At 66.0% G+C, this 56,517-nt stretch carries 54 protein-coding genes and 1 tRNA gene (1 of these 55 only partly in view); 29 read left to right on the top strand and 26 right to left on the bottom strand.

The annotated features are described in order from the left end of the window. Positions 1-429, bottom strand: partial view of a TetR family transcriptional regulator gene (locus U5768_RS26235; protein ID WP_322033297.1) — the 5' portion only. Its footprint begins 204 nt before the window's first position; 429 of the gene's 633 nt are visible here — the first part of the coding sequence; its start codon is at positions 427-429; its stop codon lies beyond the left edge, outside the window. Positions 430-888: 459 nt separating this feature from the next. On the opposite strand from U5768_RS26235, the gene rsxB reads away from it, so the two are divergent. From rsxB to U5768_RS26220, 3 genes are all read left to right on the top strand, one after another. Then, positions 889-1,734, top strand: a complete 846-nt coding sequence (gene rsxB, locus U5768_RS26230; RefSeq protein ID WP_322033296.1) for an electron transport complex subunit RsxB — start codon at positions 889-891, stop codon at positions 1,732-1,734. Between the two features lie 36 nt (positions 1,735-1,770). Continuing rightward, on the top strand, positions 1,771-2,415 hold the full coding sequence (gene nth / locus U5768_RS26225) for an endonuclease III (RefSeq protein ID WP_322033295.1): 645 nt from the start codon (positions 1,771-1,773) through the stop codon (positions 2,413-2,415). Between the two features lie 78 nt (positions 2,416-2,493). Continuing rightward, entirely contained in the window at positions 2,494-2,928 is a 435-nt protein-coding gene (locus U5768_RS26220) for a DUF1841 family protein (RefSeq protein WP_322033294.1), read from the top strand. A 140-nt stretch (positions 2,929-3,068) separates the two neighbouring features. Here U5768_RS26220 and U5768_RS26215 read toward each other — a convergent pair whose 3' ends face one another. Further along, the gene (locus U5768_RS26215; protein ID WP_322033293.1) at positions 3,069-3,464 is read right to left on the bottom strand and encodes a cytochrome c; all 396 of its coding nucleotides are present in this window, start codon (positions 3,462-3,464) and stop codon (positions 3,069-3,071) included. Between the two features lie 18 nt (positions 3,465-3,482). Then, a complete protein-coding gene (locus tag U5768_RS26210; protein WP_322033292.1) occupies positions 3,483-3,848 on the bottom strand; it encodes a c-type cytochrome in 366 nt (121 codons plus the stop codon). Positions 3,849-4,233: 385 nt separating this feature from the next. On the opposite strand from U5768_RS26210, the gene U5768_RS26205 reads away from it, so the two are divergent. The 5 genes from U5768_RS26205 (at position 4,234) to U5768_RS26185 (ending at position 9,569) form a co-directional block, all read left to right on the top strand. Further along, positions 4,234-5,085, top strand: a complete 852-nt coding sequence (locus tag U5768_RS26205) for a MoxR family ATPase (RefSeq protein ID WP_322033291.1) — start codon at positions 4,234-4,236, stop codon at positions 5,083-5,085. 34 nt (positions 5,086-5,119) lie between these two features. Further along, positions 5,120-6,292: a VWA domain-containing protein gene (locus tag U5768_RS26200; RefSeq protein WP_322033290.1), complete on the top strand. Its 1,173-nt coding sequence runs from the start codon at positions 5,120-5,122 to the stop codon at positions 6,290-6,292. A gap of 113 nt (positions 6,293-6,405) precedes the next feature. After that, positions 6,406-7,629 (top strand): benzoate/H(+) symporter BenE family transporter, encoded by a 1,224-nt coding sequence (locus tag U5768_RS26195; protein WP_322033289.1) that lies wholly within the window; start codon positions 6,406-6,408, stop codon positions 7,627-7,629. A gap of 285 nt (positions 7,630-7,914) precedes the next feature. Continuing rightward, positions 7,915-8,874 (top strand): transaldolase, encoded by a 960-nt coding sequence (tal, locus tag U5768_RS26190; RefSeq protein ID WP_322033288.1) that lies wholly within the window; start codon positions 7,915-7,917, stop codon positions 8,872-8,874. A gap of 269 nt (positions 8,875-9,143) precedes the next feature. Next, positions 9,144-9,569 carry a VOC family protein gene (locus U5768_RS26185; RefSeq protein WP_322033287.1) on the top strand — a complete coding sequence of 142 codons (426 nt, stop codon included), beginning with the start codon at positions 9,144-9,146 and terminating at the stop codon, positions 9,567-9,569. A 30-nt stretch (positions 9,570-9,599) separates the two neighbouring features. Here U5768_RS26185 and U5768_RS26180 read toward each other — a convergent pair whose 3' ends face one another. The 9 genes from U5768_RS26180 to U5768_RS26140 all read right to left on the bottom strand — a co-directional run bounded on the left by U5768_RS26180 (position 9,600) and on the right by U5768_RS26140 (position 19,555). After that, a complete protein-coding gene (locus U5768_RS26180; RefSeq protein WP_415913974.1) occupies positions 9,600-10,793 on the bottom strand; it encodes an FUSC family protein in 1,194 nt (397 codons plus the stop codon). Positions 10,794-10,917: 124 nt separating this feature from the next. Beyond that, a complete protein-coding gene (mctP, locus tag U5768_RS26175; protein ID WP_322033286.1) occupies positions 10,918-12,468 on the bottom strand; it encodes a monocarboxylate uptake permease MctP in 1,551 nt (516 codons plus the stop codon). Further along, positions 12,465-12,701, bottom strand: coding sequence for a DUF3311 domain-containing protein (locus U5768_RS26170; protein WP_322033285.1), 237 nt, complete (start codon positions 12,699-12,701; stop codon positions 12,465-12,467). The genes mctP and U5768_RS26170 overlap by 4 nt, the downstream gene beginning before the upstream one ends. Positions 12,702-13,003: 302 nt before the next feature. Continuing rightward, positions 13,004-13,939, bottom strand: coding sequence for a spermidine synthase (locus U5768_RS26165; RefSeq protein ID WP_322033284.1), 936 nt, complete (start codon positions 13,937-13,939; stop codon positions 13,004-13,006). A 105-nt stretch (positions 13,940-14,044) separates the two neighbouring features. Further along, positions 14,045-14,578: an energy transducer TonB gene (locus U5768_RS26160; protein ID WP_322033283.1), complete on the bottom strand. Its 534-nt coding sequence runs from the start codon at positions 14,576-14,578 to the stop codon at positions 14,045-14,047. Between the two features lie 55 nt (positions 14,579-14,633). Further along, positions 14,634-15,194 (bottom strand): DNA-deoxyinosine glycosylase, encoded by a 561-nt coding sequence (locus U5768_RS26155; RefSeq protein WP_322033282.1) that lies wholly within the window; start codon positions 15,192-15,194, stop codon positions 14,634-14,636. Positions 15,195-15,213: 19 nt separating this feature from the next. After that, positions 15,214-15,870, bottom strand: a complete 657-nt coding sequence (locus U5768_RS26150) for a chorismate--pyruvate lyase family protein (protein ID WP_322033281.1) — start codon at positions 15,868-15,870, stop codon at positions 15,214-15,216. 115 nt (positions 15,871-15,985) lie between these two features. After that, the gene (gene htpG, locus U5768_RS26145) at positions 15,986-17,899 is read right to left on the bottom strand and encodes a molecular chaperone HtpG (RefSeq protein ID WP_322033280.1); all 1,914 of its coding nucleotides are present in this window, start codon (positions 17,897-17,899) and stop codon (positions 15,986-15,988) included. A 150-nt stretch (positions 17,900-18,049) separates the two neighbouring features. Continuing rightward, positions 18,050-19,555, bottom strand: a complete 1,506-nt coding sequence (locus tag U5768_RS26140; RefSeq protein ID WP_322033279.1) for a PLP-dependent aminotransferase family protein — start codon at positions 19,553-19,555, stop codon at positions 18,050-18,052. 191 nt (positions 19,556-19,746) lie between these two features. Here U5768_RS26140 and U5768_RS26135 point away from each other — a divergent pair, with 191 nt between their 5' ends. The 7 genes from U5768_RS26135 (at position 19,747) to U5768_RS26105 (ending at position 28,310) form a co-directional block, all read left to right on the top strand. Then, positions 19,747-20,448 carry a VOC family protein gene (locus U5768_RS26135; RefSeq protein WP_322033278.1) on the top strand — a complete coding sequence of 234 codons (702 nt, stop codon included), beginning with the start codon at positions 19,747-19,749 and terminating at the stop codon, positions 20,446-20,448. 22 nt (positions 20,449-20,470) lie between these two features. After that, positions 20,471-21,376, top strand: coding sequence for a DMT family transporter (locus tag U5768_RS26130; protein ID WP_322033277.1), 906 nt, complete (start codon positions 20,471-20,473; stop codon positions 21,374-21,376). Between the two features lie 170 nt (positions 21,377-21,546). Then, complete coding sequence (locus U5768_RS26125; protein ID WP_322033276.1) at positions 21,547-22,746, top strand: PLP-dependent aminotransferase family protein; 1,200 nt, start codon at positions 21,547-21,549, stop codon at positions 22,744-22,746. 61 nt (positions 22,747-22,807) lie between these two features. After that, entirely contained in the window at positions 22,808-23,272 is a 465-nt protein-coding gene (locus tag U5768_RS26120) for a RidA family protein (RefSeq protein ID WP_322033275.1), read from the top strand. Positions 23,273-23,417: 145 nt separating this feature from the next. Next, on the top strand, positions 23,418-24,296 hold the full coding sequence (locus U5768_RS26115) for a PhzF family phenazine biosynthesis protein (protein WP_322033274.1): 879 nt from the start codon (positions 23,418-23,420) through the stop codon (positions 24,294-24,296). Positions 24,297-24,624: 328 nt separating this feature from the next. Then, positions 24,625-26,997, top strand: coding sequence for an EAL domain-containing protein (locus U5768_RS26110; RefSeq protein WP_322033273.1), 2,373 nt, complete (start codon positions 24,625-24,627; stop codon positions 26,995-26,997). 95 nt (positions 26,998-27,092) lie between these two features. Then, positions 27,093-28,310, top strand: a complete 1,218-nt coding sequence (locus tag U5768_RS26105) for a chromate transporter (RefSeq protein WP_322033272.1) — start codon at positions 27,093-27,095, stop codon at positions 28,308-28,310. On the opposite strand, the gene U5768_RS26100 is transcribed toward U5768_RS26105, so the two are convergent. Genes U5768_RS26100 through U5768_RS26090 form a run of 3 tightly spaced genes read right to left on the bottom strand, consistent with a single transcriptional unit; the run spans position 28,311 to position 31,989 of the window. After that, a complete protein-coding gene (locus tag U5768_RS26100) occupies positions 28,311-29,333 on the bottom strand; it encodes a histone deacetylase family protein (RefSeq protein ID WP_322033271.1) in 1,023 nt (340 codons plus the stop codon). Positions 29,334-29,356: 23 nt separating this feature from the next. Next, complete coding sequence (locus U5768_RS26095) at positions 29,357-30,616, bottom strand: Zn-dependent hydrolase (RefSeq protein ID WP_322033270.1); 1,260 nt, start codon at positions 30,614-30,616, stop codon at positions 29,357-29,359. Positions 30,617-30,660: 44 nt separating this feature from the next. Continuing rightward, a complete protein-coding gene (locus U5768_RS26090) occupies positions 30,661-31,989 on the bottom strand; it encodes an MFS transporter (protein ID WP_322033269.1) in 1,329 nt (442 codons plus the stop codon). A gap of 152 nt (positions 31,990-32,141) precedes the next feature. Here U5768_RS26090 and U5768_RS26085 point away from each other — a divergent pair, with 152 nt between their 5' ends. Then, the gene (locus tag U5768_RS26085; RefSeq protein WP_322033268.1) at positions 32,142-33,092 is read left to right on the top strand and encodes a LysR family transcriptional regulator; all 951 of its coding nucleotides are present in this window, start codon (positions 32,142-32,144) and stop codon (positions 33,090-33,092) included. Positions 33,093-33,138: 46 nt separating this feature from the next. Here U5768_RS26085 and U5768_RS26080 read toward each other — a convergent pair whose 3' ends face one another. From U5768_RS26080 to U5768_RS26070, 3 genes are all read right to left on the bottom strand, one after another. Continuing rightward, a complete protein-coding gene (locus U5768_RS26080) occupies positions 33,139-33,597 on the bottom strand; it encodes a CopD family protein (RefSeq protein WP_322033267.1) in 459 nt (152 codons plus the stop codon). A gap of 135 nt (positions 33,598-33,732) precedes the next feature. Next, positions 33,733-36,048 carry a DNA topoisomerase IV subunit A gene (parC, locus tag U5768_RS26075; RefSeq protein WP_322033266.1) on the bottom strand — a complete coding sequence of 772 codons (2,316 nt, stop codon included), beginning with the start codon at positions 36,046-36,048 and terminating at the stop codon, positions 33,733-33,735. Positions 36,049-36,089: 41 nt separating this feature from the next. Next, positions 36,090-38,072, bottom strand: a complete 1,983-nt coding sequence (locus tag U5768_RS26070; protein WP_322033387.1) for a DNA topoisomerase IV subunit B — start codon at positions 38,070-38,072, stop codon at positions 36,090-36,092. Between the two features lie 342 nt (positions 38,073-38,414). On the opposite strand from U5768_RS26070, the gene U5768_RS26065 reads away from it, so the two are divergent. Further along, on the top strand, positions 38,415-38,705 hold the full coding sequence (locus U5768_RS26065) for a nucleotidyltransferase family protein (protein ID WP_322033265.1): 291 nt from the start codon (positions 38,415-38,417) through the stop codon (positions 38,703-38,705). A 10-nt stretch (positions 38,706-38,715) separates the two neighbouring features. Further along, positions 38,716-39,054: a DUF86 domain-containing protein gene (locus U5768_RS26060; RefSeq protein ID WP_322033264.1), complete on the top strand. Its 339-nt coding sequence runs from the start codon at positions 38,716-38,718 to the stop codon at positions 39,052-39,054. A gap of 30 nt (positions 39,055-39,084) precedes the next feature. Here U5768_RS26060 and U5768_RS26055 read toward each other — a convergent pair whose 3' ends face one another. Next, on the bottom strand, positions 39,085-41,013 hold the full coding sequence (locus tag U5768_RS26055) for an ATP-binding cassette domain-containing protein (protein ID WP_322033263.1): 1,929 nt from the start codon (positions 41,011-41,013) through the stop codon (positions 39,085-39,087). A 204-nt stretch (positions 41,014-41,217) separates the two neighbouring features. Here U5768_RS26055 and U5768_RS26050 point away from each other — a divergent pair, with 204 nt between their 5' ends. The 8 genes from U5768_RS26050 to U5768_RS26015 all read left to right on the top strand — a co-directional run bounded on the left by U5768_RS26050 (position 41,218) and on the right by U5768_RS26015 (position 46,635). Beyond that, complete coding sequence (locus U5768_RS26050; RefSeq protein ID WP_322033262.1) at positions 41,218-41,400, top strand: rubredoxin; 183 nt, start codon at positions 41,218-41,220, stop codon at positions 41,398-41,400. Positions 41,401-41,654: 254 nt separating this feature from the next. Then, positions 41,655-41,729 (top strand) — tRNA-Arg (locus U5768_RS26045). A 113-nt stretch (positions 41,730-41,842) separates the two neighbouring features. Continuing rightward, the gene (locus U5768_RS26040) at positions 41,843-42,115 is read left to right on the top strand and encodes a hypothetical protein (RefSeq protein ID WP_322033261.1); all 273 of its coding nucleotides are present in this window, start codon (positions 41,843-41,845) and stop codon (positions 42,113-42,115) included. A gap of 80 nt (positions 42,116-42,195) precedes the next feature. Continuing rightward, positions 42,196-42,495, top strand: a complete 300-nt coding sequence (locus U5768_RS26035) for a hypothetical protein (protein ID WP_322033260.1) — start codon at positions 42,196-42,198, stop codon at positions 42,493-42,495. Positions 42,496-42,659: 164 nt separating this feature from the next. Next, positions 42,660-43,973, top strand: coding sequence for a DNA (cytosine-5-)-methyltransferase (gene dcm / locus U5768_RS26030; protein WP_322033259.1), 1,314 nt, complete (start codon positions 42,660-42,662; stop codon positions 43,971-43,973). Between the two features lie 52 nt (positions 43,974-44,025). Then, entirely contained in the window at positions 44,026-44,475 is a 450-nt protein-coding gene (locus U5768_RS26025; protein WP_322033258.1) for a very short patch repair endonuclease, read from the top strand. Positions 44,476-44,627: 152 nt separating this feature from the next. Continuing rightward, entirely contained in the window at positions 44,628-45,131 is a 504-nt protein-coding gene (locus tag U5768_RS26020; RefSeq protein WP_322033257.1) for a YbhB/YbcL family Raf kinase inhibitor-like protein, read from the top strand. An 88-nt stretch (positions 45,132-45,219) separates the two neighbouring features. After that, a complete protein-coding gene (locus tag U5768_RS26015; protein ID WP_322033256.1) occupies positions 45,220-46,635 on the top strand; it encodes an MFS transporter in 1,416 nt (471 codons plus the stop codon). Between the two features lie 63 nt (positions 46,636-46,698). Here U5768_RS26015 and otsA read toward each other — a convergent pair whose 3' ends face one another. The 5 genes from otsA to U5768_RS25990 form a co-directional block, all read right to left on the bottom strand. Then, positions 46,699-48,171, bottom strand: coding sequence for an alpha,alpha-trehalose-phosphate synthase (UDP-forming) (gene otsA, locus U5768_RS26010; RefSeq protein WP_322033255.1), 1,473 nt, complete (start codon positions 48,169-48,171; stop codon positions 46,699-46,701). A gap of 244 nt (positions 48,172-48,415) precedes the next feature. Then, on the bottom strand, positions 48,416-48,637 hold the full coding sequence (locus tag U5768_RS26005; RefSeq protein WP_322033254.1) for a hypothetical protein: 222 nt from the start codon (positions 48,635-48,637) through the stop codon (positions 48,416-48,418). Between the two features lie 116 nt (positions 48,638-48,753). After that, positions 48,754-49,029 (bottom strand): hypothetical protein, encoded by a 276-nt coding sequence (locus U5768_RS26000; RefSeq protein WP_322033253.1) that lies wholly within the window; start codon positions 49,027-49,029, stop codon positions 48,754-48,756. Between the two features lie 90 nt (positions 49,030-49,119). Next, entirely contained in the window at positions 49,120-50,505 is a 1,386-nt protein-coding gene (locus tag U5768_RS25995; protein WP_322033252.1) for a sigma-54 dependent transcriptional regulator, read from the bottom strand. 303 nt (positions 50,506-50,808) lie between these two features. Beyond that, positions 50,809-51,129, bottom strand: coding sequence for a hypothetical protein (locus tag U5768_RS25990; protein ID WP_322033251.1), 321 nt, complete (start codon positions 51,127-51,129; stop codon positions 50,809-50,811). Positions 51,130-51,497: 368 nt separating this feature from the next. Here U5768_RS25990 and U5768_RS25985 point away from each other — a divergent pair, with 368 nt between their 5' ends. The 3 genes from U5768_RS25985 to U5768_RS25975 all read left to right on the top strand — a co-directional run bounded on the left by U5768_RS25985 (position 51,498) and on the right by U5768_RS25975 (position 54,014). Beyond that, entirely contained in the window at positions 51,498-52,589 is a 1,092-nt protein-coding gene (locus tag U5768_RS25985) for a sigma-54 dependent transcriptional regulator (protein WP_322033250.1), read from the top strand. Positions 52,590-52,938: 349 nt separating this feature from the next. Further along, entirely contained in the window at positions 52,939-53,451 is a 513-nt protein-coding gene (locus U5768_RS25980; protein ID WP_322033386.1) for a hypothetical protein, read from the top strand. A gap of 5 nt (positions 53,452-53,456) precedes the next feature. Continuing rightward, positions 53,457-54,014 (top strand): hypothetical protein, encoded by a 558-nt coding sequence (locus U5768_RS25975; protein WP_322033385.1) that lies wholly within the window; start codon positions 53,457-53,459, stop codon positions 54,012-54,014. Between the two features lie 47 nt (positions 54,015-54,061). Here U5768_RS25975 and U5768_RS25970 read toward each other — a convergent pair whose 3' ends face one another. Both U5768_RS25970 and U5768_RS25965 read right to left on the bottom strand, forming a co-directional pair. Then, positions 54,062-55,411 carry a nitrate/sulfonate/bicarbonate ABC transporter ATP-binding protein gene (locus U5768_RS25970; protein WP_322033384.1) on the bottom strand — a complete coding sequence of 450 codons (1,350 nt, stop codon included), beginning with the start codon at positions 55,409-55,411 and terminating at the stop codon, positions 54,062-54,064. 40 nt (positions 55,412-55,451) lie between these two features. Beyond that, positions 55,452-56,517: ABC transporter permease subunit (locus U5768_RS25965; protein ID WP_322033249.1), on the bottom strand; the 1,066-nt coding region annotated here is incomplete at its 5' end.

Raw genomic sequence — 56,517 nt, 5'->3', positions numbered from 1 at the left:
CGTGAGAATCGAGCCGAGCGTCGCCACGATGGGCGAGATCATCTCGCGAATTCGTGTGGACTTCTGCATATATCGCGCCTCGTGCAGATTCTCGTTGTTCACGAGCCGCAGCAGTTCGGGATTGTCGCGATAGTAGTCCCACACGAAATGCGCGAGCCGCGTGATCGCCTCGACGGGTGCGAGCCCCGAGAGATCCAGCGCGCGTTCGGCTTCATTGAGCGCGCCGAATGCATGCTCGAGCACTGCCGTGAACAGTTGCTCCTTGCTGCCGAAGTAGTAATAGAGCATGCGCTCGTTGGTTTCCGCGCGACGCGCGATCTGGTCGACGCGTGCGCCGAACAGGCCGCCATTGGCGAATTCTTCCGCCGCGGCGAGCAGAATGCGGCGGCGGGTGCCTTCAGGATCTCTTTTGATTTTTGGCTGATTCATGGTGGCAGGATCTCGTTAAGCCGCGTTGTCCGGTTTACGCTGTCGGGCCGTACCACGCCGAATCTCTCCTGGCGGGCAGCAACAACGTTGTGCGGGGCGCGCCAGGTTAATGGACAGACACCCTCCGACCTACGGTCTTGCGTTCCGTCTCGTTCGTTTGATGTCGTTGCGAGCCGACATCGGCCTTCCCCCTGGTTGCTTCGTGCGAGACGCAATGCGAGCCGCCTGGGCATTGCATCCGCGCTTTACGTCTACTGATTCCCCCCTCCACCGCAAAGCGCTTCGCATTAAGCGCTTTGATTATGGCACATGGTCCGCCGATGGCAATGTGGGAAATCGGCGATAATGCAAGCTTTGGCGCTGTGCGTGCGCGCTCTGTCAGGCCCGCTGCGAAACCCTCCGCGCGGCCATGTGCGCCCAAGCTCACGCCCGCGCCCGCCCCGCCCCGATGTAGCGAACGTGAACGATCCCAAAACACTCGCAGATCGCATCGAAGATCTGCTGCCCCAGACCCAATGCACGAAGTGCGGCTACGACGGCTGCCGGCCCTATGCCGAAGCCGTCGCCGCCGGCGCCGCCAACTACAATCAGTGCCCGCCCGGCGGCCTGGAAGGCGTCGAGCGCCTCGCGAAACTGCTCGGCAAACCCGTCATCCCCATCAATCCGGACAACGGCGTGGAACGTCCGCGGCCGGTGGCGTTCATCGACGAGCAACTGTGCATCGGCTGCACGCTGTGCATGCAGGCATGTCCCGTCGACGCGATCGTTGGCGCGCCCAAGCAGATGCACACCATCGTCAAGGATCAATGCACGGGCTGCGATCTATGCGTCGCGCCCTGCCCCGTCGACTGCATAGCAATGATTCCCGTTACGGGCGACGCGACCGGCTGGGACGCCTGGACGCAGCAGCGGGCCGACGAAGCCCGCGCGCGCCATGACCGGCGCATGGCGCGCCAGGCCGCCGAGCGCCACGCGGCCGAGGCGCGCGCCGCGGCGCGCCGCGCGGCCACGAGGACCCCGCAAGCCGATGCATCCCACAAGGCGCAAGACGCCGCCACGCAACCTGCAAGCCCTCCCGCCGACGACGCCGAAGCGAAGAAGAAAGCGATCATCCAGGCGGCGCTCGAACGCGCGCGCCGCAAGAAGGCGGAAATGGCCGAACAGGGTGCGGGACCGCGCAACGTCGAGCATGTGAGCGCCGACGTGCAGGCGCAGATCGATGCCGCCGAGGCGCGCCGCAAGCGCCTCGGTATCGAGTCGAGTGCATCGGACACTGCGCGCGACGACGACAAGCCCGCGCCCTAGCGCAACGCCCGACCCCAGGCCCCACGCACAACGAGCATGAACGCCACCAAGCGCCGCGCCATCTACGAAACGCTGCAAAGCCTCAATCCGCATCCCACGACCGAGCTGGAATACAGCACGCCGTTCGAACTCCTGATCGCCGTGATGCTCTCCGCGCAAGCCACCGACGTTTCCGTGAACAAGGCCATGCGCCGGATGTTTCCGGTCGCCAACACGCCGGAAACGGTGCTCGCGCTGGGCGAGGAAGGCGTGGCCGATTACATCAGGACGATCGGGCTTTATCGCACCAAGGCCAAGAACGTCATTGCGACCTGCCGCATCCTGATCGAGCAATACGGCGGCGAAGTGCCGCCCACGCGCGAGGCGCTCGAAGCGCTGCCCGGCGTGGGACGCAAGACCGCGAACGTCGTGCTCAACACGGCCTTCGGCCAGCCGACGATTGCCGTCGACACGCATATCTTTCGGGTTGCGAACCGAACGGGACTCGCGCCCGGCAAGGACGTGCGCGCCGTCGAGGTTGCGCTCGAAAAATTCACGCCACCCGAGTTTCGCCACGACGCGCATCACTGGCTCATCCTGCATGGCCGCTATGTGTGCAAGGCGCGCCGGCCCGAATGCTGGCATTGCGTGATCGAGCCGCTATGCGAGTTCAAGCCGAAAACGCCGCCGCCGGACCTCTGAGCGCGTGCATGCCGCCGGGCGTAAAATGATCCGCTCACGCATCGCACGACCACGCTTCACCCCTACGACCGACTCAAGATGTTCAATCCCAGCCGCGACGAAGTCCGCCGCTTTTTCACCGAGACCTGGCGCAAGCAGCGCGCGGGAGAAATCCTCACGCCGCTAGAGGCGATTGCCGCCGACTGGATCGTCGAGCACCCCGAATATCACGCCGAACTCGCCGATGCCGATGCGGCCACCGCGCAGGATTACTCGCCCGAGCGCGGCCAGAGCAATCCGTTCCTGCATCTGTCGATGCATCTGGCGATCAGCGAGCAGATTTCGATCGACCAGCCGCCCGGCATCCGCGCCGCGCACGAGCGGCTCGCCGCGCGCCTCGGCTCCACGCACGACGCGCAGCACGCGATCATGGAGTGCCTCGGCGAAACGATCTGGGAAGCGCAGCGCACGAACACGCCCCCCGACACCGACGCCTATCTCATGCGCATCGAGCGCCGCGCTTCCCGCGACTGACGCACGACCGAAGCGCGACCGAAGCGCGGTCTCGCGGCAAACGAAGCCGCAAAAAAACACCCCGCGAACGCCTCGCCGAAAACGAGGCCCGTGCGGGGTGTTTCACATGATGCGGCACGCATGGCGCGCCGCCTTCACGCTTATTTCTTGTTGACGAGGTCGCCGTTCAGCGATTCGATGTACGCCGCGAGGTCCTTCATATCGCTCTGCGAAAGATTCTGCACCTGCGCCTGCATGATCGGATTGTTGCGGCCGAGGTGCGGGTTGCTCGCGCCCATCTGGTACTGGCGCAGCGCCCAGTAGATGTAGTCGGCATGCTGGCCGGCGAGCTTCGGATATTCGGGGCTCACGGGCTTGTTCAGTCCCGCGCCGTGGCAGGCCGCGCAGTTGTGGGTCTCGGCGAGAACCTTGCCATTGGAGGCGTCGGCCGCGTGCGCAGGATGCAGCGCGAGCGCGCCGGCCAGCGCGAGCCCGGCGAACGCGAACTTGATAGTTGCACCGGCAAACGAAGGCACAGCCGTGTAGGGCTTGTTCATGGATTCTCCACCTGCCGGTTATTTATTCGGATTGTCTTTCGACGCAGCCGTTTGCGACGCATAGTAGGCCGCGATGTCGGCGATGTCCTGTTCGGTGAGCGAGGACGCGATGGCGTGCATCGTTTCGAAATGCCGGTCGCCCTTCTTGTACGCGAGCAACGCATTCATGATGTACTGCGCGTTCTGGCCGCCCAGAATGGGCACGTGGTAGACCTCGGGGTAAGCGGTGCGGTAGTCGGGAATACCATGACAGCCGATACACATCGCCACCTTGTCCTGACCCGCCTTCGCGTTGCCCACGACGTCCGCGTGAGCCGTGACCGCGAAGCACGCCAGCATGGTTATTGCGCCCGCGATGACGTGCTTGCCGACAATTTTTTTCATAGCATCCAACCTGGCTTGAGGGGATTCGAACGCCCGAACCGCAGGCCACGGCCTGCGCCGCATTACTGCTGTTTTACTTTTGGGGTCGCCGTGCAGGCCGAAAAAAATCGGTCCGAGTATACCGCGACGCCGCGCCGCCCGTCCACCGGCCGCGCCACGCCTGGCGGGCCTCAGCGCGCCTCGCGGGGCGCCCCCGCGGTGGCGCCGCAGTTCCGCGCGAGCCTCGCAGCGGCCCGGCGCGCCGGCTCGCCGGCAGGCAACCCGGAGGAACCCTGGCACGCGCAACCGTGCCCCAAAGCGCGGACCCAACGATACGCGGTGGCGCGCCGACGCAACACCCCATCTGACTTATACTGGGATTTTTTTCCCAGCGAGCGGATTCACCATGCGCGCCACGCGTTTCGAAGGCTCATCGCAGTACGTCGCCACCGACGATCTCAAGCTCGCGGTCAACGCCGCGATCACGCTCAAGCGTCCCCTGCTCATCAAGGGCGAGCCCGGCACGGGCAAGACCATGCTGGCCGAGGAAGTGGCCGCGGCGCTGGGTATGCCGCTCATGCAGTGGCACGTCAAGTCCACCACGAAGGCGCAGCAAGGGCTCTACGAGTACGACGCGGTCTCGCGCCTGCGCGACTCGCAGCTCGGCGACGAACGCGTGAAGGACATCGCCAACTACATCGTGAAGGGCGTGCTGTGGCAGGCGTTCGAGTCGGACGAGCAAAGCGTGCTGCTCATCGACGAAATCGACAAGGCCGACATCGAATTCCCGAACGACCTGTTGCGCGAACTCGACCGCATGGAGTTCTATGTGTACGAGACGCGCCAGCTCGTGAAGGCGAAGCAGCGTCCGCTCGTCATCATTACGTCGAATAACGAAAAGGAGCTGCCCGACGCCTTCCTGCGCCGCTGCTTCTTCCACTACATCAGCTTTCCCGATCCGGCCACGATGCAGCGCATCGTCGAGGTGCACTATCCCGGCATCCGCAAGGAACTGCTCAACGCGGCCATGGAAAGCTTCTTCGAGCTGCGCAACGTCGCGGGCCTGAAGAAAAAGCCGTCCACTTCCGAACTGCTCGACTGGCTCAAGCTCCTGCTCGCCGAAGAAGTTCCGCCCTCGGCGCTGCGCGCGGCCGACGGCTCGAAGTCCATGCCGCCGCTCGCGGGCGCGCTGCTCAAGAACGAGCAGGACATGACGCTGTTCGAGCGCCTCATCTACATGAACCGCCACAATCGTTGACCAGGACGCCGCGCGCGAAAGCCGGAGACACCGCATGCTGATCGACTTCTTCTACACGCTGCGCGACGCGAAGCTGCCGGTTTCCGTGAAGGAGTACCTCACGCTCGTCGAAGCGCTCAAGGAGCGCGTGATCGCGCCCTCGCTCGACGACTTCTACTACCTCGCGCGCATGACGCTCGTGAAAGACGAGCAGTATTTCGACCGCTTCGATCAGGCGTTCGGCGCGTATTTCCGCGGCATCGAGAAGAAGTCCGAGCTTGCCTTCGAGATTCCCGAAGACTGGCTCAAGAAGCGCCTCGCGCGCGACTTCACGCCGGAACAGCGCGCGCAGATCGAAGCGATGGGCGGCCTCGACAAGCTCATGGAGCGCCTGAAGGAACTCTTCGAGGAGCAGAAGGAGCGCCACGAAGGCGGCAGCAAGTGGATCGGCACGGGCGGCACGTCGCCCTTCGGCCACGGCGGCTACAACCCCGAGGGCATCCGCATTGGCGGTGAAGGCGGCCAGCGCAGCGCCGTGAAAGTGTGGGACGCGCGCGCGTATCGCGACTACGACGACCAGGTCGAAATCGGCACGCGCAACATCAAGGTCGCGCTGCGGCGGCTGCGCCGCTTCGCGCGCGAAGGCGCCGCCGAAGAACTCGATCTGAACGACACCATCCGCAGCACGGCCGCGAACGCGGGCTGGCTCGACCTCAAGATGGTGCCGGAGCGCCACAACAACGTGAAAGTGCTGATGCTGCTCGACGTGGGCGGCTCGATGGACGATCACATCAAGCGAACGGAAGAGCTGTTCTCGGCGGCCAAGGCCGAGTTCAAGCATCTGGAGTTCTACTACTTCCACAACTGCGTGTACGACTATCTGTGGAAGAACAACCGCCGCCGTCACGCCGAGCGCACGCCCACGTGGGACCTGCTGCACAAGTTCACGCCCGACTACAAGCTCATTTTCGTCGGCGACGCGACCATGAGCCCCTATGAAGTGCTCCAGCCCGGCGGCTCGGTCGAGTACAACAACCCGGAAGCGGGCGCCGTATGGCTGCGCCGTCTCGCCGACCAGTTCCCGCATTTCGCCTGGCTCAATCCCGAGCCCGAGCGACTATGGGAATACCGCCAGTCGGTGTCCGTCATCCGCGAGATTCTTGGCCACCGCATGTATCCGCTCACCGTCGCCGGGCTCGAAACGGCCATGCGCGTGCTGAGCAAATAGGCGCCAGCCGCTCCCGCCCTGTTCCGCTTTTCGAGGCGGCGCATACCTGAAAGCGTCTTCAGGCCGCGCCGCCCGAACCCGTCATAAATACGCAAAATCTGGAGACCATCCGCATGACCGCCCCTTCCCCTGACTTGCCCGCGGCTTTCAGGCCAGGACCGCTGCGGCCCTTCGCCGACACCTCGGTCGCCACGATCGTGGCCGGCTTCGTCGCGATGATGACCGGCTACACCAGCTCGCTCGTGCTGATGTTCCAGGCGGGCCAGGCCGCGCATCTTTCCGACGCGCAGATTTCCTCGTGGATCTGGGCGCTTTCCATCGGCATGGCCTTGACGACCATCGGCCTGTCGCTGTGGTTTCGCGCGCCTATCGTGGTCGCGTGGTCCACGCCGGGCGCGGCGCTCCTCGTCAGTTCGCTGCCTCACGTGCCCTACGCCGAGGCGATCGGCGCGTATATCGTGTGCGCCGTGCTGCTGACGGCCGTGGGCCTTACCGGCTGGTTCGACACGCTCATGAAGCGCATTCCCGCGGGCATCGCGGCGGCGCTGCTCGCGGGAATCCTGTTCGAGATCGGCATCGAGATCTTCCACGCCGCGCAGGTGCAAACGCCGCTCGTGCTCACGATGTTCTTCGGCTACCTGATCGTGAAGCGCTTCGTGCCGCGCTATGCGATCGTCGCGACGCTCGCGATCGGCATCGCCGCCGCCGCCGCACTCGGGCTGCTCGACTTCAGCCACTTCCGTGTAGCGGTGGCGAGGCCGGTGTTCACGATGCCGGCGTTCTCGCTCACGGCCGTGGTGAGCATCGGCATTCCGCTTTTCGTCGTGGCGATGGCCTCGCAGAACGTGCCCGGCATCGCCGTGCTGCGCGCCGACGGTTACGACCACACGGCCGCGCCCTCCGCGCCGCTCATCGCCACCACTGGCATCGCCTCGCTCGTGCTCGCGCCGTTCGGCTCGCACGGCGTGAATCTCGCGGCCATCACCGCGGCGATCTGCACCGGCCCGCACGCCCACGAAGACCGCACGAAACGCTATATGGCAGCCGTGTGGTGCGGCATCTTCTATCTGATCGCCGGCACCTTCGGCGCGACCATTGCGGCGCTGTTCGCGTCGTTCCCGCAGGCGCTCGTGGTGTCGATCGCGGCGCTCGCGCTGTTCGGCTCGATCATGAGCGGCCTTACCAACGCCATGCAGAACCCCAGGGAGCGCGAAGCGGCGCTCATCACCTTCATGGTGACGGCGTCCGGGCTCACGCTGCTTTCCATCGGCGCGGCGTTCTGGGGGCTCGTGGCAGGCGTCCTCACCCAGTTCGTGTTGAATGCGCGGCGCGCTTGATGGTGCGCGGCGCCGCTGGCACGCTGCGTGCGGCGCGTTTGGGATGCGCCAGACCCGCGCGAAACGCAACGCCAGGCGTTTCCGCCATAAAATAACGAAGCAAGCCGCGCCCGAACGGGCGGCAAAATGCGCCACGCCGGGCTTCTTGCGCCATCCGCGCGAGAAAACCCCGGCGGCGCAGCGCCTTTTTCGCGTTCCGCCCGGCGCGCCCTGGGTTCACGCCCGAAGCGCACCGGCCGTTCAACTCTCACCGCTGCAGGCGCGCACGCGCCCATAAGGCCTGACATGACTACCGCACTCGACCAGCTCAAGCAGTACACCACCGTCGTCGCCGATACGGGCGACTTCCAGCAATTCGTGCAGTACAAGCCGCAGGACGCGACGACCAATCCGTCGCTGATCCTCAAGGCGGTCCAGAAAGCGGAGTACCGCCCGCTGCTCGAAAAAACCGTGCGCGATCACGCGAGCGAATCGCTCGAGTCGATCATCGACCATCTGCTGATCGCGTTCGGCACCGAAATTCTCAAGATCATTCCGGGGCGCGTCTCGACCGAGGTGGACGCCCGCTTCTCCTTCGACACGAAAAAGTCGATCGACAAGGCGCACCACATCATCGATCTGTACAAACAGGCGGGCATCGGGCGCGAGCGCGTGCTGATCAAGCTCGCCTCCACCTGGGAGGGCATCCGCGCCGCCGAAGTGCTGCAGAAGGAGGGCATCCACTGCAACATGACGCTGCTGTTCTCGCTCGCGCAGGCCGCCGCGTGTGCCGAAGCGGGCGCGCAACTGATCTCGCCGTTCGTCGGCCGCATCTACGACTGGTACAAGAAGGCCAAGGGCGCCGACTGGGACGAAGCGAAGGACGGCGGCGCGAACGACCCGGGCGTGCAGTCGGTGCGCAAGATCTACGCGTACTACAAGAAGTTCGGCCACAAGACCGAGGTGATGGGCGCGAGCTTCCGCAACACGAGCCAGATCGTCGAACTGGCCGGCTGCGACCTGCTCACCATCAGCCCGGACCTGCTGCAAAAGCTCCACGACAGCGACGAGAAGATCGAGCGCAAGCTGTCGCCGGACGCGTTCAAGGACGCGAAAATCGAGCGCGTGGCCGTGGACGAGCCGTCGTTCCGCTTCCAGCTCAACGAAGACGCCATGGCGACCGAGAAGCTCGCGGAAGGCATCCGCGCGTTTGCCGCCGACGCCATCAAGCTGGAAAAGCTGATCGAGGAACTGCGCGCGAAGTAACGCGCCGAGGCGGCGTCCGCCACCGGGCGCCCGCCTGAGCAGAAGCACCAGCGGGGCCGCACACGAACCGTGTGCGGCCCCGCCTTTGCATGCCGCCCTGCAACGTCCGTTCCGGTCTGCGCTCTCGCAAACCCTGACGACACATGACTCGGTAACGCCCTGGCGCACGCCTAGAATCAGGGCAGCGGCGCATCCCGCCGCACGATCCGGCCCCGTGCGTGGCCTCGCGACACTGGCCGGCCAACGTCCCGTCCGCAAGGAAACCTACGATGCAAATCCAGCCCTATCTCTTTTACCCCGGCAATTGCGACGAAGCGATCGCGTTCTATGTCGAAGCGCTCGGCGCGAAGGAAGTCATGAAGATGCGCTTCAAGGAAGCGCCGCCGGACCCCGCCCGCCCCATGCCGCCCGAAATGGCCGAAAAGGTCATGCACGCGACGCTCCAGATCGGCGATGCGCAGATCATGGTGTCCGACGGCGGCTGCATGACGCAGAACGACAAGTTCCTCGGCTTCAGCGTCTCGCTGACCGGGTCGGACATCGCCACGGCCGAACGCTATTTCAACGCCCTCGCCAAGGGCGGCACGGTCACGATGCCGTTCGAGAAGACCTTCTGGTCGCCCGGCTTCGGCATGCTGACCGACAGGTTCGGCGTGCCGTGGATGGTCTCGGCGCCGCACGAGCAAGCCGCCTGAGGGAACACCTGAGGGGCACCGAGGGAACCGTCACGCCCTGCGGTGCGTCGCGGCGCGCTCGATGTTCCAGTGCGGTTCAGTGGCGAGGAGGAGCGCGCGCAGGCGCTCCACCTGCTCCTCCACGCGCAGGCTGAGCCAGTACGGTCCCTGCATCTGCGGCTCGGGGCAGCCCTGCGGCGTCGCCGCCATCTGTTCGTAGACGCTCGCGCCCTCCCTCCCGCCCTCCCGCTCACCAACCGGGCGCAGCGCCTGCTGCGCCGCCTCGGGATGCCGCCCGCCGCCAAAACGCAGCGCCCGCGCCGCGGCCAGGAGCGCCCGGCGCACGGTCTCGCTGCGCTGGGCGAACGCCACGCGCACGAGCGCCTGCTCGTAGCTTCCCGTACCCGTACAGAGCATCTCCAGCGCGCTCAGAAGCGAGCGATGCAGGCGCTGCACCTGCTCGAGCTGCGCGAGCGGCAAGTCGATCTCCTTGGCGACCGACGGCATCAACGCGCGCAGTTGCACGAGCCGCGCGTTCAGGCGCATGAAGGTCTGCGCCTGCTCGTCGGCATCGACGTGCACGCCGCTCGCCACCTGCGCATACACGCGTGCGCATTCGCGCAGATTGTCGGCGAGGCTGTAGCGCCACGAATACGTGGCGTGCAGCGGCAAAGCAAACGAAAACACCAGCGCAATGACGATGCCGAGAATCACATTGAGCGTGCGCCAGAGGCCCGTATCGATGAGGTTGTCGCCGTGCCCCGCGACGATGCACATGGTGATGGCGGCAAGCAGCGCGACGTAGCCCGGCTTGCCGATGGCGTAGTACCCGCACACGGCGGCCACGAGCGACATCAGCACGTAGGTGAGCGGCACGGAGCCGGTGATGGCCTGCACGACGATGAGCGTGAGCCCGATCGCGGCGCCGAGCAGCGTGCCGAGCGCGCGCTCGGCGGCCTTCTTGCGGATGTTGCCCTGGTGCTGCAGCCCGCCGATCACGACGAGCAGCGTGACCGACGCCCAGATGCCGTGCGGAATATCGATGCCGGAAGTCGCGAGAATCGAGGCGAGCATCGCGAGGCCCACGCGCACGCTGTGTATCACCCGGGCGTTGCGGTAGCGATAGTACGGCGAGGTCAGCGCGCGCCACATGCGCGCCACGCGCGAGCGGCGGCGCGGCGCGCGCGGGCGCGGCTCGCCGGTACGCGCGGCGCGGGAACGGGATTCGGTTTCGGATGAGGCCATGGCGCGGGCTGCCCGTGAGCCGGAACAGCAGCCATCGTGCACCAGAAAAACAGATGCCCGCAACTGGGCGTTGCGGGCATCGGGTGCGGCTCATGCCCGGCGTCGCGCGCCGGGCATGGGGACATCAGCCTTCGACGACGTCGAGATAGTCTTCGGGACGCGTACGGTCCGCGCCCTTTTGCATGCCGACCACGTGCACGAGCGCCGACACGACGACCGCGACCACGAGGTTCACGATCAGCGACCACACGGCGGCGTAGCCCGGAATCGCCATGCCGAACAGGTGGATCGTAAAGATCGAGCCCTTCAGTTGCAGCGAGATCGCCATCCACGTACCGGTGGCGATGCCGACCGCCCAGCCGATCAGCAGACCGCGATAGTCGAGCATGCGCGTGTAGAGGCCGAGCACGATGGCGGGCAGCGTCTGGATGATCCAGATCCCGCCGAGCAGTTGAAGCTGGATCGCGTACGTGAGCGGCAGGCCCAGAATGAACGCCACCGCGCCGACCTTCACGATCAGCGAGACCAGCTTGGCGATGTTGGTCTCCTGCTCGTGATTCATGTTGCGGTTGATGAACTCCTTATGGATGTTGCGCGTGTACAGGTTGGCCGCCGCAATCGACATGATCGCCGCCGGAACCAGCGCGCCGATCCCGATGGCCGCGAACGCCACGCCCACGAACCACGACGGGAAGAAGTGCAGGAACAGCGCCGGCACCGCGAAGTTCGGACCGAAGGCCTTGAAGTACGGCACGAACTCCGGCATGTCCTTCACGCCCGCGGCGAGCGCCATGAAGCCGAGCAGCGCGAGCAGACCGAGCACCAGCGAGTACGCGGGCAGCATCGCCATGTTGCGGCGGATGGTGTTGCCCGACGACGACGACAGAATCGCCGTGACCGAGTGCGGGTACAGGAACAGCGCGAGCGCCGAACCCACCGCGAGCGTCGCGTAAGCGCTATAGCCGTTCAAACTCGTGGCGTCCGGCGACTTGAGCAGCAGCTTGGCCGGCGGCACCGCGCTGAAGATATGGCCGAAGCCGCCCATCTGCGCGGGAATCACGATGATCGCGACGATGATCGTGATGTAGATGAGGATGTCCTTCACCACCGCGATCATGGCAGGCGCGCGCAGACCCGACGTGTACGTGTACGCGGCGAGAATGGCGAACGCGATAATGAGCGGCAGGTCGCCGACGAAGCCCGTCGTGTTGAAGCCGAGCGCGCCGATCACCACTTCGATACCCACCAGTTGCAGCGCGATATACGGCATGGTCGCGACGATGCCCGTCACGGCGATGGCGAGCGCGAGCATGCGGCTGCCATAGCGCGCGCTCACGAAGTCGGCCGAAGTGACGTACTGGTGGCGCTTCGCGACGGCCCAGAGCTTCGGGAACACGACGAACGCGAACGGATAGATCAGGATCGTGTACGGCAGCGCGAAGAAACCCGTTGCGCCCGCACCGAACACGAGCGCCGGCACGGCGACGAAGGTGTACGCGGTGTACAGGTCGCCGCCGAGCAGGAACCAGGTGACGATCGTTCCGAAGCGACGGCCGCCGAGGCCCCACTCTTCGAGATGCGCGAGGTCGCCCTTGCGCCAGTGCGCGGCGACGAAGCCGAGAACCGTTACGCCGAGGAAGAACAGAATGAAGACAATGGTTGCTGTAACGTTCATTGCGCGCCCCCTGCATCGCCCTTGCTGCGGGTCTTCGTCTTGAAGTAGACGAGCGCGGTAATGACAGCGCTGATCAGCACCCAGAGAAGCTGATACCAGTAGAAAAACGGAAAATCCCACAAAGTGGGTTCGACTTTGTTGTATGACGGCACCCAGATCATCGCGATCCAGGGCAGCAGCAAAAGCCACAGCCAGTGCTTGCTTGATTTTCCGGCGTCGGCGTCGTGAGCCATGACGTCTCCTCGTTGCTTATGTAGTTATGCGGCCTTGCTTTGTGCGCGGTCCGCCGCCGGCGTGAGACGGCGGATGGCCCGGCGGACGGATAGTCCGCAAGGTCCCCGAAAGCGCTGAAAAGAGTATCGAGGCCACGCCGCACGGTCAAGCAGGGCGGACCCCAATTCCGAGGACGTTGTCAAGAGCCAACGACTTGCGCCACATCCAGAAAACTGTTCGGAAATACGGTAAGGAGGCGTAAAAAAACCGGCCAGGAGGCCGGTTCGCTGTGCCGCAACGGCGTTGCCGCCGTTCACGCGGATCAGATCGAGAACGTCGCGCCGTTCTGGCCGCTCGATTCGCGCAGCGCCTTCACCCACTGGTGCGCCGGCAGCCCGAGCTTGCTTTCGAGCAGGCGCGCGCGCTTTTCGAGCGCCTCGTAGGTGACTTCGAGCGCCGGACCCGAGAATGCGAGCGCCACGCGATTGCCCTCGTGTACTTCGGGCAGCGCGATCACGCGAGCGTCGAAGGCTTCGTTCAGGCGCTTCATGTTGCGCACGAAGCTCGGGTGGTCGCCGAACAGGTTGATCGTCGCGACGCCGGCGTCGGTCAGACATGCGCGCACGGCGCGGTAGAACGCCACGCTGTCGAGCACGGGGCCGCGCGCGGTCGCGTCGTACACGTCGATCTGCAGCGCGCCGATGGTGCCGTGATTGGCGCGGTCCTGCACGAAGTCCCACGCGTCGAGTTCGCGCACGGTCAGGCGCGCGTCGTCGTAGGGCAGTTCGAACATCGTGCGCGCGGCCACCACGACCGCCGGATTCAGCTCGATCGCCTCAACCTTCGCGGGACGCAGGTAACGGTGCGCGAACTTGGTGAGCGCGGCAGCGCCCAGACCCAGTTGCACGATGCGCTCCGGCGTGGCGAGGAAAAGCAGCCAGGCCATCATCTGTTGCGCGTATTCGAGTTCGATGTGCAGCGGCTTCGAAAGACGCATCGCACCTTGCACCCACTCGGTGCCGAAGTGCAGATAGCGCACGCCGCTCTCTTCCGAGAACGTGACCGGCGCGAAACGCGGCTTGCGCGGCGCTTCGATGACGGGGGCGTTGTCGAGGTCGCCGGCCTCGGCGCGGCGCGCACGCTTCGTGACCTTCGCGGGCTTGCCTGCGGTTTCGTTTGCGTCTTCGTTCGACATCGCGTTGCCGGATTGCTTGAATGCGCGGGCCTCCGCGGAGGCGCGCTTGATGAGAGTCGTCATGGAGAAAATCGCTTGCTGTGGGGTCGCGGACGCAGGTGCATCCGTTCGGGCGAACGAGAGCATAGCACCCGCGGCGCTTCAGGCCTGGCTTCGGGCATGATTGGGTCAGTGGCTATTGCCCGCACTGCCCTCGCGGCCGTTGGCGCCGTTGATTCCTGGCTGCCCCGGCTGCAATGCCAGCGGATTGACTCGCACGGGATGAAAACGCATGTCGATACGCGCGACGTGCAGCGAAGCGGGTACGGGTGGCAGCGGCGCTGCGGCGCCGATCGCGCGCTCGACGGCCTCGTCGTAGTCATCGTTGCCGCTCGAATGCAGCAGCTTCACGGAGACGATGGAGCCGTCCGCCGCGGCGCGGATCGACACGATCGCTTCCGTCTCCACCGGCACTTTCTTTGGATTGGCGAACATGTTGCCGCCCAGCTTGCAGCTCACGTAACGCTTCCATTGCGACGAACTCAAGGTCGCTTCCGAGGGCGGCGCGAAACCCGGCGTCGCGACAGCGGCGAGGCAGCGGTTCATGACCGTTTGCGGCGACGGGCGCACGTGCGGACCGGCCTGCAATACGTCGTCGGACGCGCAGGCGCTCAGTACGAGCGCGAGGGGAAACGCAATCAGGGGCAGGCGCTTCTTGTTCATTATGGTCTCGTGTCCCGGCGGTACGGGCGCGCACCTCGGCGTGCGCGGGACCATGCTAGCGCAGCCAGGTTGCAGCGCGCTTACGCCTGTGTGCGCCAGGGCTCATACGCGCGTCGGGGTCGCCCGCGAATGCGTGCAAGGCGCGCCACTGCACGAGCTTCGCCGCGAAGTTCATCGACGCATAAGCGGGACTGCTGGATGGAAGCCGCACAATCGTCAGCGGGCGCGCATGCACGCCGAGAATGCGCTCGCCGATGCGCGCCGCCGTGCCGCCGTTGAACGCGATCGCTTCGAGCGCGGGCAGGCGCTCGACGAGCGCGACGAGATCGTTGCCCTCGTGATCGCGGATATCGCCATCGAGACTGCCCTCGCGGCGCGCCTGAGCCACGACGTCCCAGAGGCCCACACGATGCTTAAGCAGCGTTTGCAGCCGCGCTTCGTACTCCATGACAACGAGATCCTCGCCGATCACCTCGCCCACCAGATGCCAGAACTTGTTCTGCTTGTGCGCGTAATACTGCTGATGCGCGAGCGACGCTTCGCCCGGCAGGCTGCCGAGGATAAGCACGCGCGTACGCGCATCGACGACGGGATCGAAGCAGCGCTTGAAGGTCATGGCAATGCGTGGAGCCAGTTCAACGCGGCGCCTGATGCGCGCGCGAGGCGGTGTGATCGAGCGGGCCGCGTTCGCGTCCGAGATGCACGCCGGCTTCCTGAGTCAGCGGACCGCTCGCGAGACGCGACCACAGCGCGGGCAGCATGCATTCGGTCACGAGCAGCGGCGCGCCGGCGCGCTCGAACACCGAGCGGCGCGCAACGAACGCATGCGGCGCGTGCTCAGGTTCGTTCGTGATTTCGCGCGCCGCGAGCGCATGAAGCGGATGCCGGGCGTTCACGCGCCGGCTCACGAGCGCGGAGCGCGCCACGCCGCTGTCGCTATAGAGCAGTTCCGCGAGCGGCCGCGTGCGCAAGCGCCGCATGGCCTGCCACACGCCTTGACTCGCGGCGAGCGGCGTCACGCTGTGCGCGGCGACGAACGGCACGCCGTCGACTTCGAGCACGATCTCGCGCACCCACGCGCGCTCGCGCGGCGCGAGACCGAGCGCGGCGCATTCGTCGGGCCACGGCATATCGACGGCTTCGCGCGTCACGCGCACGACGACGCGTCCGAGCGCGCGCAGATGCGCCGTGAGCGAACCGCCGCGCGTGAGCCAGTCCTTCTGGCCGGCGCTCAAGGCAGGCAGGGGCGTGACGCGCCAGTGCGCGTTAGCGGCATCGAATCGGAGAGACATGGCGCGCATTATAGGCCGCGAGGATTTCGGTTCGCTGCGAGCGGGGCGGGCAAAAGAAAACCCCTTGCAGCAAGTAGCCGCAAGGGGTTTCGATCATGCCACCGCGCGTGAAGCTTTAGCCGGCGCGCCCCATCAGCAACGCATTCGTGCGCTTCACAAAACTCGCTGGATCTTCGAGCGCGCCGCCTTCCGCCAGCAACGCCTGATCGAACAGCAGATTGCACCAGTCGCCAAAGTCCGCGCTATCGGTGCGCAACGCCTTCACGAGCGGATGCTCCGGGTTCACCTCGAGGATCGGCTGCATCGACGGCGCCTGCTGCCCCGCCGCCTTCAGCATGCGTTGCAGATAACCGCTCATGTCGCCTTCGTCGGCCACGAGGCACGAGGGCGAATCGGTCAGGCGGAACGTGAGGCGCACGTCCTTGGCCTTGTCCTTGAGCGCGTCCTTCATGTGCTCGACGAGCGGCTTGAGTTCCTCGCTCACCTTCTCCTGTTGCTGCTTTTCCTCGTCGTTGAGCGCGCCGAGGTCGAGGTCGCCGCGCGCCACGCTAGCAAGCGGCTTGCCGTCGAACTCGTTGAGGAACGACAGCATCCACTCGTCCACGCGGTCCGTGAGCAGCAGCACTTCCACGCCCTTCTTGCGGAACACTTCGAGGTGCGGGCTGTTCTTCGCGGCCTGCCACGTGTCGGCGGTGACGTAGTAGATCTTCGTCTGCTCGGGCTTCATGCGCGCAACGTAATCGGCGAGCGAAACGGTCTGCTCGTTCGTGTCGTTGTGCGTCGATGCAAAGCGCGCGAGCTTCGCCACGCGCTCGCGATTGGCGTGATCCTCGCCTATGCCTTCCTTGAGCACCTGGCCGAACTCGGTCCAGAACGTCGTGTACTTCGCCTTGTCTTCTTCCTTCGCTTCGGCGTCGGTTTGCGCCGAGGCCATCTCTTCAAGCATCGAGAGCACGCGCTTGGTCACGCCGTCGCGAATCGCCTTCACGTCGCGGCTTTCCTGGAGGATTTCGCGCGAAACGTTGAGCGGCAGATCGCTCGAATCGACCACGCCCTTCACGAAGCGCAGATAGTTCGGCAGCAGTTGCTCGGCGTCGTCCATGATGAACACGCGCTTCACGTACAGCTTCAGGCCGCTCTTGTGATCGCGGTTCCACAGATCGAACGGCGCATGCGCCGGCACGTACAGCAGTTGGGTGTATTCGCTGCGGCCTTCCACCCGGTTATGCGTCCACGCGAGCGGATTCTGGTGGTCGTGCGCGAGATGCTGATAGAACTGCTGATACTGCTCGTCGCTGATCTCGCTCTTCGAACGCGTCCACAGCGCGCTCGCCTGGTTGATGGTCTCGAACTCGTCCTTCGTGACCATCTCGCTCTTTTCGGCGTCCCATTCTTCCTTCTTCATCTCGATGGGCAGGCCGACGTGATCCGAATACTTCTGGATGATCGACTTGATCTTCCATGCGGAAAGCAGTTCGTCCTCGCCTTCGCGCAGATGCAGCGTGATCGTCGTGCCGCGTTGCGCGCGCTCGATCGTCTCGACGGCGAATTCGCCCTCGCCCGCGCTCGTCCAGCGCACGCCCTCGGCGGCCGAAAGGCCCGCGCGGCGGCTTTCCACGGTGATCTTGTCCGCGACGATGAAGCCCGAATAGAAGCCCACGCCGAACTGGCCGATCAGCGCCGCGTCCTTCTGCTGGTCGCCCGAGAGCTTGCCGAAGAATTCCTTCGTGCCCGAGCGCGCGATCGTGCCGAGGTTCGACACGGCTTCGTCATGGCTCATGCCGATGCCGTTGTCCTCGATCGTGATGGTGCGCGCTTGCTTGTCGAAGCCCACGCGAATGCGCAGGTTCGGATCGTTTTCGTAGAGCGCGCTATTCGCGATCGCCTCGAAGCGCAGCTTGTCCGCCGCATCCGATGCGTTCGAGATCAGCTCGCGCAGGAAGATTTCCTTGTTGCTGTACAGCGAATGGATCATCAGGTGCAGAAGCTGTTTCACTTCCGCCTGGAAGCTCATGGTTTCTTGTGCCATGGTCGAGGGTCCTCTTTCGTTGCAGTTCTAGTCAGACAAATGTGTGGCCGCGAATTCCCGGCGGAATTCCGCGCAACATCGCATCGCGGCGCGCCGTTCGCCCACTTGGGGACAGACGGCGCCGGTTTCAAGAGCCGCCGGGTTGCGAATTCATGCTTGCGCGCTCCCGCCGCGCCTGGCCACACCTTCGAGATACTCGGCAAGAAACGCGGGGAGCGCCGGATCGCCGCAGTTGGCGACGTTAAAGCGCATCCAGGTGGTAGGCGACTGGTGCGGCGAGAAAAGGCTCCCCGGCGCGAGCAGGAAACCCGCTTCGTGGCCCGCCGCAGTAAGCCCGTCCGCGTCCACGCCCGTGTCCGCCCACAGGAACATGCCCGCGCCCGGCGCCGCGAAAAGACGCAGGCCGGCGCGCTCCAGCATGCGCGCGGCCTTGTCGCGCACGCCGTCCAGACGCCCGCGCAGGCGCTCCACGTGGCGCCGGTAGTGTCCTTCCGTGAGCACGCGGTACAGCACGCGTTCGTTCAGCTCGGGACTCGTCATGCCGACGAGCATTTTCTGGTCCGCCACGGCCTGGGTGACGTCGAGCGCGCTCGCGATGTAGCCCACGCGCAGGTTCGGGGCGAGCGTCTTCGAGAAACTGCCGAGGTAGATCACGCGGCGAAGCTGGTCGAGGCTCGCCAGGCGCGTGGCCGAATAGCCCGCCGGGCAAAGGTCGCCGTAGATGTCGTCCTCGACGACGATGAAATCGTACTGCTCGGCCAGCCTCAGAATGCGGAACGCCTGCGCGGCCGTGAGCGACGTGCCGGTGGGGTTTTGCAGCACCGAGTTGATGACGAGCATCCTCGGGCGCCAGGTCTGAACCAGCGCTTCGAGCGCGTCGAGGTCGGGCCCATCGGGCGTGTACGGCATGCCCATGAGCCGCGCGCCCTGCGAAGCGAAGCGCCCGAACATCTGGAACCACGCGGGGTCGCCGACGATCACCGTGTCGCCGGGCTGCACGTAGAGGCGCGCAAGCAGGTCGATCGCCTGGGTAATGCCCGAAACCAGCACGATCTGGTCGGGCGTCGCGCCGATCTCGAGTTCCGCCATGCGCGTCTGGAGTTGCTGGCGCAGCGGCAGGAAGCCTTGCGGCGAGCCGAAGCCCAGTAGTTGCGTGCCGCTCTGGCGGCCGAGCGAGCGCATCGCGCCGGTCAGCAGTTCGCCGTCGAGCCAGCGCGCGGGCAAGTAGCCGAGACCCGGCCCTTTTTCGGGCCGCGTGGACGTGTGAAGCATGTTGCGTAGCAGCCAGACCACGTCGATCGTGGACGGCGCGGGTGCGGCGGCCGTCATGGCGCCTTCTGCGCGCGCCGGCGCGCCCGCCGTACCTGGCGAGCGTTCGCCGCCCGCCACGAGCGCCAGCCGCTCGCGCACGTAGAAACCCGAGCCCCGCCGCGAATCGAGGTAGCCCTGCGCGACCAGCCGCTCGTACGCCTCGACCACTGTGAAGCGCGACACGCCCTTGTCGAGCGCGAGCTTGCGGATGGACGGCATACGCATGCCGGGGCGAAACACCCGCTCCTCGATGCGGCGGCGGCCCCACTGCACGAGCTGGTCGACGAGCGTGAGCGTGCCCGCGTCGTGCGGCGCGGGGATCTGGTCTAGCGGTACGGAGGACATGCGGGACTCCCTGAACTCGAACTGTACAGAGCACTATCGGGCCGATTGTACCGTTACTGTCCGCCACCATACCGGTACATTTGATCGCATGCGTACCGGTAAGGATTCGGTAATGGCGTCGGCACACTGCCTGCGCGTAGGCTCCGCCGCTTTCCTTCCGGCCCCGAGATCACTTCTCGTCCCGTCCTCACATGAACGCTTCGCCGCTTCGTCTCGATCACCTCGTCGTTGCCGCGCGCACGCTGGAAGAAGGCGTGCAGTACGTGAGCGACGCGCTCGGTGTCGCGCCCACGGGCGGCGGCGCGCATCCGCTCATGCGCACGCACAACCGGCTGCTCGGGTTGTGGGGCGGCGCGTATCTGGAAGTCATCGCCGCCGACCCGGCCGCAAAGACCGGCGCGCACGCTCGCGCGCGCCTTTTCGCGCTAGACGATCCCGCGATGCAGGCGCGCCTGGAACAGGGCCCGTACCTCTCGCATTGGGTCGCGCGCGTCGATCCGCCGAAAAACCTCGCGCGCTGGCGCGAACAGTATCCGCAGCGTATTGCCGAACTCGTGCCCATGACGCGCGGCGACGGGGTTGCGCAACTGGGCTGGCAGCTCACCGTCCCGCGGGACGGCGCGTTCCCGGGCTGGCAGGGTGCGGGCGACGGCATCCTGCCCTCGCTGATCCAGTGGGACACCGCGCGCCACCCGTCGCAGATGCTGGCCGATAGCGGCATCGCGCTTTCGTCGCTCACGGGTTTCCATCCACAGGCGCAGCTTGTTCGCGAGCAGCTTCAGTGGCTCGGCGCGGCGCATCTGATCGCCGTGGAGGAAGCCCTCTCGCCCGCGCTCGTCGCGCAGTTCGAAACCCCGTCCGGTCCGCGCACGCTCGGCGCGCCGGCACGCTGATCCGTCGAGCGCAAAGTCCCGCATGAAAGCACGCGAAACCCAAGGCATGCTGCTCGGCCTCGTCGGCGTCATGATCTTCAGCCTGACGCTGCCGATGACGCGCATCGTCGTCGCCGAATTCCACCCGCTCCTGAACGGTCTCGGCCGCGCGCTCGCCGCCGCCGTGCCGGCGGCGCTGCTGCTCGCCATCCGTCGCGAAAAACGGCCCACGTGGCCGCAGGTCAAGAGCCTCGCCGTGGTGTCGCTTGGCGTGATCGTCGCGTTTCCGGTGTTTTCCGCCTTCGCGATGAAGACCGTGCCGGCCTCGCACGGCGCCATCGTCAATGGCTTGCAGCCGCTCGCCGTGGCGATTTACGCCGCGTGGCTCTCGCACGAGCGGCCCTCGAAGGCGTTCTGGGCCAGCGCGCTCGTCGGCAGCGCGCTCGTGGTCGCGTTCGCGCTTCAGGCGGGCGGCGGCTCGCTGCACGCGGGCGACGCGTGGATGCTGATCGCCGTGGGCATCGGCGCGCTCGGTTACGCCGAAGGCGCGCGCCTCGCACGCCAACTCGGCGGCTGGCAGGTGATCTGCTGGGCGCTCGTGCTCTCGGCGCCGTTCCTCGCGCTGCCGGTGGGCTGGCTCGCGTGGGCGCACCACGTGGCGCATCCGGGCCCCGTCGCGCTCAAAACCTGGCTCGCCTTCGGCTACGTCACGCTGTTTTCGCAGTTCATCGGCTTCTTCGCGTGGTACGCAGGGCTCGCCATGGGCGGCACGGCGCGCGTGGGCCAGGTGCAACTGCTGCAGATATTCTTCACGATGGCGTTCTCGGCGCTCTTTTTCGGCGAACAGGTCGCGCCCTCGGCCTGGCTCTACGCGGCCGCCGTGATCGCCACCGTGGTGCTGGGCCGGCGTGCGGCGATCCGCACGGCCCCGGCGCCAGTGCGCGCATGAACCGCGCATGAGCCGCGCATGAGCCGCGCATGAGCCGCGTATGAACCGCGCATGAACCCGTTTCGCGTCATAATCGAAGGTTTTCGGCGGCATCCGGCGGCGCACGATCGCGCCCCATGCCGCCCCTGAATTCCCCGAATCCGTTATTCGCCCCACCTCAAGGAGACCCCATGGACCAGAGCGATATCAAGGCCGCGCCCGCGTGGCAACTGTCCGAGCGTGCAATCAAGCTGACCAGCTCGGCGATTCGCGAGATCCTGAAGGTCACCGAGCGCCCCGAAGTCATTTCGTTCGCGGGCGGCCTGCCCGCGCCGGCCAGCTTCCCGGCCGAGGAAATGCGCGCCGCCGCCGACCGCATCCTGCGCGACGATCCCTCGGGCGCCCTCCAGTACAGCGCGACCGAAGGCTATATGCCGCTGCGCGAATGGATCGCCGCGCGCCACTCGGTGGGCGGCGTGAAAGTGCGTCCCTCGCAGGTGCTCATCACCACGGGTTCGCAGCAGGCGCTCGACCTGATCGGCAAGGTGCTGGTCTCGCCCGGGAGCCCCGTGCTCGTGGAAACGCCCACCTACCTCGGCGCGCTGCAATCGTTCTCGCTGTATGAGCCGAACTACGTGCAGGTGCCGACCGACGAGAAGGGCCTCGTGCCCGAAGGCCTCACGCCGGAACTGACCGCGGGCGCCCGCCTGCTCTACGCGATCCCGAACTTCCAGAACCCCACGGGCCGCCGCCTGCCGCTCGAGCGCCGCCAGGCGCTCGCGGAATTCGCGAAGCACTCGCCCTTCCCCGTGATCGAAGACGACCCCTACGGCGCGCTCCTCTACGCGGGCGAGCCGCTGCCCACCGTGCATTCGCTCGCGCCCGAGCATGTCGTGCATCTGGGCTCGTTCTCGAAGATCCTCGCGCCGGGACTGCGCGTGGGCTACATCATTGCGCCCGAAGACCTGCACTTCAAACTCGTGCAGGCCAAACAGGCCACCGACCTGCACACGCCGAGCTTCACGCAGCGCATCGTCTACGAGGTGGTCAAGGACGGCTTCCTCGACACGCACATCCCGAAGGTGCGCGCGCTCTACCGCGACCAGTGCGAGGCAATGCTCGACTCGCTCAAGCGCAACATGCCCGAAGGCGTGAGCTGGAACCGTCCCGAAGGCGGCATGTTCGTGTGGGTGACGCTGCCCGCGAACATCGACAGCATGAAGCTGCTGGCCGAATCCGTTGCGCAGAACGTGGCCTTCGTGCCCGGCGCGCCGTTCTTCGCCGACGAGCCGCAACACAACAAGCTGCGGCTCTCGTTCGTCACGGTGCCGCCCGCGAAGATCGAAGAAGGCGTCGCGAAGCTGGCGGCGCTGATCCGCGCGCACGCCTGACGCCTGTCGCGCATGGCGGCTGACTGTTTTCGACTCAACACACGAACGAGGAAATCTGATCATGGCTGACATCAACGTCTACGACCGCCTGGAACAACTCGGCATCACGCTGCCCCAGGCGGGCGCGCCCGCCGCGGCCTACGTGATGAGCGCCCAAAGCGGCAACACGGTGTACCTGTCGGGTCACATCGCGAAGAAGGACGGCAAGGTGTGGGGCGGCAAGCTCGGCGAATCGCTCACGACCGAGGAAGGCAAGGCCGCCGCGCGCTCGATCGCGATCGACCTGCTCGCGACGCTGCACACCCACACGGGCGACCTCAACAAGGTCAAGCGCGTGGTCAAGCTCATGAGCCTCGTGAACTCGACGCTCACCTTCACCGAGCAGCACATTGTCACGAACGGCGCTTCGGAACTGATCGCCGACGTGTTCGGCGAGAAGGGCAAGCACGCGCGCTCGGCGTTCGGCGTCGCGCAGATTCCGCTTGGCGCGTGCGTCGAGATCGAGCTGATCGCCGAAGTCGAGTAAAGAAGCAACAAGCAAAGCAACGAGCTTTGGCAACGTGCGCGGGCCTGCATCAAGGTCCGCGCACTTTCATGCGGTTTTCCGTTGCGCGCTCGCGCGACCTGGCGCATCCTCTCGCGCCCTCTCTCCTCTTTCCGATCGTCCCGCCATGACCCAGCACAGCGTTCGCTTCAAACAGGTCGACGTCTTCACGTCGGTACCCTTCAAGGGCAACCCGCTCGCCGTGGTGTTCGACGCCGATGGCTTGAGCGGCGACGAGATGCAGGCCATCGCGCGCTGGACGAACCTCTCGGAAACCAGCTTTTTGCTCGCCCCCACCGACGCGCGCGCCGACTATCGCGTGCGCATCTTCACGACCAAGGGCGAGTTGCCCTTCGCGGGTCACCCGACGCTCGGCACGGCGCACGCGTTTCTCGAAAGCGGCCGCGCGCCGAAAACGCCCGGCCGCCTCGTGCAGGAATGCGGCGCGGGTTTCATCGATCTGGCCGCGGGCGAGAACGGCGCATGGGCCTTCGCCGCGCCGCCCGCGCGCTTCACGCCGCTCGCCGGCGCGCAACTCGATGCCTTGCGCGCCGCGCTGCGCTCGGAGGCCATCGACTTCACGGCGACGCCCTGCGGCGTCGACAACGGCGCGCCCTGGCTCGTCGTGCGTCTCGCGTCGGCGCAGGCGGTGCTCGCGCTCGACATCGACCATGCGGCAATCGTTGCGGTTGCCGCGAGCGTCGGCGCCCATGGCGTGGCCGCCTACGGCGCGCATGAGGCCGATGGCCCCGCGACCTTCGAAGTACGCTGTCTCATGACGGGCCTCGGCAAAGGCGAAGACCCGGTGACGGGCAGCGCGAACGCCGCCATCGCCATGCTGCTCGAACAGCAGAATCGCCGGCCCGGCACCCGCTATACGGTGCGCCAGGGCACGGCGCTCGGGCGCGACGGGCGCGTGCACGTCCACTATGACGATGCGGCGAAAAAGATCTGGATTGGCGGCCATTCGGTGACGGTCGTCGACGGGACCTGCCGCATCGCCTGAGCGGCTGCAGCGCCGCTTCTCCTGCAGGGCGTCATGCATGGCGCATGGGCCGCCATGCGCCGCGTCGCATCTATGCACCGCACATGGGCATCGCGCGCGTGTCGAGGGAACCCTCGCGTATACCCGGGGGACCATCGCTTCCTTAATCATTCCCCAACCAGTAATATCGAAACATCGGACGCACGACGCGTCCGGCGTTCATTGCCCGCGCGCAATGCGCGTCTTCCCCCAGCCATCCGTTATTCATGCCGCCGACTCAACCGAGCGCATTGTTGCCGTTCTGGCCGCCGCATCCGCGGTGCGCGCTCACGCGCCTACGGCGGCCGCGATGAGCGCCACACGGGGTCCGTTTTCGCGCGATTCGAGCCTGCGCAACGCGCCCGGCCCCACGTACACGCGTCCGCGCGCGCTGCTCGCCATTCCGCTGCTGGGCGTGCTGGTGCTCGTGCTGCTGTGGGCGGTCATCTTCACGCGCCTGTCGGTCGAGAAGGAAGCGACCATGCGCGAAGCCACGGCCTCGGCGGCCATACTCTCGGCGGCGCTCGAACAGCACACCGTCAAGGCCATCCACCAGGTCGACCAGATCACGCGTTTCGTGAAGTACGAATTCGAGAAGTCGCCGGGCCAATTCGATCTCGCGAGCACGGTCGAGAAGGGTGTGGTGCAGAGCGACTCGCTCGTGCAGGTGTCGATCATCGACGAGCACGGCACGCTCATCGCCAACACGGCCGACCCGAATCCCAAGCCCATCGATCTCTCGGACCGCGAGCACTTCAAGGTGCACGAACACGAGAACGACGACCAGCTCTATATCAGCAAGCCGGTGCTCGGCCGCGTGTCCGGCCACTGGACCCTGCAGATGACGCGCCGCCTCAATCACCCGGACGGCTCGTTCGCGGGCGTGGTGGTGGTATCGGAAGATCCGAGCTACTTCACGAGCGACTTCTACAACAACGCGGCGATCGGCCGTGACGGCGTGATCGCCGTGATTTCGGACAACGGCTCCGTGCTCGCGCGCCGCACGGGCAGCGCCGAGCGCGCGGACGGCACGTTCTCCGCAAGCGGCGTGTATCCCATTTCCGAGCACGTGTCGGGCACCTACGTCGATCCCATCGATCACGTCACGCGCATCGTCTCGTATCGCCATATCGACGGCTATCCGCTCGCCGTGCTCGTCGGTCTCTCGCAAGCCGAAGAGTTCGCCGACTACAACCACACGCGCGACGTCTACCTGATGATGGCGACGTTCATCTCGCTCGCCATGCTGTCGTTCTTCGCGGTCGCCACCGGGTTGATCGGCAAGCTGCTCGGGCGCGAGCGCGAGATGTCGCAACTCGTGCAGTACGACCTGCTCACGGGCCTGCCCAACCGCTACGCCACGCTGCAGCGGCTGCGCCACGAAGTCTCGCAGCCGGGCAATCTCGGGCGCCTCGCGATCCTCTTCATCGACCTCGACAACTTCAAGACCGTCAACGACACGCTCGGCCACAACGCCGGCGACATCGTGCTGCAGATGAGCGCCGCGCGCCTCGCCGACGCCGTGGGCGGCGCCGGCACGCTCGCGCGCATCGGCGGCGACGAGTTCGTGGTGATCGTAAAGGGCGACGACATCGAAAAGCGCGCCATCGCGCTCGCCGAAGCGACCAACGCCGCGTTCACGCATCCGTTCGACGTGCGCGGCAGCGCCTTCGTGCTGCATGCGAGCACCGGCATCGCGCTCTTCGCGGTCGCGCACGAAAGCGAAATCGATCTGCTCAAGAAGGCCGACCTCGCGATGTACGCCGCGAAGGAAGCCGGTCGCAACTGCTTCCGCTTTTATTCGCCGCAGCTCGCCCATCGCGCCGACCACCTGATGAAGTGGGAGCAGCAACTGCGCGTGGCGCTCGCCGAGGACCAGCTCTTTCTCGCCTACCAGCCGAAGATCGATCTGCGCCGGCGCTGCATCACCGGTTTCGAGGCGCTCGTGCGCTGGAACCATCCGCAATACGGGCTCATTCCGGCGGGCGAATTCATTCCGGTGGCCGAATCCACGGGCCTCATCGTGCCCGTGGGCGACTTCGTGATCCGCACCGCGTGCGCGCAGCTCGCGCAGTGGCAGCAGCAAGGATACGAGTCGCTCACGCTCGCCATCAACATCTCGGCGGTGCAGTTCTGGCGCGGCGATCTCTACGAAACCGTGTCGCACGCCATCGAGGAAACCGGCATCGCCGCGCACCGGCTCGAACTCGAGATCACCGAAACCGCGATGATGGAGTACCCGGAACTCGTCTCGGAGAAGATCTTCGCGTTGAAGCGCCTGGGCGTGCGCGTCGCGCTCGACGACTTCGGCACCGGCTATTCGTCGCTCTCGTATCTGAACCGCTTCGCTGTCGACACGCTCAAGGTCGACCGCTCGTTCGTGCAGGCCATTCCCGCCGACCGCAGCGTGTGCGTGATGGTCTCGGCGATCGTCAATCTCGCGCGCTCGCTCGGACTCACAGTGGTCGTGGAAGGCACCGAAACCGAGGAGCAGATCGCGTGGCTTTCCGCGCTCGGGCCGATCGAGGCGCAGGGCTTCCTGTTCTCGCGCCCCGTGCCCGTGGAAGGCGTGGCCGCGCTGATCGAGCGCTTCGGCGTATGCAGCGCGACGCAGCCCGGCACGCAAGCCGCGCACGAAGAGCGCCGCAACGAGCGCCTGAGCGACGCACCGCAATCGCGCTGACGTTGGCCACTGACATTGGCCCTTGCGCAGGTACTTCCGCGCGCGGCGTGCCTTCGCGCACAGACGCACCCGCGCCTCGCACGCATCATGCAGCCATGCAAACCCGCACCGACGAAGCGATCGCGGCGCCCGATACGGGCGAACTCCGCGACGACCAAGAACCGCTCCTGACGCTCTTCCGCGTCGTGCTGACCGTTTCCGCGGTCTCGTGGGGCGGCCTCGCGCTCATGGCGCAACTGGAGCAGCACTACGTGGAGCGCGAAGAGCGGCTCACGCAAACCGCGTTCTCCGATCTCGTCGCGCTCGCGTGGATGGTGCCGGGGCCGGTGGGCTGCAACGTCGCGGTGCAACTGGGCCACGCGTTGCGCGGACGCGCGGGCGCCTGGGTCGCGGGCGTGGCGAGCGTGCTGCCCTTCTTCGCGCTGATGACGGTATTCGCCATCTTCTACCGCACGCCGCTCGTGCACGCGGTGGCCTCGCGCACGCTGCTCGACCATTTCAGCGTCGTGCTCGCCATGTTGATCGGCGTAACCTGGTATCGGCAAACCCGGGCGCTCGTACGCGGTCCGCTCGAATGGGGCGTGACGCTCGCGGCCTGCGCGACGCTCGCGCTCGCCGCAAGCGCCGCGGCCTACGTGGCGATTCTCCTCGTCGCATTCGCCACGGGCTGGCTCGCGAGCCCGGTGCCTTCGCAACGGTTCGAATTGCGCATCACGCGGCGCGACGTGCAGTTGCTTGCGGCGCTTGCCGCGCTGATCGTCGTGTTCGCATTGCCGTTGCCGCACGCGCTAGATTTGGCGCTGCTCTGGCCGCGTCTCGCGGGCGCGGGCATGACGCTGTTCGGCGGCGGCTTTTCGGCGCTGCCCGTGTTGAAGACGCTGTTCGTCACGCCCGCGGTGGGCATCACCAACGACGACTTCACGCTGGCGTTCACGCTCTCCCCGCTTTCGCCGGGGCCGCTCCTGAACGTGGTGCCCTTCTTCGGCTATCTCGTGGATGGCTGGGTCGGCGCGCTCGTCGCCACGCTCGCGCTCTTCGTGCCCTCGGGCTGCCTCGTCGTGCTCGCGCGGCGGCACCTGCACCGCATGAAGGCGAACCCGCGCTTCGAGCACGCCATGCGCGTGCTGCGCGCCGCGACCACGGCGTTCCTCGCGATCGCCGTCTGGCATATCGCGCGGCATGTGCCGTTGCATGCGTCGTATCTGCTGACGGCCGTGTTCTCGGCGATGTGCTTCGGCAAGCTCAAGCTCCCCGCTTACGCGGTCTACGCGACGGTAGGACTCGCGTGCGGGGCGTGGCTGCTGCTGGCCTGATCAGCGCGCGCCCGTAAAGCCGCCGAAGAACGCGCGCGCGTTGTCTTCGAGGCTTTCGAGGTGATAGCCGCCTTCCTGCACGATCACCGAAGGCAGCCCAAGCGCGCCGATGGCCCTGCCGAGCCGGCCGAAACCTTCGGTGCTCACCGCGACCTTCGATTGCGGATCGTCCTTGTAGATGTCGAAGCCTAGCGCGAGCACGAGCGCGTCCGGCTGAAAACGCCTGAGCACGCGCAGGGCCGCTTCAACACGCTCGAAGAACTCCGCTTCGGATGCGCCATGCGGCATCGGCAGATTGACGTTGTAGCCTTCGCCCGCACCGTTGCCGCGCTCGTCCTCGTAGCCCGCGACGACGGGATAGAAGTTGGTCGGGTCGCCGTGGATCGAGATGTAGAGCACGTCGCTGCGGCCGTAGAAAATTTCCTGGACGCCCTGGCCGTGATGCATGTCGGTGTCGAGAATCGCCACGCGCCCGAAACGCCCGCGTAACGACTGCGCGGCAATGGCCGCATTGTTCAGATAGCAGAAGCCGCCCGCCGCATCCGCGCGTGCGTGATGGCCCGGCGGGCGCGAAAGCGCATACGACTCGCGCGCGCCCTCGTTCACGCACGCCGCCGCCGCCAACGCGCTTTGCGCCGACCAGTAGGCCGCGCGCCACGTGTTCGCCCCCACGGGGCAACTGCCGTCCGCGAGATAGCGGGCCGCTTGCGCGAGCACGCCGCGCAGCGGATTCGGCTCGCGCACGTAGATGTTCGACATGACCTCTTCGCCCCAGTCTTCGGGCACGCGCTTCCATTGCACGTGCGCTTCTTCGAGAAAGCGCAGATAGTTCATGTCGTGCACGGCGGCAAGCGGCGCGGTGCCGAAGTCGGCGGGCGCCTGCACATCGAAGCCGAGCGCGCGCGCCGCGGCGACGAGATGCTCGGCGCGCTGCGGTACTTCCTGCGGCTCGCGCAACTGGCCGCGCGAGAAATAAGCACGCGGATGGTGCAGCAGTTGATCGGGGTGAAACCAGGTTTTCATGTTCAGTTTTCCTTCTGTTTTTTTCACGCACCGGCGGCAATGGCCGCGCGCACGCCCGCGCGCGCGGCAACGGCGTTGAGGAGCACGTTCGCGCCGGCGGTGACGTCTTGCGGCAATGCGTCCTCGGCTTCGTTGTGCGAGAGGCCGTCCACGCAGGGGATGAACACCATCGCGGTCGGGCAGTAGCGCGCGAGGTGGATCGCGTCGTGCCCCGCGCCGCTCACGATACGCTCGTGCGAATAGCCAAGGCGCGCCGTTGCCTGCGCGACCAGTTCGACGCATTGCGCATCGAACGGCGTAGCCGGGCTCGTCCAGCAATGCGCGATCTGCACGCCAAGGCCGCGCTGCGTTGCGACCTCAGCGCACAGCGCGCGCAGATCGCGCTCCATGGCGTCGAGCTGCGCATCGTCGGGATGGCGCAGATCGACCGTGAAGGTGAGGTTCGCCGCGATCGTATTGCGCGACGAGTTCGCGATCTGCGCCTGGCCGATCGTCACGAGGCCGAGCGGCGCGTAGCGCGCCATCGCGCGTTCGATGTCGAGCGACATCTGCGCCGCGCCGAACCACGCATCCTTGCGATAGCGCATCGGCGTCGTGCCCGCGTGCGCGGCCACGCCCGTCACGTTCACGTCGAACCAGCGGATCGCCTGGCCGCCCGTCACCACGCCGATGGTGGTGCCGTTCGCCTCCAGGATCGGGCCCTGCTCGATGTGGGCTTCGAAGTAGGCATCGACGGCCGAGCCTTGCACGGCGCGCGTGCCGCGCGCGCCGCTCGCGTCGAGCGCGGCGCCTAGCGTCACGCCGTCGGCGTCGGTGCGCGCCAAAGCGTCCGCCAGCGTCATCGCGCCCGTGAACACCGCCGAACCCAGCATCGCGGGCGTGAAGCGCGCGCCCTCCTCGTTGGTCCACGAGCAGATTTCGATGGGCTTCGCGGTGCGCGCGCCCGCATCGTTGAGCGCGCGCACGACTTCGAGCGCGGCGAGCACGCCGTAGACGCCGTCGAAGCGGCCGCCTTCGGGCTGCGTGTCGAGGTGGCTGCCCATCAGCACCGGCGCGGCCTGCGGGTCGTCGCCTTCGCGGCGCGCGAACAGGTTGCCCACTTCGTCGGTCCACGTCGTCATGCCCGCTTCGCGGCACCAGCGCACGAATAACTCGCGCCCGCGCCGGTCTTCCTGCGTGAGCGCGAGCCGGCGCACGCCGCCGCCCGCCGTCGCGCCGATGCGCGCCATCTCCATGAGGCTCGCCCACAGGCGCGGGCCGTCGATCTGCAAAAGGTCTTTCATCGGTCCATCCGTTTCAGTCGAACTATTCATTACCGTGCGCGGGATCAGCGCGTAACCAGCGCCTCGGCTGCCGCGTCGTCATGCGCATGCTCGTGGCGGCGCGCGTCGAGCGCGACGATGCACAGGAGCGAAACGCCCGCGAGGCCTGTGTAGAACACGGCGAGCGGCCACCACTGGCCCACGAAGCGATGCGCGAGCCAGGTGCCCACGAGCGGCGTGAGGCCGCCCGCGATCGCGCCGCACACCTGGTAAGAAAGCGAAATCGCCGAGTAGCGCACGCGCGTGGGGAACACGCCGGAAACGAAGCCCGCGATCACCGAATAGAAGCTCGCCATGCAGACCACGGCGATCGCGATGCCGATCACCATAGGCACGACCTGGCCGCTTTGCACGAGCACGAACATCGGATACGGCGAGAACATCGCCGCGATGGCCGCGCACTTGAGGAAGCGCGCGCCGCCCATGCGTTCGGCGAGCCACGCCGCGAGCGGCTGCACGAGGAACTGGATGATCGCGACGGCGAACAGGCAGTCGAGAATGAGCGAGCGCGTGACGCCGACATACTGCGTGGTGTACGCGATCATGAACGTGTTGGTGAAGTACACGCCCGCAATGCCGATGGTGTTCGCGCCGATGCACAGCAGCACGAGGCCCCAGGCCGAGCGGAACACTTCGGCCACGGGCAGCTTGAGCGTGCGGCGCTGATCCTTGAGCTTCTCGAACTCGGGCGATTCGTTCACGCCCAGGCGAATCACGATGCCGACCACGAGCAGCACCGCCGACACGAGAAACGGCAGACGCCAGCCCCACGAAAGAAAGTCGGCCTTGTCGAGCGACGTGACCGAGCGGAACGCGATCAGCGAGAGAATCAGGCCCGCGGGCGAACCCAGTTGCGCAAACGAGGCGAAGAACGTGCGGCGTCCTTCGGGCGCATGCTCGCCCGCCATCAGCACGGCGCCGCCCCACTCGCCGCCCACGGCGATGCCCTGCACCACGCGCAGCAGCACGAGCAGCACCGGCGCGAGCATGCCCACGCTCGCATACGAAGGCAGCAGCCCGACGCAGACGGTCGCGACGCCCATCATCATCAGCGTGGTCATGAGCGCCTTCTTGCGGCCGATGCGGTCGCCCAGGTGGCCGAAGATCAGGCCGCCGAGCGGGCGCGCGAAGAAGCCGACCGCGAAGGTGGCGAACGACGCCATCGTGCTCACGAAACGGTCTTCGGAGGGGAAATACAGCTCGCCGAACACGAGCGCGGCGGCCGTGGCGTAGATGTAGAAGTCGTACCACTCGATCATCGTGCCGATGAACGCCGCGGCGGCGGCGCGCACCGGCTGCCGGGCGGCAGCGGTGCTGGATTGTGGGCTGGCCATGCGTGGGTCTCCTTCTGGCGCGTTGGGATGAAGTTGTGTGTTGCAAGCACGCTTTATCGCCAGCCACAATTCATTAGTCAAATTTCGCGTTATTATTCAGTGCATAAATTCAGCTAATATCACTGGCGCAGCATCGCGCCGGGAGACCGTCCATGCGCGCCGATACCACCCGCTTTCTCAACGACCGCCTCGACTGGAACCTGCTGCGCACCTATCTCGCGATCATGCAGGAGCGCAGCCTGAGCCGCGCCGCGGCCAGGCTTTTCGTCACGCAGCCCGCCGTAAGCCAGGCGCTCAAGCGTCTCGAAGACGCGCTCGGCCGCAAGCTCATCGAGCGGCGCGGCGCGCAGTTCGTGCCGACCCAGGCAGGCGAAGAGGTGTATCGCATCGCGAGCGACATTTACGGCACGATTTCGCAGCTCGAAACCGGGCTCGACGAGCGCACCGCCGACATCACCGGCTCGATTCGCCTGCTCACGGTGAGCCGTATCGAGTCGCGCGTGTACGACGAATTTCTCGCGGAATTCCACACGGCCTACCCGCGCATCGATCTGCAGATCGAAGTAATGCGCTCGTCCGACATCATCTCGTCGCTGTTGCAGAAAACCGCGACTGCGGGCTTGAGCCTGTGCCGCACGCCCATCGACAAGCTCGACATGCGCTGCTTCCTGCGCCAGCGCTACGCGATGTTCTGCGGCCGGCATCACCGGCTCTTCGGGCTTTCGCAACTGACGATGGACGATCTGCTTGCGGAGAATTTCGTCTCCTTCACGAGCGACCAGATCGGCGACAGCCTCTCGCCGCTCACGGTGTTTCGCGATCAGCGCGGATTCACGGGGCGCATCGTCGCGTCGTCACCGAGTCTCGATGAAGTGCGACGGCTGATCTTCGCGGGCTATGGCATTGGCTGCCTGCCCGAACATACGGTGCGGGACGATCTGGCGCGGCAGCGGCTGTGGCGGCTGCCGCCGGAGGAAGGACTCGTGGACGTGGATATCCACTTGCTGTGGCATCGCGAGCGCAAGCGCAATGCGGCCGAAGAAGCGTTCTTCGACGCGATGGAGCGCTGCATGCAGCGCCATGCGCTCGCGCAGCGCCTGTAGAGCGACAGGCGCGAACCGCGAACGCCGGCGTGAAGGAAGAATCCGCCTAGAACCCGCGCGCGAGCACCGCGACGCCGATCGTCACGACACCCAGCACGAGATTGACGACGACGAGCCGGCGCACGGTGCCCACGGCGCGCGCGCCGTCGGGCCACTTCTGCGCCTGCACGGCGCGGCGAATGCGCGGAAACACGGCGAAGCGGATGTGGCCGAAGATCAGCATCATCAGCACGCCCAGGCCCGCCATGGCGTGCAATGGCCAGGTGGCGTGCTCGCCGCCGAACTGCATGAGCAGGAAGCCGCCCGAAAGCAGGATGACGATGACCGACACGCCCACCCAGTTGAAGAAGCGGCCGAACACCGATTCGATAAGCGGAAGCCTCAGTTGCGGCGAGAGGTCTTCGAGCGCCGGGCGAAGACAGAAGTGCGCGAAGACCATGCCGCCCACCCAGACGGCTACGCCCAGCAGATGCAGAAAGAGCGCGACTGCGATCGCGTGGCCCATGCTTGGATTCCCTCGTTATGTGTAGTTATGTGTGCCGGCCGAAGTGAGCGCCTTGGCTGTCGCCCGGAGTGAGTGCTTTAGCACTTATTCCGGGCCCATGCAAAGCGCTTACCCCGGCCCCATGCAAAGCCGCGCTTACTGCGGCAAAACCGGACGCATCGCGGTGATGACCTTGAGCTTCGAGTCAGGCGCGCGGCCCTTGCGTGCGCGCTTGCCGATCTGCGGAGCCAGCACCGCGCCCGCCATCAGGTCCTCGCCTGCCTTGCCGCCCCGGCCCGTGCCCACGAGCACGACGCCCGCCGCGCTGATCGCGAGCGCCTGCACGAGCTTCTCACTGTCGTCGAGCTGCATGAGCGTGACGCCGCGACCGCCGCCGGAAAGCGTCTTCATCTCGTCGAGGCCGAACACCAGCAAACGGCCGCCCGACGACAGACACGCCACCTGCAGCGCGTCGGGCAGCATCGGCATCGGCGCGAGCGGCACGCAGCCTTCGTCGATCGTCATGAAGGCCTTGCCCGCCTTCACGCGGCTCACCATGTCGCCGATCTTCGCGATGAAGCCGAAGCCGTTGCTCGACGCCAGTAGCAATTGCTGTTCCGCGTTCGCCGCGAAGTAATGCAGCAGATGCGTGCCCGCTTCGAGTTCGATGAGCGACGTGACCGGTACGCCGTCACCGCGCCCGCCGGGCAGGTTCGCAATCGACACCGAATACACTCGGCCGTTGCTGCCCCACGCGATGAGCGTATCGGGCGTGCGGCACTGGAACGCCGCGTAGAGACCGTCGCCCGCCTTGAACGTGAAGCCCTGCGTGTCGAGCCCGTGGCCCTTCAACGCGCGCACCCAGCCCTTCTGCGAAACGACCACCGTGACCGGCTCGTCCACCACGCGCGCCTCGAAGCTCGCGCGCTTTTCCTGCTGGATCAGCGTGCGGCGATCGTCGCCGTACTGCTTCGCATCGGCTTCGATTTCCTTCACGATGAGCCGCTTCATCGACGAATCGTTTGCGAGCAGTTCTTCGAGCTTCGCCTTTTCTTCGCGCAGTTCCGCGAGTTCCTTCTCGATCTTGATCTTTTCCAGCCGCGCCAACTGACGCAGACGGATTTCAAGAATGTCCTCGGCCTGGCGCTCGGACAGCCCGAACGCGCTCATCAGCGCGCTCTTGGGCTCGTCCGACTCGCGGATGATGCGGATCACCTCGTCGATATTGAGGAAGACGATCATCCGCCCTTCGAGGATATGGATGCGGTCGTCGACCTTGGTCAGGCGGTGCTGCGTGCGGCGCGTGACCGTCGCGAAGCGAAAGCCGATCCACTCGCCCAGAATCTCGCTGATGCCCTTCTGGCGCGGACGTCCGTCTGCGCCGATCATGACGAGGTTCAGCGACGCGTTCGATTCGAGGCTCGTGTTCGCGAGCAGCGAATTGACGAACTCCGACTGGTCGATCTTGCTCGTCTTCGGCTCGAACACGAGACGCACGGGCGCGTCCTTGCCCGACTCGTCGCGCACGGCGTCGAGCAGCGCGAGCATGGTCTGCTTGCTCTGCAACTGCTCGGGCGTGAGCGTTTTCTTGCCGAGCTTGAGCTTCGGGTTCGTGAGTTCCTCGATCTCTTCGAGCACCTTCTGGCCCGACGTGCTCGGCGGCAGTTCGGTCACCACGAGTTGCCACTGGCCGCGCGCAAGCTCCTCGATCTTCCAGCGCGCGCGCACCTTGAGGCTGCCGCGGCCCGATTCATAAGCCGCCGCGATTTCCGCATCGCTCGAAATGATCTGGCCGCCGCCCGGGAAATCGGGTCCCGGCAGCTTTTCCATGATCTCCGCATGCGAAAGCTTCGGGTTGCGGATCATCGCCACCGCCGCCGACGCGACTTCGCGCAGGTTGTGCGAGGGAATTTCGGTGGCAAGACCCACGGCGATACCCGATGCGCCGTTGAGCAGCAGCATGGGCAGGCGCGCGGGCAGCGTCTTCGGCTCCTGGAACGAGCCGTCGTAGTTCGGCATGAAATCGACGGTGCCCATGTCGATTTCGTCGAGCAGCAGCTTCGCGATGGGCGTGAGGCGCGCTTCGGTGTAGCGCATGGCCGCCGCGCCGTCGCCGTCGCGCGAGCCGAAATTGCCCTGGCCGTCGATGAGCGGATAGCGCATCGAGAAGTCCTGCGCGAGACGCACGAGCGCGTCGTACGCCGACTGGTCGCCGTGCGGATGGTACTTGCCGAGCACGTCGCCGACCACGCGCGCCGACTTCACGGGCTTGGCGTTGTCGCCGAGGCCCATCTCGTTCATCGCGAACAGAATGCGGCGCTGCACCGGCTTCTGGCCGTCGCAGACGTCGGGCAGCGCGCGGCCCTTCACCACGCTCACCGCGTAGTCGAGGTACGCGCGTTCCGCGTAGTGGCCGAGCGTGAGCGTGTCGCCGTTCGGGGCGTCCGTCACTTCAGCAAAGAGATCGTCCATGTTTCAATCAATCCGTAATCGTGTACGCGTTCAGACGTGTCTTAGATGTCCGCTTCGACTTCGTTGCCCTTTTCTTCGAGCCACGAACGGCGCGAAGCCGCTTCGCCCTTGCCCATGAGCATCGTCATGCGCGCCACGGTGGCCTCGTAGTCGAGATCGCCGAGCGCGATGGGCGACAGGCGCCGCGTGTCGGGGTTCATCGTCGTGTCCCAGAGTTGCTCCGCGCTCATTTCGCCAAGACCCTTGAAGCGGCTGATGGTCCATTGCGTTTCGCGCACGCCGTCCTTGCGCAGCTTGTCGAGAATCGCTTCGAGTTCGCCTTCGTCGAGCGCATAGAGCTTCTGCGCGGGTTTCTTGCCGCGCGCGGGCGCATCCACACGGAACAGCGGCGGGCGCGCCACGCACACGTGGCCGCGCTCGATCAATTGCGGGAAATGCTTGAAGAACAGCGTGAGCAGCAGCACCTGGATGTGCGAGCCGTCCACGTCGGCATCGGAAAGAATGCAGATCTTGCCGTAGCGCAGATTCGAGAGATCGACGGTGTCGTCGGGGCTGTGCGGATCGACGCCGATCGCCACCGAAATGTCGTGCACTTCGTTGTTCGCGAAGAGCCGGTCGCGCTCGGTTTCCCACGTGTTGAGCACCTTGCCGCGCAGCGGCAGGATGGCCTGGTATTCCTTGTCGCGGCCCATTTTCGCGGACCCGCCGGCGGAGTCGCCCTCCACGAGGAAGAGTTCGTTGCGCGCGATGTCGGTCGATTCGCAGTCGGTGAGCTTGCCGGGCAGCACGGCCACGCCCGAACTCTTGCGCTTCTCGACCTTCTGGCCCGCGCGCGTGCGCGCCTGCGCCTGCTTGATGACGAGATCGGCGAGCTTCTTGCCGTGCTCGACGTGCTGGTTGAGCCACAGTTCCAGAGCGGGACGCGAGAACGACGACACGAGCTTCACGGCGTCGCGGCTGTTCAGGCGCTCCTTGATCTGCCCCTGGAACTGCGGGTCGAGCACCTTCGCCGAGAGCACGAACGAAACGCGCGCGAAGACGTCTTCGGGCAGCAGTTTCACGCCCTTGGGCTGAAGATTGTGCAATTCGACGAAGCTCTTCACGGCCTGGAAAAGGCCGTCGCGCAGGCCGCTTTCGTGCGTGCCGCCCGCGGGCGTCGGAATAAGGTTCACGTACGACTCGCGCGTGAGCGAGCCTTCCTCGCTCCACGCCACGACCCACGCGGCGCCCTCGCCTTCGGCGAAGGTGTCGTCGGTGGTGCGCGCGTCGGCGTAGCGCTCGCCTTCGAAAAGCGGAATCAGCAGGTCCGCCCCGCCCATGCCTTCGAGCAGATAGCCGCGCAGGCCGTCTTCGTACTTCCAGCTTTGGCGCTCGCCGGTCTTCTCGATCACGAGCGTGACCTCGACGCCCGGCAGCAGCACGGCCTTCGAGCGCAACAGACGCTGGAGTTCGCCGAGCGGCAGATTGGGCGAATCGAAGTACTTCGGATCGGCCCACGCGGTCACGCGCGTGCCGGTTTTCTTTTCGTCGCGCGCGGCGTTGCGCGTGGTGAGCGGCTTCGTGACGTCGCCGTGCGAGAAGCCGATATCGGCGACCTTGCCGTCGCGCCACACGGTCACGTCGAGGCGCGTGGAAAGCGCGTTGGTGACCGAAACGCCCACGCCGTGCAGGCCGCCGGAGAACGTATAGGCGCCGCCGGCGGCCTTGTCGAACTTGCCGCCCGCGTGCAGGCGCGTGAAGACGATCTCGACGACCGGCACTTTTTCTTCAGGATGCAGGCCGAACGGAATGCCCCGGCCGTCGTCCTCGACGGAAACGGAATGGTCGGCGTGCAGCGTCACGGTGATGCGGCGGCCGTAGCCGCCGAGCGCTTCGTCCGAGGCGTTGTCGATGACTTCCTGGATGATGTGCAGCGGATTCTCGGTGCGCGTATACATGCCCGGCCGCTGCCGGACGGGCTCGAGGCCCTTAAGCACCTTGATCGACGCTTCGCTATAGCCTGCGTTGGACTTCTTCGTTGACATGGTGATCCACAGGGGGTTGTCCGCGCGCTTGTCCACAGGTCCTGTGGACATCTGCGGGGAAAACGCGTTGAGCGTTCAAAAAAACCGATACGAAACAACGAGGTAAACCGGCTGCGCGCCGCGGTGGCAGAGACGCTCGCGGCAGCGCAGTCGTTCGCGCCGTTGTCCGAATTCGCGAGGTATTGTACTGATTTGGGCCCGTACGGCAATTTGCGCGAGGGTTGGCTGTTCGGCAGAGGGGCGGCGTGGATGGGACTCGCGTAGAATCAGGCTCGCGCGGTGGATAGCCCGCCGGCACTTGTTCAACCGGCTTGTTGCACTGTTTGGGAGCATGGATCCGTCATGAGACCATCCGAAGCCTTGCGCGCACACCGCGCTGAAATCCGCCGGATCGTCACGAGCCATCACGCGACGAATGCACGCGTGTTCGGCTCATCTGCGCGCGAAGAGGACGACGAAGGCAGCGATCTCGACCTGCTGATCGACCCGACGCCAGACCTTTCGCTGTTCGACATTGCTCGCATGCAGTTGCGGCTGGAAGCGCTGCTCGGCGTGCCGGTCGATGTGCGTACGCCCCTGGACCTGCCTGAACGCGTGCGTACCCGTGTCATGGTCGAGGCGGTTCCCGTATAAAAAAAGCGACTTGCGGACTCCGGACTATATCGAGCACATCCTCGAGGCCATTGGTCAGATCCGCGAATACGTTGCACCGCTTTCGCTAGAAGCGTTCCAATCGACTCGAATGGTCATCGACGCCGTCGTGCGTAACCTCGAAATCATCGGTGAGGCGGCGCATAACTTAGTAGTCCACGACCCGGCGTTCGCTGCCGCCCATCCCGAGATTCCATGGGAAAGCATGTACTCCATGCGAAACCGTATCTCACACAGCTATTTCGCCATCAATACCAACACGATCTGGGTCACGGTTCAGCGGGATCTGCCCGCACTCGAACACGACCTTCTGTACCTGAGAAGCGCATAAACAAAGCAGCCTCATCGGCCGCTTCGAGCATCACTTCCGCTTGCTCTCCAGCTCCTCCCACCGCTCCAGCGCCATGAGCAATTCCTCGTCGATCGCCGCGTAGCGCTCCGTCAGGCGGGCGCCTTCCTGCGCGTCCTTCGCGAAGATCGAACCGTCCTCGATCGTCGCGCCGATGGTTTTCTGCTCCGTCTCCAGCGCCTCGATGCGCCTGGGCAGTTCCTCCAGCTCGCGCTGCTCCTTGAACGAAAGCTTCACGCTGCGCTGGGCGTTGCGCCCCGCCGCGCTGTCCTTGGGCGCGGCCGCCGCAGCGGCCGCTTCCTTCGGCGCGCGCGCTTCGGCAATCTCCTGCGCGCGCGTGCTCTGGGTCTGCCAGTCGGTGAAGCCGCCCACGTACTCGCGCCACTTTCCCTCGCCTTCGGATGCGATCACCGAAGTCACCACGTTGTCGAGAAACGCGCGGTCGTGGCTCACCAGCAGCACGGTGCCGTCATAGTCGGTGAGCAGTTCTTCGAGCAGTTCGAGCGTCGGAATGTCGAGGTCGTTGGTCGGTTCGTCGAGCACCAGCACGTTCGCGGGGCGCGCAAACAAACGCGCGAGCAGGAGACGATTGCGCTCGCCGCCCGAAAGCGACTTCACGGGCGAGCGCGCACGCTCGGGCGCGAACAGGAAGTCGCCGAGATAGCTCATCACGTGCTTCTTCGCGCCATTGATCTCGACCCAGTCGCTGCCGGGGCTGATCGTGTCGGCGAGACTCTTTTCCATGTCGAGCTGCGCGCGCATCTGGTCGAAGTACGCAACCTGCAGATTCGTACCCACACGCACGGTGCCTTCGTCCGGCTTCAGTTCGCCGAGAATCAGCTTGAGCAGCGTGGTCTTGCCCGCGCCGTTCGGACCGACGAAGCCGATCTTGTCGCCGCGCATGACCGTCGACGAGAAGTTATCGACGATGGTACGGCCGCCGTAGCGCTTGGTCACGTCCGTGAGTTCGGCGACGATCTTGCCGGACTTCTCGCCCTGCGCCACGTCGAGCTTCACATTGCCCTGCACGTTGCGGCGTTCCTCGCGCTCATGGCGCATCTGCACGAGGCGCGCGATGCGGCCCACGCTGCGCGTGCGGCGCGCCTCCACGCCCTTGCGGATCCACACTTCTTCCTGCGCGAGCAGCTTGTCGAACTTCTCGTTCTCCACGCGCTCGACTTCGAGCTGCTGCGCCTTGCGCTCCTGATACTGCGTGAAGTTGCCCGGATACGAAAGCAGCTTGCCGCGATCGAGTTCGACGATGCGCGTTGCCACGCGGTCGAGAAACGCGCGGTCGTGGGTGATGAAGAGCAGGCTCGAACGCTGCGCCACGAGCAGTTCTTCCAGCCAGCGAATGCCGTCGAAGTCGAGGTGGTTGGTCGGCTCGTCGAGCAGCAGGATGTCGGGCTGCACGACAAGCGCGCGCGCAAGCGCCACGCGCTTTTGCATACCGCCCGAGAGCGCGCCCACGCGCGCGTCGCCTTCTAGACCGATCTGCGCGAGCGTCGTGGCGACGCGCGTGCGCCAGCTCCAGGCGTCGGCATGATCGAGCGACGATTGCAGCGTGTTCATGCGCGCGAGCAGCGCGTCGTGTTCCGCGCCTTCGGGCGTGTCCGCGAGCTTGTGCGCGACCGCGTCGTATTCGTCGAGCAGCGCGCGCACGTCGGCGAGCCCCGAGGCGACGGTGTCGAACACGGTGGCGTCGGCGTCGAAGTCGGGCTCCTGCGGCACGTAGACGGTCGAGAGATCCTGCTGGCGCGTGACGAGGCCGTCGTCGGGCTTCGCGAGGTCGGCAACGATGGTCAGCAACGACGACTTGCCTGCGCCGTTGCGGCCGATCAGGCCGACGCGTTCGCCGGCTTCGAGCGAAAAGTCCGCGTGGTCGAGCAGCGCGACGTGGCCGAACGCCAGTTGCGCGCCGGTGATGGTGTAAAGCGACATGGATGGAAAGCGATGCGTGCGGTGGACCTGAAGCGGGCATTGTACCGGGGGCCGAGTGTCGGGCTGCGGCATTTGGCGCCCCTTCAGCGCAGCGGCGCGCAATCCGTTTTCCGGTAACATCGCGGGTCGCCCGCGCCGCCCCCCTCGCTTATAAAGGGCCACATGCCGGGCCACGCATCGAATCGACTAGACGAAGGACACGCTGTGAGCGAAGTAATCGAGTACAAGAGCTGGGTCTGCCTGATCTGCGGCTGGATCTACAACGAGGAAGAAGGGCTGCCCGACGAAGGCATCGCCGCCGGCACGCGCTTTGCCGACATTCCCGACGACTGGCACTGCCCGCTGTGCGACGTGGGCAAGCCGGAATTCGCCGTCGTCGAGTTCTGATCGCGTCGGGTCGCGGCGGGTCGCGACTCTCCTCGACGATCCGCGATCAAGCCGGGACCGCCGCGCCATCAACGCGGCGCGGCGCGGCGCTAAAGGGGCGTCATTTTCGCGCCCGAACACGTTTGCTATACTCTTGGCCCTGCGTCGCGATATGGCTCGGGCCCGCAAGGCCGAACCGCTTCGCACGCCGCTCCGCGCCATGACGGGTCACTTGGGAAACATGGCGATCGAACGGAGCCATGGTCGTCCGCGCGCTCCCTGTAGTTCAATGGATAGAACAAGTGCCTCCTAAGCGCTAGATGCAGGTTCGATTCCTGCCAGGGGGACCAGCCGCTCGAGCCCATCGGGCCGCCAGGCCTGACATCCGGGCCGCAAACGGTTCGCAATACCCGTCCCGTCTCTTTCGCGCACTCGCGCAACCTCATTCCCGAGCAGGTTTCTCATGGACATCAACAAGCAAGTCGCCGCCCTCACCGCCTCCGAACTCCAGACGGCCGGGGCCAGTCAGGCCACCGCCATCGCCGTGAGCGTGCTGCTGCGCCATCTCAACTCGCCTGAACTCGCCCGTCAGTTGGGCGCGGCGTTCGAGAACCATCAGGCCGTAATGCTGCAAACGCCCTGGCCCGAGCCGATGCTGAATTCGTTCGAAGCGACGCGGCGCTTCTTCGAAATCGCGGCCCAAGTGCAAGGCGCGACGCCGCCCGCCGCCGAATAAACGACGTCCGACCGGGTCACCAGGGTAAGCACTGAGTCATTTTCCCTAAAGAAGGGAAAAATAGTGCCGTAATGGCCTTCATGGACACCACGCGTCCCCTTCCCGCCGGTCATATGATGTCGATCCTCATCGACCAGGACATCGCGCACATTCGTCGCGTGATGCCTTTGTCGCTCGCCGGCGATTTCGGTGGCCCGATTCTCCCCGCGAGCTACTGGCGCCAGCGCTTGCACCGGATGCTCGACACGGGGCACGTCAACAAGGGCCAGTTGTGCGAAATCGACAGCCTGCTGCTGATCCTCGATCTGCACGAGCTGAACATCGCCTCGGCGTCCGCCGCGCTCGCGAAGCAGGCACACGCCGGCTCGCAACACTCCTGACCTTCTCCTGAATTCGACGCTCGCCCGTGCAGGCATTCGCCCGCGCGGCGCGCGCGCTCGTTGCCCCCACTCGTTGCCACGCTACGCACGCACGTCGGGAATTCCTGGTGCCGCGGGTCGACCATCGGTCATAATGTCCGCAAAAATACCCTAACGAGGACTCCGTGCACACGGCCGAACCGAGAGACCTGCTCCAGCAGGCACGCAAGCGTTTCACGCAACAGCAGATTGCCACCCACGTCGGGCGCGACGTGAAGACCGTGCGACGTTGGGAAAAGGGCGAAACACCCTGCCCCGCGATGCTTGACGCCGCACTGCGCGAATTGCTGCAAGGCGGCGCGCTTGCCAGCGGCAACGCGGCGCGCTTTCGCTTTATCGATCTGTTCGCGGGCATCGGCGGCATCCGCAAGGGGTTCGAGGCGCATGGCGGCGAGTGCGTCTTCACGAGCGAATGGAATCCGTTCTCGCGCAAGACTTATCTGGAAAACTACGGCGAGGACCATCCGTTCATCGGCGACATCACCGCCGTGGACGCCGCCGACGTCCCCGATCACGACGTCCTGCTCGCGGGCTTCCCGTGCCAGCCGTTTTCGATCGCGGGCGTGAGCAAGAAAAACGCGCTGGGCCGTCCGCACGGCTTTGCCTGCACCACGCAGGGCACGCTGTTCTTCGACGTCGCGCGCATCATCGCCGAGAAGCGGCCCGCCGCGTTCTTGCTCGAGAACGTGAAGAACCTCGTCTCGCACGACCGCGGCCGCACCTTCGACGTGATCCTCCAGGTGCTGCGCGACGAGCTTGGCTACGACGTCCATTACCGCGTGATCGACGGGCGCCATTTCACGCCGCAGCATCGCGAGCGCATCATCATCGTCGGTTTTCGCGAGCCGACGCCGTTTTCGTGGGACGCGCTCGCGCTGCCTGAGGAAGGCCCGCGGCTCGCCTCGATCCTGCATCGCACCGACGGCTGCGAGCCGCTATTGCCCTGGGACGGCGAGCGCTTTTTCGACCACGGCGCGCGCCGCGTACAGCCGAAGTACACGCTCACGCCGGGGCTCTGGGCGTATCTGCAGCAATACGCCGAGAAGCACCGCGCGGCCGGCAACGGCTTCGGTTTCGGTCTCGCCTTCCCCAACAGCGTTACGCGCACGCTTTCTGCGCGCTATCACAAGGACGGCTCGGAGATCCTCGTCCATCAAGGCGAAGGATTGCGCCCGCGCCGCCTCACGCCGCGCGAGTGCGCGCGGCTCATGGGCCTGCCCGACACCTTCCGCATTCCGGTGAGCGACACCCAGGCGTACCGCCAGTTCGGCAACAGCGTGGTGATGCCCGTGATGCGCGAGGTCGCGCGCACGATGATGCCGCATCTCGATGCGGTGCTGGCCGCGCCGGGCGCGGACGCGCCGCCGGTTCCCTCAGTTGCGCGCGCCACGCGTACGACACGCCCGACCCGCATATCGCGCGCCGAGGCCGCGGCGTAAGTCCGCTGACCGCGCGCGCGCCGCACAGCCAACCGAAGCGAGGCGACAGACGATGGTGGACGTCGTCGATACCGCGACGCGCAGCCGGATGATGTCCGGCATTCGCGGACGCAACACGAAGCCCGAAAAGCTGATCCGCAGTCTGCTGCACCGGCGCGGCTTTCGCTTTCGCCTGAACGTGCGCGAGCTGCCTGGCCGCCCGGATATCGTGCTGCCACGCCGGCGCGCCGTGGTGTTCGTCCACGGCTGCTTCTGGCACGGCCACAACTGCGCGCTCTTCAAGTGGCCGCAAACGCGCCCCGAGTTCTGGCGCGAGAAGATCGCGCGCAACCGTCTGAACGACGCCAAAGCGCTCGCCGCGCTCGCGGCCCAGGGCTGGCGCGTGGCGGTGATCTGGGAATGTGCGTTGCGTGGCGCACAGCACGATCCGCACGCGGTCGCCGAGCGGCTTGCCGCGTGGCTCGAAGACGAGTCGTCCGCATGGTTCGAGGCGCGCTCGTGAGGGCGGGTGACACAGCGCATGAAGGGCTGCGAAGCTGGCCCTGGCGCACGAGCGCGCAGTGATAAACTCGATCGACCGGCGGCGCGCACGCGTCACGCGCGTGTCACGCATAAGCGCCGCTGTCCAATAACGCAAAGCGAAGGAGGCAACCGATGGCTGATTTCCGACTTTGGTCCGATGACTTTCCCAGCAACGGTTTCATGCCGAAGGCGCAGGAGTTCGACGACCGGGCCTTCGGTGTCGACGGCGACAACGTTTCGCCCGCGCTGCAGTGGGACGAGCCGCCCCCCGACACGCAAAGCTTCGCCCTGACCGTCTACGACCCGGACGCCCCCACGGGCAGCGGCTTCTGGCACTGGGTCGTCGTCAATATTCCGCCCGATGTGCGCTCGCTCGCCCGCAACGCCGGCAAGGCCGACGGCAGCCTGCTGCCGCAGGGCGCGCTGCAGGTGCGCAACGACTACGGCACGGTGGGCTTCGGCGGCGCGGCGCCCCCGCGCGGCGACAAACCGCATCGCTACATTTTCCGCGTGCACGCGCTCAAGGCGGCGCAACTGCCCGTCGCCGCGGACACGACCAACGCCGTGGCGCGCTTCATGACGCATCTGAACGAGGTGGACTCGACTACCTACGTCGGGCTCTATGAGCTGAAATAAGCGCAAAGAAGAACACCAGAAAACACCAGAAAACACCAGAAAACAACGTTCAGCCGGCGGCGCGCCCATCGCGCCGCCTCTTCCGTCGATGCCCACGCTTTCCGAACGCCCCGCCGATTCCTCCGCCGACATCGAAACCGGCCTGCCCTTCCCGCAGCGTTACTACGCGATCCTCGTGGTCGCGCTCGGCATCACGCTCGCCGTGCTCGACGGCGCGATCGCCAACGTCGCGTTGCCGACCATCGCGCGGCACCTGCACGCGAGCGCGGCAAGCTCGATCTGGATCGTCAACGCGTATCAGCTTTCGGTGACCATCTCGCTGCTTCCACTCGCCTCGCTCGGCGACCGCATCGGCTACAGGCGCGTGTATCTGGCGGGCATGGTGCTCTTCACCGTCGCCTCGCTCGGCTGCGCCCTTGCGACGACGCTGCCCGAACTCGCCTTCGCGCGCACGATTCAGGGCTTCGGCGGCGCGGGGATCATGAGCGTGAACACCGCGCTCGTGCGCATGATCTATCCGCGCGCGCAACTGGGCCGCGGCGTGGCCATCAATGCGATGGTCGTCGCGATCGCTTCGGCGGTCGGCCCGACGCTCGCTTCGGGCGTGCTCGCCATCGCGACGTGGCCCTGGCTCTTCGCGATCAACGTGCCGATCGGCATCGCCGCGCTCGCACTGGGCATGCGCGCGCTGCCCGAGAACGAGCGCCATCCCGCGCCCTACGATTATTTGAGCGCCGTGCTCAATGCCATCGTGTTCGGCCTACTGATCTTCGCCGTCGACGGACTCGGCCACGGCGAGAACAACCGGCTGGTGGCAATCGAATTCGTGCTCGCGATCGTGATCGGCTGGTTCTTCGTGCGCCGCCAGCTCACGCAGCCCGCGCCGCTCCTGCCCGTCGATCTGCTTGCGAATCCCGTGTTCGCGCTCTCGATCAGCACTTCGGTCTGCTCGTTCTGCGCGCAAATGCTCGCGTTCGTCGCACTGCCCTTCATGCTGCAGGAAACCTTTGGGTTCTCGCAGGTCGATACGGGTCTCCTCATGACGCCCTGGCCGCTCGTCATCATCGGCGCCGCGCCGCTCTCGGGCACGCTCTCCGACCGCTACCCGGCGGGCATGCTCGGCGGCATCGGCCTCGCGCTCTTCGCACTCGGGCTGATTTCGCTGGCGACGCTCGGCGCGCATCCCGCCGTATTCGACATCTGCTGGCGCATGGCCTTGTGCGGCGTGGGCTTCGGCGTGTTCCAGTCGCCCAACAACCGGCAAATCCTGTCTTCCGCACCGCGCGAGCGCAGCGGCGGCGCGAGCGGCATGCTCGGCACCGCGCGCCTGACCGGCCAGACACTCGGCGCGGCGCTCGTGGCGCTCATCTTCGGTATTGCGCCGCAACGCGGGCCAACCGTGGCGCTCTACGTGGCGACGGCTTTCGCCGCCGTCGCGGCCGTGGTGAGCCTGCTGCGTCTGATGCCGGGCACCGGGGTGCGCACGCCTCACACGCCGCGGTAAGCGCTCACGCGGGCGCAAAAAAACGGCGGCCCGAAGGCCGCCGCGTGGGGTGTCACCGTTACGCTACGCGCGCGCGGCGCGCTGCGCCTGCTCAGGCGAGGGCGTTTGCAGGGACGCTTTCCCTGCCGGCGCGGCATTGCGCGCCTTGGCCGTGACCGAGGCCGCCGTCGCGACGCTGCGCAGATCGGCGAGGAAAGTATCGCGCCACACCGAAAGATTGTTCTCGCGCAGCGACGCCATCATGTCGTTGTAACGCGAGATGCGCTCGGCATGCGGCATGGAGAGCGCGCGTTCCAGCGCCTCGGCCGTCTGGTTCAGGTCGTATGGATTCACGACCAGCGCGCCCGGCAACTGCTCGGCCGCGCCCGCGAACTGCGAAAGCACCAGCACACCGGGATCTTCGGGATTCTGCGAAGCCACGTATTCCTTGGCCACGAGATTCATGCCGTCGCGCAGCGGAGCCACATAGCCGACCTGCGCCTCGCGGAACAGCGCCATCAGCAGATTGCGCTCGTATTTGCGGTTCAGGTACTGGATCGGCGTCCAGTCGAGCTGCGCGAAGCGACCGTTGATACGGCCCGCTTCCCCTTCGAGGTTGCGACGGATCGTCTGGTAGGTCTGCACGTCGGAGCGCGTAGGCGGCGCGATCTGCAGGAGCGAGACCCGGCCGTGCCAGCCGGGCCCGTTCTGCAGCAGCCGCTCGAACGCCTGGAAGCGCTCGGCGAGCCCCTTCGAGTAATCGAGCCGGTCCACGCTCATGATCAGCTTGCGTCCGCGCATGGCTTCGCGCAGGCTGCGCACGGCCTTGCGGTCCGAGAACTGCGACGACGCCTTGCAGATAGCATCCGGATAGATGCCGATAGGGTACGCGCCGACCTTCAGGAAACGGTCCCACGCGTGCACCATGCCGTCGTCGCTCGCGGTCCCGTGGCCGCCGCGCTCGACGTAGTCGAGGAACGCCTGGCGGTCGGCGTCGGTCTGGAAACCCACCACGTCGTAGTGGCACAAGAACTTCATGAGTTCTTCATGCGGCGGCACCGAGCGCATGACTTCCGGCACGGGCAGCGGAATGTGCAGGAAAAAGCCGATGGGATTCGTCACCCCCAGATCGCGCAGGCAGCGCGCGAAGGGAATCAGGTGATAGTCGTGCACCCAGATGATGTCGTCGGGCTGAATGAGCGGCTGTAGCTGCCGCGCCAGCGTGACGTTCACGCGCAGGTAGCCGCCGTACTCCTGGCGCTCGTAGCGCGCGAGGTCGTTGCGGTAGTGGAAGGTCGGCCAGAGCGTCGTATTCGAGAAGCCCTTGTAGTACTGGTCATAATCACGCCGGGTAAGACCTACCGTCGCGTAGGTGACGCTGCCCTGCTGCTCGATGACCGGTGCGGACGGCTCCGCGACAGTTTCGCCGCTCCACCCGAACCACACACCGCCGGTTTCCTTGAGCGCGTCCAATACGCCGACTGCGAGCCCGCCCGCTGCGGGACGGCCCTCCTGGGTCGGCGCAACGCGATTCGATACCACGATCAGTCTGCCCATTGCGGCTCTACCTCCTGTTTCGTTGGATCCGAAGACACAGCTTCAGCTTCAGGCATGTACGCAAGACGCGTGCCGATTTGACAGGGTCGGAGCAAAAACCTTTTCTGCCGCACGTCCGGACGAGCGAATTCCGCGCGGCAAACGCGCAAGTGCGGAATACCGATAATCCGCCAGGCTGGGAACGAGCGGCCATCGGCGAGCCCCAGGCGAGCCGCGAACGGTGGCCCCAGCCTGGCCGAGCGAGTCAGGCGTCCTGTTCCGAACCGAGATCGCGCTGGTACTCGATGCCCTCGGCCCGCGCGCCGCCCTGGTTGTGCTCGCCATCGGGCGGGACGCCGGGCGCCGCGCGGTTCTGGCTCGCCGGGTCCGGTTCGAGCGATGGGGGAGGATTGCTCTTCTCTTGCGAGTCGCGTGGGCCGCGCTTGCCCGTGTAACGGGCGGAGCGGCGCAAGGCAGGATGTCTCATCTCGATGCCTCCAACGGAAGGCGGCCACGCGGCCTGATGCGTTTGTAGTCTAAGGTTCGCCGCGTGAAATCGCCGGTAAAAAAGGTGGGGCGTTTGTAACTAGTACATAAAAGCCATCAGCTTCGTCCGATGACGCCGGCAGGCCGTGCGAACAGCCACTCGCGAAGCGCGCGATGCGCCAGGCGAGCGTCGAAATCGACAGGAGACCGGTTGGTCGAAGGAAAACGCCGCTCATGCGCCGCACGCGGCACTTCGCCCGGTGGCGCCGGGGGATCGCCTACGGGCGGCACGTCCGGCTCTCGCGGCTGGTCCGGCGGCGGTTCGTCGGGCTGCGGGGTATGCGCGAGCCAGGGCTTCACGCGGACGGCATCACTGGATTTGCAGCTCGGCATCGTTCGCTCCTCATGATGGACGCGAAACTCACACTGCAAGCGTCATACCGCCCGTGCGAACGCGCCACGGGGCGCGTTCGCGGGTGCTGCTCACATGCCGGCCATGCGCGCGGGCGCGTCGCCCTTGCCGGCGCTTTCGTTGCCGTACTCCACAAGACGGTTATAGAGCGTCTTCAGGCTGATGCCGAGAATTTCCGCCGCCCGCGTCTTCACGCCGCCGCACTGATCGAGCGTCGCGAGAATGAGCTGGCGATCGGCGTCGGCGAGCGAGGTGCCGAAGGGGATCGTCACCGCCGTGCCCGCAACCGGCTTCGAGAGCGAGATCTGCAGCGGCACCGTGGCCGTGAAGTCGCCGTCGTTGCCCGACATGATGTGCGCGCGCTGCACGTAGTTCTTCAGTTCGCGCACGTTGCCCGGCCACGGGTAGGCGGCCAGCATGTCGCGCACGGCCGCCGGAAACTGCTTTTTCGTCCCGTGACGCTCGTTCAGTTCTTCGAGGAACGCCTGGGCGAGCAGCTCGACGTCCTTGCCGCGCTCGCGCAGCGGCGGCAGGCTGATCGGAAACACGTTCAGACGGTGATAGAGGTCCAGACGCAGCTTGCCATCGGCCACGGCCTGCTCCGGATCGCGGTTGGTCGCTGCGATCAGGCGCACGTCGGTTTCGATTTCCCTCGTCGTGCCCACGCGCATGAACATGCCGGTTTCGAGCACGCGCAGCAGTTTCACCTGCAGCTCGATCGGCATTTCGGTGATTTCGTCGAGGAACAGCGTGCCGCCGTTCGCGCGTTCGAAATAACCCTTGTGCTGCCGGTCCGCGCCCGTGAACGAACCGCGCTCGTGACCGAACATTTCGGATTCGATCAGGTTCGGCGAAATCGCCCCGCAGTTCACCGCGAGGAATTCGTGCTTGCGGCGCAGGCTCAACTGGTGGATGGTCTGCGCGGCCACTTCCTTGCCGGTGCCCGACTCGCCCACCAGCATGACCGAGGCGGGCGTGACCGCCACGCGGCTGATCTGGTCGTAGACCTCCTGCATGGCCGGCGAATTGCCGAGCATCAAGCCAAAACGCCCCATGCGGCGCAGTTCGCCGCGCAGCGTGCCGATTTCGGCCTTGAGGTCGCCCGCGCGCGGCAGGCGGTTCAGGATCGCCTTCACGCGCTGGAGATTGATCGGCTTGACCAGATAGTCGATCGCGCCGGATTTGAGCGCGTCGACGGCCGTCTCGACCGTCGCGTGCCCCGTGATGACCACGAGTTCCACGCCCGAGCGCGGATCGAGGTCCTCGAAAAGGTCGGTGCCGCTGCCGTCGGGCAGCTTCAGGTCGGTGAAGACCACGTCCGGCGTTTGCCGCACGAGCTGGATGCGCGCCTCGCGCAGGTCGCCTGCCTGCGCGGTGGTGAGCCCGTCTTCGCTCACCACGGCCGCTAGCGCCTCGCGGGTTTCCGCATCGTCATCGACAATCAATACATGTGGCATCGCGTCTCGTCAGCCTTGATAGGTGAGTGGTTCCAAAGCGCGAGCGCCGCGCCCTTCACAAGCGCGCCGGGCAAAGTTGCCCGGTGCGGCGGAAGTCGCGACGCACGTGATTGCGCTGCAGTGGAGTACGAAACGGTCGGACGCACGCCCAAACGGCAAAAGCCAGAATATTCGCGGTTTTGCTACAACTGAGCAACAATACCGCCAGCCGTGGGCTGCCCAAACCTCGATTGTTGTTGATATGACTATTATAGACTCATTCCAGACAAGCGGGCACGGCTCTCGCGTGCCGCGCCGCCGCACCTAACCATGCGGAAACGGCCACGGCATACCGTCAGAGCCATTCATGGCGCCGTTCGCGCCATTAGCCGCGCGGCTCTTCCCGCCCGGCTCCGGCAAATCCGTGGCGCCCGCCACCATCGCCATATCGGGAGCTTCGCCATTATTGCCCGTGGTGCCGGCGAGCGAGCCGCCCTCGCCTTCCCAGCGGCTCAAGTCGCGATGAAAGGTTTGCCGTTGCAAGCGGTGGCGCTGCGAGAAACGCCAGGCCAGCATACCGGCCATGGCGCCAAGCGCGCCGACTGTCACCAGAGTTCCTACCAGAGCGCTGCGGTTCTTCGACATATCGTTCTCTCCCAGATACGCCTCGTCAAAGACGGAAGACGCGCGAATGGATTCGACTGGCGCCGCCCTTACTTCGCAGACGGCGCACGCTTCTGGAAGTTCCGTAGCAGGATGCGTGCCACACTCGCACATGCACCTCTCTTCGAGAGGTCCATTGCCCTGTGATGCGCGGCAGTGGTTAAATGCTTACGCGTTTACGAGATGTCAGTCTCGCGGATGCAATCTCGCGGCCGTCGGAGCGGCAAGTTCCGCACCTGTCCTGGACGGCCAGCCCCGGATCGCAGGGCCCGTTCGCCGATACGCGCAACAGCACGCAGATGCGCGCAGAAGCGGGCGCCCCGCACTACATTTGCAGGACGAACAACCCTATGGCGTCAATCGAGCCGGGCTCGCCCGCCGCCACTAAACGAAACAGCGGAGCCAGCGCCAACCCCGGAAATGCCGCACCGGACGCCGACGCGCGCGTCGCGGGATTGCAGTCGTACGGTCTGCTGTACGGCTCGTCGGCGGTCATGCAGGACCTTTATACGCAGATCGAGTGCGTTGCCGTGACCGAGGCGACGGCGCTCATCGTCGGCGAATCGGGCACGGGCAAGGAACTGATCGCCCGCACGATCCACGCGCACAGCGAACGGCGCGACGGCCCGTTCATCGCGGTGAACTGCGGCGCGATTCCCGATGAACTGATCGAGGCGGAGCTGTTCGGCCACGAAAAGGGCAGTTTCACGGGCGCCGTGCAGGCGCGCGACGGTCACTTCGAGCACGCGCGGGGCGGCACGCTGTTCCTCGACGAAATCACCGAGATGTCGCTGCTGCATCAGGTGAAACTGCTGCGGGCGCTCGAAACCGGCGAGTACTTTCCGGTGGGCGGCAACGAAGCGATTCGTGGCGACGTGCGCATCATCGCGGCCACCAACCGCGACCCTGTGACCGCCGTGAAGGAAAACGCCCTGCGCGAGGACCTGATGTACCGGCTCGCGGTGTTTCCGTTGCGCGCGCCGCCGCTGCGCGAGCGCGAGCGCGACCGCGAACTGCTCGCCCAGCATTTCCTCACCGAGCTGAACAACCAGGAACGCACGCAAAAGACCTTCAGCAAACGGGCGCTCGAAACCGTGCGCAACTGGTCATGGCCCGGCAACGTGCGCGAACTGAAGAACGCGGTGTACCGGGCGTTCATCCTCGCGGAAAAGGTCGTGGAGCTTGCGCATCCGCAACTGGTGCCACGCGTGAAAAAGCCCGTTACCCAGGGCGACGCGATGAGCGTGTGGATCGGCACGCCGCTCGCCGATGCGCAAAAGCAGATCATCCTCGGCACGCTCAAGTATTGCGGCGGCGATAAACGTCTCGCGGCGCGCACGCTCGGCGTGAGCCTCAAGACGCTCTACAACCGGCTCGGCAGCTACGGCGCCGACGACGGCGAAGCCGACCTGCCCATCGACCCGGACACGGACGAAGCCTGATCCCCCGGCACCCTCGCGCGCGGCACGCTCGTTGCGCGGCGAGGCGGAGCCGCGCGGCAGCGCCGATCAAAGATCGGCCTGCCGCGCACGCTCTTTTGCAATTTCTTGCACTTTACCTATCCCGGTTAACAATCGCATGTTGCACAATCCGCAGCACGTTAAGTAAGCAAAACATGCTGGATGTGCGCGCAACGTGGCGCTATCCGGCTAGCGGCAGGGAATCATCATGCAAGAACGAAGTGCCCGGGCGCCCGTTGCGCCATCCATTTCCGTGACGGTCGGGGAAACGATTGGCGCGATTGCCAATGCGCCGCCGCTGCCCTGCGCATCTTCCGGTTGGCGACGCGGCATGTCGCTCACGTTGCTCGCAGCCGTGGCGAGCCTCGCGTGCTCGGCTTGCAGTTCGCTTTACTCCGAAGGCGCGCAAACGGGCGCCGGTATCGCCGGCGCGGCGGTCGCGTCGAAAGTGACGAGCAACGCCGCCGTGGCGACCGGCATCGGTCTGGGCGCCGTGGCCGCGGCGAAGGCCGGCGTGCAGTACTCCGAGCGCGTCGTCCACACGAACACCCAGAACAGCATTGCCAAGGCGGCGGGCCCGCTCGATGTCGGCGGCGTCGCGCCGTGGTCTATCGTGCACTCGTTCCCCATCGAGGACGACGAGCACGGCCGCGTCACGGTGAGCCGCACGATCAGCAGCGGCGCGCTCGACTGCAAGGAGATCGTGTTCTCCGTCGATCACGACGCCACGAAGGACAAGCCCGCTTCGAGCGCCTTCTTCGTCGCTTCGGTGTGCCGCGACGGCGAGAACTGGAAGTGGGCCTCGGCCGAACCCGCCACCGCCCGTTGGGGTGCGCTGCAATGAACGGCATGAACACGCGCGCGAGTCGCGCAGAGCCCGTCGAAACGGATTCGTCGACGTCCCGGCCCGTGAAGCTCGTGGCCCTCGCCGCGCTTTGCGCGGGCATCGCGCTCGGCGCGAGCGGCTGCTCGTCGATCGGCGCGGCAAGCGGTGCCGCGGCGGCGGCGGCCACGGGCATCGCCACGGCGAATCCGGCCGTGGGTATCGGCGTGGGCATTGCCGTGCAGGCGGCCACCGACGAAGCCGTTGGCCGCTTCATGAAGAGCATGCACGCGGACCAGCAGGATCTGATCGCCGAAACGGCCGGACGCTTGCCGGTGGGCAGCGCGGATAGCTGGCGCATCAAGCACACGCTGCCCGTGGAAAACGGCCACGGGCAGGTGCGTGTGACACGCGCGTTCTCCAACGCGCTCACGCTCTGCAAGGAGTTCGTGTTCTCGGTGCAGGACGGCGACAAGGCCGACTCGCCCGAGCAATGGTTCACCGCGAGCGCGTGTCAGGACCAGTCGGGCTGGAAGTGGGCCACGGCGGAACCTGCGGTGGAGCGCTGGGGCACGCTGCAATAGCCCGCATTGCGATTACCCGCATTGCGATTACCCCTTGGCAATGACCGTCAGGACTCCACGTCCTCGAGGCTGAAGATTTCCGACTGGTCGTTGTACGAGAAGATCTCGCCATAACGGCCCCAGTCGATCACGGTGTCGAGCGTTTCTTCCGCCGCTCCGTCGGAGAGAAAATCCTCCAGTTCCTGCTCGAAACGCACGCGCGGCGCGCGATGGCCGGGCCGCTCGTTGAGCACCTTCTTGATACGCGCCGCGAGCGGCACGTGGCGCAGCAGATGCTCGGCGAACATCATCTTGCGCTCCTGGGTGCCGAACTCCGCGAACACGCGCGCGGGCGGCGTGAGCAGCACGTCGCCTTCGCGCACGTCGGCGAAACCGAGGTTCTGCAACACTTCCGCGATCGGGAACAGGTCGTCCACTTCCAGGTGCAGCGAGCGCGCGATTTCCGGCATGTCCGCGCGGCCGTGATACGGCGCGGCGGCCAGCGTTTCGATCAGACCGGCCATCAGGTTGGTCGACACGCGCGGCAGCCAGCTTCCGAGTTCCAGCCCCTTCTTCGTGGTTTCGCCAGTCTGACGCGCGGTCATCTTCGCGTAGATGTCGTCCACGAGCTTGCGGAACGCCGGGTCGAGACGGTTGCGCGGATGCTTGAACGGCACCTTGATCTCGGCCACCACGCGGCCCGGATTCGACGACAGCACCAGGATGCGGTCGCACATGAACACGGCTTCCTCGATGTTGTGCGTGACGATCAGCACCGACTTGATCGGCAGGCGCCCTTGCGTCCACAGGTCGAGCAGGTCGGTACGCAGCGTTTCGGCGGTCAGCACGTCGAGCGCGGAGAACGGCTCGTCCATGAGCATCAGCATCGGGTCGACCACGAGCGCGCGCGCAAAACCCACGCGCTGGCGCATGCCGCCCGAAAGCTCGCGCGGGTAGGCATTTTCGAAGCCGTCCAGACCGATCAGGTCGATGGCCGCCAGCGCCCGCTCGCGGCGCTCGCGCGCGCCCACGCCCTGCGCTTCGAGGCCCGCTTCCACGTTCTGCAGCACCGTGAGCCACGGAAACAGCGCGAAGGTCTGGAACACCATCGCCACGCCTTCAGCCGGCCCTTCTAGCGGCTTGCCGCGCCAGGTGACGTCGCCCGAAGTCGGCGAGATCAGGCCCGCGATGATGCGCAGCAGCGTGGACTTGCCCGAGCCCGAGCGGCCCAGCAGCCCGACAATCTCGCCTTCGCGCAACTGGAGGTTGGCGTCGTCGAGCACGAGCAGTTCGCCCTGGGACTTGTTGAAGCCCCGGCACACGTCCTTCACGTTCAGGATTTCAACGCCCGGGCGCGGCGGGTTCGTGGCCGTCTGTACGTCGCCGTGCGCGGCGCTCAGCGTCTTGGGGTTTTGCATCGCGTTACCTTCGATCATTCGTTGTTCGATCAGTCGTCGATCAGTCGAGCCGCAGACGGGACTCGGCATACGTGTACAGCGGGCGCCACAGCAGGCGGTTGAACAGCGTGACGAAGAGCGACATCACGGCGATACCGAGAATGATCTTCGGGTAGTCGCCTGCCGCCGTCATTTGCGCGATATAGGCGCCCAGGCCGTGCGCGACGACCTTCGTGTCGCCCCACTGCACGAACTCCGCGACGATACTCGCGTTCCACGCGCCGCCCGAAGCGGTGATGGCACCCGTGATGTAGTACGGGAAAATGCCCGGCAGCATGGCCTGACGCCACCACTGCCAGCCACGAATATGAAAGTTCTTCGCGGCCTCCTTGTAGTCGTTCGGATAGGCGCTGGCCCCTGCAATCACGTTGAACAGGATATACCACTGGGTGCCGAGCACGATCAGCGGTGACAGCCAGATGTCAGGGTTGAGGTGAAAGCGCACGATGACGATCACGAACACCGGGAACAGCAGGTTCGCCGGGAACGCCGCAAGGAACTGCGCGAGCGGCTGCACTTTTTCGGCGAGCGCCGGGCGCAGCCCGATCAGCACGCCGAGCGGCACCCAGATCACCGAGGCGATGGCGATCAGCAGGATCACGCGAAAGAGCGTGATGAAGCCGAGACCGAGCGCGTGCCAGACATCGCCCGGCGTCACGCCCGTGCGCGCATAGGCCACGACGCGCCACACCACGAACACGGTCAGCGCGATCACGAGCACGGCCCATACGACGTCGCCGATGCGCGCACGCAAGCCGCCGCGACTGCGCGCGACGGGCGCGGCGAACGTCACGTTCGGAAACGAGGGTAACTGGATCGGCATGCGCGCGGCCTTGGCGAAGAGCCAGCCGAGCGGCACGAGCAACTGGTGAATGAGATGGGTGCGGCGAATCAGGTCCAGCAGCCACGACTCCGGCGCGTCGCCCGAACTCGTGTTCTCCATGCGGAACTTGTCGGCCCACGCCACGAGCGGGCGGAACAGGAACTGGTCGTACGCGAGAATCACCACGATCATCGCCAGAATCACCCAGCCCACCGCGTGCAGGTTCTTTTCCGCGATCGCCTGG

The sequence above is a fragment of the Paraburkholderia sp. J76 genome, from assembly GCF_905220295.1.
Lineage (GTDB): Bacteria > Pseudomonadota > Gammaproteobacteria > Burkholderiales > Burkholderiaceae > Paraburkholderia.
The sequence above is the reverse complement of the archived record's forward strand: the minus strand, read 5'-3'. Positions and strand labels throughout refer to the sequence as shown.

Bases quoted from the DNA above. Each gene is read 5' to 3' on its own strand.
- nth (WP_322033295.1), top strand. From the start codon at position 1,771: ATGAACGCCACCAAGCGCCGCGCCATCTACGAAACGCTGCAAAGCCTC.
- U5768_RS26220 (WP_322033294.1), top strand. From the start codon at position 2,494: ATGTTCAATCCCAGCCGCGACGAAGTCCGCCGCTTTTTCACCGAGACC.
- U5768_RS26215 (WP_322033293.1), bottom strand. From the start codon at position 3,464: ATGAACAAGCCCTACACGGCTGTGCCTTCGTTTGCCGGTGCAACTATC.
- U5768_RS26210 (WP_322033292.1), bottom strand. From the start codon at position 3,848: ATGAAAAAAATTGTCGGCAAGCACGTCATCGCGGGCGCAATAACCATG.
- U5768_RS26205 (WP_322033291.1), top strand. From the start codon at position 4,234: ATGCGCGCCACGCGTTTCGAAGGCTCATCGCAGTACGTCGCCACCGAC.
- U5768_RS26200 (WP_322033290.1), top strand. From the start codon at position 5,120: ATGCTGATCGACTTCTTCTACACGCTGCGCGACGCGAAGCTGCCGGTT.
- U5768_RS26195 (WP_322033289.1), top strand. From the start codon at position 6,406: ATGACCGCCCCTTCCCCTGACTTGCCCGCGGCTTTCAGGCCAGGACCG.
- tal (WP_322033288.1), top strand. From the start codon at position 7,915: ATGACTACCGCACTCGACCAGCTCAAGCAGTACACCACCGTCGTCGCC.
- U5768_RS26185 (WP_322033287.1), top strand. From the start codon at position 9,144: ATGCAAATCCAGCCCTATCTCTTTTACCCCGGCAATTGCGACGAAGCG.
- U5768_RS26180 (WP_415913974.1), bottom strand. From the start codon at position 10,793: ATGGCCTCATCCGAAACCGAATCCCGTTCCCGCGCCGCGCGTACCGGC.
- mctP (WP_322033286.1), bottom strand. From the start codon at position 12,468: ATGAACGTTACAGCAACCATTGTCTTCATTCTGTTCTTCCTCGGCGTA.
- U5768_RS26170 (WP_322033285.1), bottom strand. From the start codon at position 12,701: ATGGCTCACGACGCCGACGCCGGAAAATCAAGCAAGCACTGGCTGTGG.
- U5768_RS26165 (WP_322033284.1), bottom strand. From the start codon at position 13,939: ATGACGACTCTCATCAAGCGCGCCTCCGCGGAGGCCCGCGCATTCAAG.
- U5768_RS26160 (WP_322033283.1), bottom strand. From the start codon at position 14,578: ATGAACAAGAAGCGCCTGCCCCTGATTGCGTTTCCCCTCGCGCTCGTA.
- U5768_RS26155 (WP_322033282.1), bottom strand. From the start codon at position 15,194: ATGACCTTCAAGCGCTGCTTCGATCCCGTCGTCGATGCGCGTACGCGC.
- U5768_RS26150 (WP_322033281.1), bottom strand. From the start codon at position 15,870: ATGTCTCTCCGATTCGATGCCGCTAACGCGCACTGGCGCGTCACGCCC.
- htpG (WP_322033280.1), bottom strand. From the start codon at position 17,899: ATGGCACAAGAAACCATGAGCTTCCAGGCGGAAGTGAAACAGCTTCTG.
- U5768_RS26140 (WP_322033279.1), bottom strand. From the start codon at position 19,555: ATGTCCTCCGTACCGCTAGACCAGATCCCCGCGCCGCACGACGCGGGC.
- U5768_RS26135 (WP_322033278.1), top strand. From the start codon at position 19,747: ATGAACGCTTCGCCGCTTCGTCTCGATCACCTCGTCGTTGCCGCGCGC.
- U5768_RS26130 (WP_322033277.1), top strand. From the start codon at position 20,471: ATGAAAGCACGCGAAACCCAAGGCATGCTGCTCGGCCTCGTCGGCGTC.
- U5768_RS26125 (WP_322033276.1), top strand. From the start codon at position 21,547: ATGGACCAGAGCGATATCAAGGCCGCGCCCGCGTGGCAACTGTCCGAG.
- U5768_RS26120 (WP_322033275.1), top strand. From the start codon at position 22,808: ATGGCTGACATCAACGTCTACGACCGCCTGGAACAACTCGGCATCACG.
- U5768_RS26115 (WP_322033274.1), top strand. From the start codon at position 23,418: ATGACCCAGCACAGCGTTCGCTTCAAACAGGTCGACGTCTTCACGTCG.
- U5768_RS26110 (WP_322033273.1), top strand. From the start codon at position 24,625: ATGAGCGCCACACGGGGTCCGTTTTCGCGCGATTCGAGCCTGCGCAAC.
- U5768_RS26105 (WP_322033272.1), top strand. From the start codon at position 27,093: ATGCAAACCCGCACCGACGAAGCGATCGCGGCGCCCGATACGGGCGAA.
- U5768_RS26100 (WP_322033271.1), bottom strand. From the start codon at position 29,333: ATGAAAACCTGGTTTCACCCCGATCAACTGCTGCACCATCCGCGTGCT.
- U5768_RS26095 (WP_322033270.1), bottom strand. From the start codon at position 30,616: ATGAAAGACCTTTTGCAGATCGACGGCCCGCGCCTGTGGGCGAGCCTC.
- U5768_RS26090 (WP_322033269.1), bottom strand. From the start codon at position 31,989: ATGGCCAGCCCACAATCCAGCACCGCTGCCGCCCGGCAGCCGGTGCGC.
- U5768_RS26085 (WP_322033268.1), top strand. From the start codon at position 32,142: ATGCGCGCCGATACCACCCGCTTTCTCAACGACCGCCTCGACTGGAAC.
- U5768_RS26080 (WP_322033267.1), bottom strand. From the start codon at position 33,597: ATGGGCCACGCGATCGCAGTCGCGCTCTTTCTGCATCTGCTGGGCGTA.
- parC (WP_322033266.1), bottom strand. From the start codon at position 36,048: ATGGACGATCTCTTTGCTGAAGTGACGGACGCCCCGAACGGCGACACG.
- U5768_RS26070 (WP_322033387.1), bottom strand. From the start codon at position 38,072: ATGTCAACGAAGAAGTCCAACGCAGGCTATAGCGAAGCGTCGATCAAG.
- U5768_RS26065 (WP_322033265.1), top strand. From the start codon at position 38,415: ATGAGACCATCCGAAGCCTTGCGCGCACACCGCGCTGAAATCCGCCGG.
- U5768_RS26055 (WP_322033263.1), bottom strand. From the start codon at position 41,013: ATGTCGCTTTACACCATCACCGGCGCGCAACTGGCGTTCGGCCACGTC.
- U5768_RS26040 (WP_322033261.1), top strand. From the start codon at position 41,843: ATGGACATCAACAAGCAAGTCGCCGCCCTCACCGCCTCCGAACTCCAG.
- U5768_RS26035 (WP_322033260.1), top strand. From the start codon at position 42,196: ATGGACACCACGCGTCCCCTTCCCGCCGGTCATATGATGTCGATCCTC.
- U5768_RS26025 (WP_322033258.1), top strand. From the start codon at position 44,026: ATGGTGGACGTCGTCGATACCGCGACGCGCAGCCGGATGATGTCCGGC.
- U5768_RS26020 (WP_322033257.1), top strand. From the start codon at position 44,628: ATGGCTGATTTCCGACTTTGGTCCGATGACTTTCCCAGCAACGGTTTC.
- U5768_RS26015 (WP_322033256.1), top strand. From the start codon at position 45,220: ATGCCCACGCTTTCCGAACGCCCCGCCGATTCCTCCGCCGACATCGAA.
- otsA (WP_322033255.1), bottom strand. From the start codon at position 48,171: ATGGGCAGACTGATCGTGGTATCGAATCGCGTTGCGCCGACCCAGGAG.
- U5768_RS26005 (WP_322033254.1), bottom strand. From the start codon at position 48,637: ATGAGACATCCTGCCTTGCGCCGCTCCGCCCGTTACACGGGCAAGCGC.
- U5768_RS26000 (WP_322033253.1), bottom strand. From the start codon at position 49,029: ATGCCGAGCTGCAAATCCAGTGATGCCGTCCGCGTGAAGCCCTGGCTC.
- U5768_RS25995 (WP_322033252.1), bottom strand. From the start codon at position 50,505: ATGCCACATGTATTGATTGTCGATGACGATGCGGAAACCCGCGAGGCG.
- U5768_RS25990 (WP_322033251.1), bottom strand. From the start codon at position 51,129: ATGTCGAAGAACCGCAGCGCTCTGGTAGGAACTCTGGTGACAGTCGGC.
- U5768_RS25985 (WP_322033250.1), top strand. From the start codon at position 51,498: ATGGCGTCAATCGAGCCGGGCTCGCCCGCCGCCACTAAACGAAACAGC.
- U5768_RS25980 (WP_322033386.1), top strand. From the start codon at position 52,939: ATGTCGCTCACGTTGCTCGCAGCCGTGGCGAGCCTCGCGTGCTCGGCT.
- U5768_RS25975 (WP_322033385.1), top strand. From the start codon at position 53,457: ATGAACACGCGCGCGAGTCGCGCAGAGCCCGTCGAAACGGATTCGTCG.
- U5768_RS25970 (WP_322033384.1), bottom strand. From the start codon at position 55,411: ATGCAAAACCCCAAGACGCTGAGCGCCGCGCACGGCGACGTACAGACG.